The sequence below is a fragment of the Shewanella sp. POL2 genome (assembly GCF_000282755.1).
GTDB lineage: Bacteria > Pseudomonadota > Gammaproteobacteria > Enterobacterales > Shewanellaceae > Shewanella > Shewanella xiamenensis.
In genome coordinates, this window is record NZ_AKZL01000033.1 from 1 (window position 1) to 50,564 (window position 50,564).

The following is a 50,564-nucleotide window of genomic DNA, read 5'->3' on the forward strand; positions in this document are numbered from 1 at the left end:
CTCTAAGGAAACCAAACCATTCGCCTGCGCCTCTTTAGCCTCAAGTAGCTTAAGCGCCGGGTGTTGATTTAAGGTCATTTGGGTCAAGTCCCCCAATGACGGCGCCTGTGGCAGCACAAATAGCGGCGAGTTAGTACTGACATCACTTCGTTGCAACATACGCGATAGGGCGATAACGGCCATTTCATGTTGGCGGCGGGCGCTGCCTAAATTGACCTTAGCATTATCTAAGGCCACTTGAGCATTCAGGCGCTCGACCTTAGCGATTTGCCCTTCGCGCTCCAGCGCCAACGCATGGTCAACGTGCTTAGTTAAGGAGGCCACCAGCTCAGTTTGGGTGCTGACAAGGGATTGAGTCACATCAACGGCATAATAACGATCAACCAACTGAGTGAATAAGTCGCGGGTTGCTAACTGTAATTCCTGTTGTTTCTCGGCCACCATGGCGGCATGAATGCCTTGAGCCGCAGTGATCTGGCCGCCGGTATAAATCGGCCACATCGCCTGTAAGCTGGCGCGGAAAATATCTTGCTCGGTAAAGGGCGTGACAAATAATGAACCCGGAATACTCGCCAGTGCACCGCCAAGTGCGGGTGGCAAAGTCGCAGGGTCAAGCGAGGCTAAGGGGTTGAGATCCCTTAAATCTAATTCGATTGGTTTTTCGAGGTGGGTATAACTGCTATTCAGACTGAGGGACGGCAGATTTAAACTTTCGCCCGCCTCTTGCTCGCCCTTGGCGCGATTCACCTCTTGGGATTGAGCCTGGAGTTTATCGCTCACCTTAAGCACTTGCTGCCAAGCCTCAGTAAAGCTACTGGGCTGGGCATAGGCCGCTAACGGCAATAGTGAGGGCAAAGGCAATAAACACAGCCATGCCAAACGTGATAGTTTCATTAACACCTCTAGAGTAGTTACTCTAATTTCCTTTGCAAATGATAACATCCATCATGGAAGGCGGCTAGAACCCACCGCTGGAAGTGTAAGATGGGTTCTAAAATAAGCACTTAGCCAATCAACGTAGGAGCTTCTAGCTTCTAGCTTCTAGCTTCTAGCTTCTCGTTTTACGCAGTACCGCCTACGGTCAGCTTGTCGAGCTTAAGGGTCGGTTGACCGACACCCACAGGCACGCTTTGACCATCCTTACCACATACACCAACGCCCTTATCCAACGCCATGTCGTTACCCACCATGGAAATCTGGCTCATGGCTTCTGGGCCATTACCAATCAGGGTAGCGCCCTTAATTGCTTGAGTCACTTCACCATTTTCAATCAGATAGGCTTCAGAGGCGGAGAACACGAACTTGCCCGAGGTAATATCCACCTGACCGCCACCAAAGTTAGGCGCATAAATGCCCTTCTTCACTGACTTGATGATCTCGCTCGGATCTGACTCGCCCGCCGTCATATAAGTGTTAGTCATACGAGGCATAGGCAGATGCGCATAGGATTCACGGCGACCATTGCCCGTTGGTGCCACGCCCATCAGGCGAGCATTTAATTTATCCTGCATATAGCCTTTGAGAATACCGTCTTCGATTAACACGGTTCTCTGGGTTTGTACGCCTTCATCGTCGATGCTCAGTGAGCCACGGCGATTCGCAAGCGTGCCATCGTCCACGACAGTCACCAATTTCGAAGCCACTTGCTGGCCAACCATGCCACTAAAGGCGCTGCTGCCCTTGCGGTTAAAGTCACCTTCCAGACCATGGCCTACAGCCTCGTGCAATAACACACCTGGCCAACCATTACCGAGCACCACGGGCATTTCTCCGGCGGGCGCATCAATGGCATTGAGGTTAACTTGTGCCTGACGCACCGCTTCACGGGCAAAGGCAAAGCACATCGGCAAACTAGTTTCATCATTCACCATAAACACGCTGTAATCGTGACGACCACCGCCACCAGCACTGCCACGTTCACGCTTGCCATTTTCTTCTAAAATCACGCTGCAATTAAAGCGCACTAAGGGACGAATATCGGCAGCCAAGGTGCCATCGCTAGCAGCGACCAAGATTTCTTCGTGCACACCAGCAAGGCTAATCACCACTTGAATAATGCGGCTATCGAGGCTACGAACATAAGCATCGGCCTCTTTCAGCAGGTTGATTTTTTTCACTTCCTCCATGGCGGCGATAGGGTCGAGACTATCGTACAGTGCCAAAGCTTGCTGGCGCTTAAATGCCTGAACCTTGGCCTGCTCACCCGCTCCCGCAATACCGCGCGCCGCCTCGGCCGCAGCGCTTAAGGCCGCTGGCGTAATATCATCGGCATAGGCAAAACCGGTTTTCTCGCCGCTGATAGCACGCACACCGACACCACGTTCGATATGGAAGCTACCATCTTTAATAATGCCATCTTCGAGCACCCAAGATTCGTGGCGACTGCCTTGGAAATAGAGATCGGAAAAATCGACTTTATGTTGATGTATGGTGTTTAAATAACTTTGTAACCCATCTAGGGCTAAGCCACCCTTTAATAAACTTTGCTCTACTTGTGCTAAAAAAGGCATCGCGGTTCTCTCTGAAAGCTTGGCTAAAATTGGCAACTCACTCATTTTTAAATAACTAAAATTCGCTGTGAGTCTATTTCATCTAAATCTGTTGAAGGCTTAATCTGTTCAAGGTTTAAGGTTCGGTGCAGTAAAACAATTATGTTGCGCCACGGGCATTTTACTGCGGATGCTGTGCACCTCGGCCACATCGATATCGGCATGCACCCAACCTGTACCGGTTTTCTGCTCGGCAATTACCTCGCCCCAAGGGCCTATCACCATGCTCTGCCCCCAGGTCTCGCGGCTGCCTTCGTTATGGGCGCCCCATTGGGCTGCGGCCAAAATAAAGCATTGGGTTTCAATGGCTCTGGCCTGTAATAACACCTGCCAATGGGCTTCTCCCGTGACCTTAGTAAAGGCCGAAGGCACGGTAATAATCTCGGCTCCCGCAAGGCGCAGCGCCCTAAATAAGTCCGGAAAGCGTAAATCATAACAGATGGTCAAGCCAATTTTGCCAAAAGGGGTGTCGATGACACTGATATGATTGCCGGGGCAGAAGGTTTCACTCTCGCGGTATTGCTTAGTGCCATCGGCGATATCCACATCAAACAGATGCAGTTTATCGTATTGCCCTAAGGTATCACCTTTATCATCAAACAGATAACAGCGGCTGTAGACGCGCCCATCCTCCGCCAGCGCGGGGATGGTCCCCGCCACCATATATACAGAGTAACGGGCGGCTAAGGCACTTAAGGCGGATTTTAACGGGCTAAGATGACTATCACCCGCATAGGCGAGTTGTTGACTCTCATGGCCACCAAACAGCAGGCTGCATTCTGGCAACACCACTAAATGCGGGGCATTTTTGTCCCATTGCAGGCGATCACGGGTTAATTCCTCAAGCTGCGATTCGATAAACAACAGATTCGCGCTGACGTCGCGACTGCTCTGACATTGCAACAGGCTGATGCGCATGACTATCTCCTTGAATTGTGTTTATCGACAATACCACCTTGGGGCTCACAGGCTTAGGTTGTTCTGGTTCGGCTTTAGGCGGCTCAGCAGGCTCTACCTTGGGGAGCGTCGGCGCTTGCGGCGATGTCTCTTCCTTAACAGCTTTTACAGGTTGCTCGTTGTTTTTTTCGGGCTCGACGGGCGGCTTAGCCTCTGTCTTGGTCGGGGCACTATTCTTGACGGGTGGCGCATCATTCGGCTCTGCACCCTCGGTTAGCGCTGGCAATTCGCCCCCCACCATAGGCAGAATCGACTCGGGGATTTCAATCTCTTTACTCTTACGTTCCAGTTCCTCTACCACAGGCTCAGACATAGTGCCCGTTACTCGGAAGCGGATCTCAGAGATCACCTCAATCACAGGCTCTAACACTTTGGTTAAGGCAAACGCCCCAAGCCCGAGCGTCCACGCACTGGTACTGAGCAGCACCACAGTTGGCACACTTGAGGCCAGTTGCGGCACAAAACGGATATCGTAATTTAAGCTTTCGCTGGTGAGATCCGTATAGCCGCGCACCTTCATATTACCTGCAATCGCATCCATTTCAGTGTCCGTAGTTTTCACTACACCATTATCGATTTGCAGATTACCGGTAAAGGAATTGAAGTACATGCCTTGACCAAATACATCACTGAAATCTAAGGACAATTTACGTACTAATGAATCGAGGCTAAACAGTGAGAAAATCCGTGCGCCCTTATCGCTCACTTGGGATAAATGGCCTTTGCCCAATTCAAATTTGACTTTACCATTCAAGGTTTCAAGGGAAAACGCATAGGGTGCACCTTGCCAAGCTAGCTCGGCATTCACCTTCAATGGAGCTTCATTTACACCCGGATCGATCCCAAGTTGGTGACTCAAATAGCTAAACTGACTAGCATTCAAACTGACGGATAACTCGGTTTGATTTTGGCCATTCTGCTGTTGCCAAATCCCATTCCCCTGCAAAGACACCTCAGGAGTGGTTAAAGATAACGTCTGAATGCGGTAACCCGAGGCTTGCGGACTTGCTTGCACCACTAACTGGCCAAATGGCTTATCGAAAAAACGAAAATCCTCTACATTCACCGCAACGGGCGGCAAATTAGTGAGCACCTGCTCCGCCGCAAAATCCGCTTCACCTTCAGGCTTCACATTGGGTGAAAAATAGAACTTACTGGCAGTCACTTTTAAGCCTTGCGTCAACCAATTAGGGTAAAAATCTACCGTTCCTTCAAACTCGCTAGCTTTGGCATCGAAGCGCCAACCATTTTCATTGGGTTTGGCGCTGAGTCTCAACTCTGTAAGCCCTTGCCCTAATAAATCAAACTTGCCGATATTTGCATCAACCCCAGCCACTGAAGGGAATAAGTTAGCGTTATTTGCCTCTTCCACCAAAATACCAGTGCGAGTCGGTTTGTTTTCTGAAGCAACAAAGGCATTAATTACGGGTAACCAATTAGCTAACTTGCCACTGGTTACATCGATCTTAATGTGTCCAAGCTCGGTATTGGGCACCTCGGTAGCCTCGAAGAGTCGCCCTAATAGCAGATCGAAATAACTGAATTGCGTACCTTTTTCAGCCTCAAAGCCGCCAATAAACTCAGCTTGTTTATCGAGTTTTACCCTCAGGGTTGAAGTCTGGTGATCACCAGAAAACTCGGCCATTAAAGGCCTAGGCTCGTCAGCAGGTTTTGCGAAAATGCCAGGTAATGTTAAGGTGGCACCGACCAGATCGGAACCTAAATTGGCTTGAATTTGATAGCCTTGCTCATCGAATATCATGCTCAAGTTACCGCCCCAAGCGACTTTACCTTGGTAAAACTTACTTAAGGGATTTTGTAACTCTAAGGGTAAACGACTGAGATCCCAACGACTCTTCATATCCACATTCAGCGCAAAATCTTTACCTTCGGGTTGAGTGGCAAAACTAAACTCCAAGGGCTGCTCAAACAGGCGAGACTTAATCCCTTTGCCTTCGACTATCTCGTTGGCAAATTGCACTGTGCCCGTCACCGCCTTGAGTTGTAAACCTGGCTGCGCAATAAACACGGGCGTGTTATCAAACATAATTTGACCGCGGATATCCTCAGCCTCACCCTCATACAAGGGAATACTAATATCTAAGCGGCCCGTTACCGCGCCCTGCACTTGCACAACCTTTAAGGTTTTGCCCACAGTATCGGCAAGGGGAGAAGCCTGTAGCACTTGAGTCGCAGCACTGCCTTGGGTAGCAAGATCGGCCTGAATTTTTAACAGCGAATGCTCACCCAGTTCAGGAATAAACACATGGGCACCATCGGCAACCACATTCATCAACTTACCTTGGTTAACCCAGATATCCATGCGGGCATTTTCAAACAAGGCATCGAGGGAAAGATCAGTGACTGCGGGCCAATCCGGTTGGAATTGGTATTCGGCATTGTTTAAGGTAAATGCCGCTTGGAACACACCGCTATTATCCTCAAAGGGAAAACTCGATAATGCCCCCTGCCATAATACTTGGGCGTTTTGACTCTGCCCCGCTTTAATCGCACCATCCAGATACTCAACCAGTGACTCGCCCATGGCTTTGATCGGGAAGTATTTATCCGCATTGGCGGCATTTTTGACTTCAACATTGGCGGCAAGGGACATACTGGTAGCAGCGCTAAAATCCAGCTTTAGAGCAGCAGCAAGACCAATATCGTCGTTTTCGAACTGCACCTGAGGCACAGATAAGGTTGCCCTTTGGGTATCGAAGGCACCGGTTAACGCCGCGCCATGCAGCACTAAAGGCGCTGAAAATTGATCGCCAAAATCGAGAGTATAGGTCTGCTCTGGCAGCGAAAACACTAAGCTGTCATTCTGCCACTGCAACTTAATGTCTAATGGGTTGGTGTTAGGTATGCCTTCAACTTTCTGCCAATGCAATTGCTGGATATGTGTACTGGCGAGCAAGGGTTGCTTGGCGCTTTGATAGAGGCGAATCGGCCCAACACTGCCTTCGGGCGCGAGCTGAAACCATTGCTGCAATACGGCTAAGTCGACACCAGGGAAAAGCGGTAGCAATGGAAATAACGTGTCTAAATCCAAACGGCTAACATAGGCATATAAAGCATCGTCTTGCTGCTTGGCCGCAAACTTCAGCTCGGGCCAATGCACCCCATTGGTGATAAAATCCAAATGAGTGCTGCTGATCTCCCAACCTGCCGCGTTTGGCTCCCAATGAATGCTACCGGACTGGATCTCAAACTTTTGCGGTTGACCTTGCATCGACCATTGCAACCAACTTGGCTCAAACTGCACGAGTCCAGAACGTAAACTTCGATGGGCAAAATCAAACCACGCCTTAAGATTGACTATCCCTTCTAAGGGCAGTTTTTTGCTCGGATCATAGGGATTAGGTTGGCGTGATGCCCATTCGCCCAAATCTAAGGACTGAGCCGCCAGATAAACTTGTCCAGTTAAACTCTCGGGCGCTGTAGCATCGCCGTTAATATCGAGTTGCAGGCTGAGCGATTCCTTAACCAAGGTATTGTTATCGAGGTAAATTTCCCCCGCGCCGCGGTGGCGCTCACCACTATTACGCCAGTTAAGGTGGCGAACGTGGATGGGTCGATATTCATGTTGCAAGCTAAGCAGTTGCACCGAAGCATCCGTCAGCGAGAAACGCTCGAGCTGCTTTAAGAGCAGCTTATACAACCAATCTGTTTGCGCCGTTTGATTAGACGCCCCCTGCGCCTTATTACCCGATAATTTATCGATATCGAGGGCAATATGAACACCATCGAAATTGACATCTTCAATGCGTGGACTGGTGGTCAGTAGCGATTGCCAAAAATCCAATTTGATTTGGACATGCTTCACCAACACGGTAACAGGGAGCTTGTCCTGCGTAGGGATCACTAGATTATCAACCGTTACCGCTGGGCCAAAGGCCTGCCACTGGGCGGATAACTCGCCAACTTGGATATCAATTTGATATTCGCTTTTTACATACTCAACTAACTGCTGGCGTACTTCATCGACCTGAGGCAATAATCCACGGATCAAGCTTACCGTCAAGGCAAACAAGACTAAGATCAGTGCCAGTAATTGCCAGCAAAAACGGCTTAGTTTTTTAGCAGTAAAAAGCGTTGCCACTACATCATCACCACGTCGTATTTATGCTGGGAATACATAGGCTCATTTTGCAGGCGAATACGCTTACCTATATAAACTTCAAGCTCGGCGACCAAATGACTTTCATCTCCACTTAAACTGTTATAGACAGCGGGCGAGCAGTAAAGCAAAAACTCGTCGGCGTCATAGGCCCGATTCAAGCGAATAATTTCGCGGAAGATTTCATAAGAAACAGTTTCTACCGTCTTCATGCTACCCGTGCCCTGACAGGCTGGACACTCACTGCATAGCACATGCTCTAGGCTCTCGCGGGTGCGCTTACGGGTCATTTCAACTAGACCCAACCCAGAGAAACCACTGACATTAGTCTTAACTCTGTCCTTGGCGAGCGCACTATTTAAGCTATTGAGTACCCGCGTTTTATGCTCGTCGCTCAGCATATCGATAAAGTCGATAATGATGATGCCGCCGAGATTTCGTAGCCGCAGTTGCCGTGCAATCGCTTGGGTGGCTTCAAGGTTAGTGTTAAAGATGGTTTCTTCAAGATTACGGTGGCCCACAAAGGCACCAGTGTTGATATCGACCGTAGTCATAGCTTCAGTCTGATCGATAATCAGATAACCGCCAGATTTAAGCTCCACCTTGCGTCCCAGAGCGCGCTGGATTTCATTTTCGACATCGTACAAATCGAAAATTGGCGCTGGGCCAGAATAGTGCTCAATCTTGTCAGCGATTTCCGGCATAAACTCTTGGGCGAAGGCTTGCAGCTCGGCAAAGGTGCGGCGCGAATCGACTTGAATTCGGTCTAATTCGGTTCCCACAAAGTCGCGCACAATGCGCACCGGCAGGGCCAGATCTTGATAGAGTAATGCTACGCCACGGCGCTGACGCCGCTCGGAGACCTTAGACCATACTCGGCGCAAAAAAGCCGCATCTTGGGCAAGTTCGTCCTCACCTACGCCCTCGGCAGCAGTGCGGATAATAAAGCCGCCGTCTTCATCGACGAATGGCAGAGTGATTTTTTTTAAGACGACTGCGCTCTTCTTCCTGCTCAATCCGCTGGGACACCCCAACATGGCTAGAGCCAGGCATAAACACCAAATAACGGGAAGGCAGTGTGATATCTGTGGTTAGGCGCGCACCTTTAGTGCCCAGAGGGTCTTTCACCACTTGCACCATAATATCTTGCCCTTGGCGAACCAGCTCGGCGATATCACGGACCACAAAATGGCCCTTCTCCACATCGGCCACGCATTCAGTGTGCGGCACAATGTCGGAGGCATGTAAAAACGCGGCTTTATCTAAGCCAATATCCACAAATGCGGCTTGCATGCCGGGCAACACTCGGCTGATTTTGCCCTTGTAAATATTGCCCACCAAACCACGCTTCATGCGCCGTTCAATATGAACTTCTTGCAGCACGCCGTGCTCGACTAAGGCAACGCGCGCCTCAGAGGGGGTTACATTAATCAGTAATTCTGAACCCATCTTGCGCTGAATTTTATTCGGATTTAAGCGACTGGTATTCACGACTCACCCCATTAGGGAAATTAAATTAATCTCAGTATGTTCTAAGCCTGAAAACCAATACCGCAGACTAGATAATGCCCGCCTCAGATAAGAGTTGGCGAGTTTCGACTAATGGCAAACCGACAACACAGGAGTAACTACCATCAATTGACTCGACAAAACAGCCACCTAATCCTTGGATCCCATAACTGCCCGCTTTATCCATGGGCTCTTGTGAGGCAACATAGGCATCGATATCTGCATCAGAAAGCACACAAAAACGCACTAAGGTTTCAACTAAACGCACTGCGGTATGATTGACACTTGCTAAGGCGACGGCAGTCATTACTGTGTGCACCTTGCCAGAAAGCGCACGCAGTACCCGCTTGGCATCGGCCTCATCAACTGGCTTACCTAATATTTCATTTTCAAGCACCACGATAGTATCAGAACCTAATACAGCAGGCTGTGACATACCTGAGCATAATGCAAGCCCAGCCTGGGCCTTTTCAGCCGCAAGGCGCTGAACATAATCCCGTGGTAACTCTCCTGTCTTCGGAGTTTCGTCAATATCTGGTGCTACTTGCGCAAACGTAAAATCAGCCCGTCCGAATCCAATATGAGTCAGTAATTCTTTCCGGCGCGGCGATGTCGAGGCTAAAACTAAATTCACAACTAACGAACCTTATAATGACGTCGAATGCGACGTAAAATCCAAAAAATCCAAGGCCAAAAAACGAGGCCCGATAGTGCAGGCAAAAACAGTTCAGAGTGGAATGTTGCACCATCCATCACAAACTCAACCCAATAAACAATGAGGTGATAGATAGCAATTAACAGCATTATGACCAGCGACTGTTGCCATTTCGGGAAGTTACGTAAACGCTGACAATGTAAAATAGCAATATAAATCACCAACGACATTGCCAAAGAGCGAACACCTAAAGTCGCGCCCAAGAGAATATCAAGGGCTAAGCCCATAACCCAAGCCGTCAGAATGTTATATCTGTGGGGCAACGCAATGGACCAATAGATCAAAATCATCAGTAACCAATCAGGACGCCAGGCCTCAACAATTACTGGCAGTGGCATAATTTGGCTTAAGAGCCCAACAAATAGGGTTAGCCAAACCGCGATGCGTCCATTAGCAGCTTGTAAACTCATTAGTGCACCTCTGCTGGCGGTTGGGTAGTAGCAGCGTTAGATGCCCCATTAGCGTTACTGGATGCTGCATTGGGATTACTGGGTACCACATTGACATTTGTGCCCTGAGTACCGCCTTGAGTCGTTGGCGTTCCATTACTGGTATCAGGCTTAACGTCTTGTGCAGGATGATCTGCGGCCGGTACTGGCACTTGATTAGGCAGTGTCACACCCGAATCTGGCGATGGCCAAATTAACAGGAGATAACGAATACGGTCGAGTGCCGCCAGTGGCTGAGCCGTGACTCGCGCATAACTTTGGCCATCTTCGGTAAAGACTTCCACTACCCGCGCAACCGGATACCCTTCAGGGAAGCGGTTACCTAAGCCAGAAGTGACCAGTAGGTCGCCCACACGAATATCGGTACTCTTGGCAACATGGCGTAACTCAATTTCATCAAGTTCCCCCGTCCCGTTGGCGACAAGGCACACATCATTACGGGTAATCCGTACGGGTAAGCCATGGGACACATCAGACAGTAGTAACACTCGGCTAGTCATCTCACTGACCTGCACAACTTGCCCCACCACACCTTGCGCATCCACAACAGGCTGACCAACAAAGACGCCACTGCGGGAACCTCGGTTTAAAACCACATAATGATGGGAAGGATCGCTGGCAACCTCCATGACCTCTGCAACCATCTTGAGAGAATCCTGATAGGCAGGCGAACCTAGCAAGGCGCGTAAACGTTCGTTTTCCTGACGTAAATGCTCGAAACGCTGTAAGCGTTCACTCATTAATAATTGTTGCCTTAACAGCTCTTTATTTTGCAATGCCAACATATTGCGGGTCGCAAAACTCTCAGAAGACCAATCGAGGATCGCACTGGGGACACTCGCGAGGTATTGAATAGGGCTTAAAGCGGATGAAAGGGATTCACGGGCAGGCTCAAGGCGGTGATTTGCCGCAAGCAAAATCACCGACAGAATAATTGCCAGTGTTAAACGGAACTGGTTCGAAATACCACGAACAAAAATTGGCTTCATAGGAAAGCTAAGGCGGTGATTAGCCGCCCTATACCGAAGTTAGATTAGGTTTCTTCGGAGAACAGATCGCCGCCGTGCATATCAATCATTTCAAGGGCTTTACCACCACCGCGCGCTACGCAGGTCAATGGATCATCTGCCACCATGACTGGAATTCCCGTTTCTTGCATCAATAAACGGTCTAAATCACGCAATAAGGCGCCACCACCGGTTAACACCATGCCGCGCTCAGAGATATCAGAAGCTAATTCTGGTGGTGATTGCTCTAGTGCCACCATAACCGCACTCACAATGCCCGATAATGGTTCTTGCAACGCTTCTAAAATTTCGTTGCTGTTGAGCGTAAAGCTACGAGGTACACCTTCGGCCAAATTACGACCACGGACTTCAATCTCTAATACTTCATCACCTGGATAAGCAGTACCGATAGTGTGTTTGATACGCTCAGCGGTCGCTTCACCAATCAAACTACCGTAATTACGGCGAACATAATTGATGATGGCATCATCAAACTTGTCACCGCCAATACGCACAGAAGAAGAATATACCACACCATTCAAGGAGATAATGGCAACTTCAGTGGTACCACCACCGATATCAACAACCATTGAACCTGTGGCTTCAGACACAGGTAAACCAGCACCAATAGCCGCGGCCATTGGTTCTTCAATCAAATACACTTCACGGGCACCCGCGCCCATGGCTGACTCGCGGATCGCACGGCGTTCAACTTGCGTTGCGCCAACGGGAACACAGACTAAAACACGTGGGCTTGGGCGAAAAAAGCTGTTGTTATGCACTTGCTTAATAAAGTGCTGCAACATTTTCTCTGTCACATAAAAGTCTGCAATCACACCGTCTTTCATTGGACGGATTGCTTGAATATTGCCAGGAGTACGGCCTAACATCTGTTTAGCTTCTGTACCTACAGCCGCTACAGATTTCTGACCAGAGCTGTTACGCTCGCCACGTATAGCAACAACTGAAGGCTCATTGAGGACGATGCCTTCATCACGAACATAAATTAAGGTGTTAGCTGTACCCAAATCGATCGATAGATCATTAGAAAAAATGCCACGCAGCTTCTTGAACATGTAACTAGCCTGTATTCTGTGGAGTCAGAAGAAAAGAAAAATCAGCTAACTTTATCAATGCCACCCTGATTCCACAAGACCGTTGAGGTTAACAATCGCTAATGGAGTGATTTTTTTTCAAATAGACCACTCAAAAACACTATTTAATCGATAAACGCGCCTTATTGAACAAAAATCAAACAACCCAAAACCCCATTTAATACAAGCTGGCAACATGCGTAAAACCTGTATCTTGCATTTTAGCCTTAGCATGATGCTTTGAGTTCATGCAACAAAACGCATCGCATAACGATAAATCACTACGGACTAATTCCAATTCAGCAAAATCGATCTACCTCACTAATTAACTTCTCGCCAGTAGATGATTCTGTCATGACCTCGGTAACGCCCAAAAAATGCACTCGCACGGGGATCGGATAAGCTGGTTGGAGACACCCCATTCCAATTCCAATACCATTCTAACCAAGTCGGTACCTCTAAAGGTGCGGTCACTTGACCGCGATATAAGTTGCCACTAGAGGTGAGAGCTCGCCACAGCAAATCAAATTGCCCCGCTTGAAATACTGAAGATGCACCAGTGCGAGTAATACTCTGCCCCGTGGCTAAATCCGGGTCAAAATTGTAGCCAAGGCCTGCATTATCCACCTGCGATCCAAGGTTGTAGGTAGCAATAGTGCAGCTATCATCGCCATTTAATACCCAATTAGTCCCATTCCAATATTCGGCTCGGGTCGGCATCCTAAGGATTTCAGTTTCTGGACCATAGGTATTGTCCATCACCACCCTGCCGTGGCGCAGGATCTGTGTGGAGATTTTCTTGGCATTACAGTTAGTGCAAGCGCCCGAAGATGCCGCATCCATATCCGGTAAGGCCACATAGCTGTAAAGTCCATTTGGCCGAGGATCGTTATCCAGCAACTGCACGCCAATATCGAGCAGCTCGAAGGGACCGTCTTGATAAAGATTCGTCGTCACATTTAGGGTTACTCGGTTTAAATAAGCACGGTAAGCGCCATCGACCGTCGCCACTCCTTGAACCCAACTCGCCGCATTCACAGGCAAAGTACTTAAGCGACTCTGTAAGTCGACACCATTGTTATTATTCTCCCCCACCAATTTAGCGGTCGCGAGTGAGAATGGTGGGAAATAGTTTTGTGTCACCGCGCCGCCGATATTCAAGGCTTTGATGCTCATTGACATGGGAAAAGGTTGATCCATATAACTAAAACTGCCACAGGCAGGTAAGACAGAAACGTCTCCCACTAAAAATCTATCGGGCACAAAGCGACCAATATTGGCTGAATAGCCAATCGGAATATTCAAACTGCTGGCTGAGCCAAGATAATTAGGACTCGCCTGCGCCGTAATTTGAAATACGCCAACTTCGCTAATACTTTGATTACTGATGGTGTTGAGATTATTAGTTTGCGCGGTATGGCTATAGGAAGTGACGCCTAACACCCCATCATGGCCACCACTGGCGATACTAGGCGCAACAACTTTACTGACAAGCTTCATGGCTTGGTCGCTAAAGTTAGGTGTCGATAAGTTGCCCGAACAAAAATCCGTATCGCCATCTTTTTCCCATGCCATGGCTTGTAGTGTCATACCGAAATTCTGCCCCGCTTTACGGTAAGCACTACAGCTCATATCCGCACTTGGGCAGCTGGCACTGGCATCCACGGGTTTGACACATAATCCTGCCGGCACACTGACAAACTGATCGGAGCCTGTCATGACTAGACCTTGTTCATTACCACTACCAATATATTGCGCATCGAGCTGTAATTTACCCGCATCGGGATAATTCACCGAAATATTTGCTTGTCCGTTCGTATCAAATAACAGACTCAGCGCCGTTGGCGAGGCGCTCGAGCTACTAATTGCCGTATTGTTGATCGTGACGGCTTTCGGCGAGATGGGCGCACTTGGGGTCTGATAACTGCTCCAGAAATTCAGCGTCTTAGTCTGACTTTGGAAGCTTGGAACACACTGCTGAGTCACATCAGATTTTTTCACAGCCTTAACTACTACCTGCTCGGGGCGATTCGCACGCTTATCAGGCACATCGAAGACAAAACCACTGTCGGCAAAGGTGAGTGAACAGTTGTTTTCACTCAGGCCACCATTTCCGATACGGCAAAGGGTTTTACTTAAAGGTTTGGTTGTCGGGCTCGAACCTTTTACACCTAAAGTCACAATGCCAGCAGTATTGCGCCGTAATTGTAATTGCGTAGTACCCCCACTAAAGCTCACCTGATTACCACCAATCCATACGCCTTCGGAGGAGGATTCAGGTAGCAAGGTCGCCGTCAAAGGGTCAGTAAAAAGCTGGCTACAACTGGCGTTTGCACAGGCTCGAATTGTCACAGTTTCGGGATTACAGGTTAACCCCTGACCCGTATGGTCAAACTCAAAATGATCGATTTGCGCGCCAATAGGATTAGATTTCAACGCACAAATCTGAACGTTATCAATTTCATGGTTGTTATTCGAGCCACCGGTTGACCCTGTAAGCGAGAGTAAGAAATCACTCGGTGTTGCCGCTTGTCCCGTTTGCGCGATGGCATTAAAAGCGGGAATTAAGGTGACAAATCCCGAACCCGTATTACGTTCAATCTTCACCATCGACTGACCGGATACCTGCGAGTCGATAGTGATTTTATATCTATGTGCTGGTGACACATTGTTGCCATCGACCGTGGGAGATAAACAGTTACCACTGGTATTGGTCGTGCCATTATTACAAGTCCCACGCAAATAACGGTAACCGGATGTGCCTGAACCAGAACCGCGAACAGCAACTGACTGACGCCGTTGTCCCGAAAGATTTATGCTCCCGCCTTCACCGGAAAAGTTGCCAAACTCATCGATCCCGATACCTAGCCAGCCCCCCGCAAATCCGCTAATACCGGGCTTGAATCCATAACCTAAGGGACCACCAAAGGCACCAGGCTGGGGAGTGATCGCGGCATCAGATAACACTAACGCAATACCGTCGGCACCATTGCCACCATAGGCATAATGATCAAACTGGATCTCCACTAAGTTTGCCGCGGCAGGGAATAATCGTTGATAGGTCGATGCGGTGGATTGATTAGATGAAGCTTCAGTTAAGCGTAAACGGCCACTACGAATCGATGGCGTAAAAGTGCCGCTACTGCGGGAAACGACCCAGTCACTGCTTAATGCACTTTGGGAAAAAGTATCATTAAAGCATTGTAAGACAGGTGCACCGGCATCATAAATCACCTTACTATTGCTGCCTAGGGTGACGTTTTTAGCACTGAGTCTACCTACCAATACCGCACTATTGAGTAACGTCGCATTATCGGCGACATAGTAGCTACCTTGAATCTGAGCGTTACTTTGTACTTCTAGCCTATTGCCTACGTATACATCAACAGAGGTGGGCGCATTAAAAACTGATGAGAGAGCAATGGTAAAATTACCTTTAATATACAGTTTGGTATCGCCTGTACCCACTATATTTAACGTACCTGAATTCAGGTTAAGATCGCCATCAATAATATAAGTTTTACCAGCCTTTAAGGTCATGGTCGCTGCATTATAAAACGTCAGATCTTTTATAACATATGTTGAATAAGCATCAGATACGGTGACATTACCGCCTGTATTAATCGTTAATGTACCTATATCCCAACGACTACTATTAAATCGTTGACCATAACCCGCTGTCGTTCCAAGCTCTACAGAAGGCGTTGTCCAATTGGCTACAGTATTGGTTGCAGAGGTAGAGCTACTGACAAAAGTGGGTGCTGCCCTTGCCAAACTGGGAGTCCCCGAAATCTGACACCTCCCTATACCACAAGCATTCGCATTCATTTCATGGTAATTTTTTACCGTTTTAAAGCAAACATCTAAAACATTATAATTTTCAATGAGCGCACCGCTTTGCATATAGAGTTCGCCGGTACTACTAAAACTCTGTATTGGCCCAGGAAATACACTATTGCAATCAATTGCAGCATAAGTTGGCGATGAGGTAAGAATAAAAAATATAAGCAGTAAATTAGACGATAAGCCACGCATATAATGAGTTTGAAAACGTAGTGCCAAGTTTAATATCATCAAAAGTCTAACCACGGGCTTCTACCTCTACTTGACGGCTCACACGAGTATCACCACTCTCACACACCGCTTTACTATTGATCCGATATTGAGTGACAGCGCCAACTGCATAGGATGTGCAGCTTAAACTGACGCTACAGGCATGAAAGCCCACCACATCGGGGGGTGTCCAACTGCTTGAAACACTTGCACATGTCGCCGTCGCATTAGCGGGGGCGTTTAATGGGAATAATTGCGCTAATGCGGCATCGGCACCGCTGTTTGCTGCGGCTAATGCACGGGTCCCCCACACCTCTTGGGTTAATCCGCTATCTGCATCTTCAACAATATTGATTAAGGCGGCGGCCAATAAAAACATCACGGTAATGACAAAAATACCGATGACTAAGGCGCTACCATCTTGGCGCCGAGCCGAAGACTGACAATACTTTGAGCGCGATAGGCTAACTAAGTTAAGGGACATTAATCACCTGCACTTGATGTCGATATTGAAATGTCTCGCCGTTGACATTAAATCGTGGTTGTAGATGCACCATCGCATTATTGACTAGACTGGATGGTGTTAAGATCAGCGGTAAATCGGCGTTATTACTCAACACATTAGCCACATTCTGTGCCATTAGCACACCCGAACTCATATCCGCAGGTGTTGGCTGGTTAGCATTCAACCCATAGCCAGTATAACGCCTTAAGGTTAACTCATTGGTCGATGACGCTTTTTCAAAGCAATAACTCACAGGTGTTGAAGCAAAATAGATCCGTTGACGCGGAGAAGCTTCGGCAAATCTTGCATTGGCAGTAAAGGTTAAAGTCACTTGGTTTGCGGCGCTGCTAACGGTGTTAATCTGTGCGCGTTTTTGTCTCGCGCTGTTATACACATCGCTATCGGTTAAGGGATAAATCCATGCATATTGGTTCGCCGCAATCTTACTGTTCAGATTATCTAAAATCACAGTTCCTGTGAGGGTGGCAGCATTCGGCACAATTGGCATCGACAAATAAGTGGTACTCGCCTCAATAGGAACAAATTCAACGCACTGATAGGTTAAGCCATTACCATTGAGCCGCACACTGTTAGGCACGGCGCTGCGCAGCTCGCGGGTCATACGCTCCACAGCAAAACGGCTTTGGCTTAGCACTTGATCGACCGAACTCGACTCCACAAAAATCCGCGTGCCGAAAATAATAAAGCTACTCACCCCGACCACCAGAATGCCTAAGATCAGGATCACAGTGACCATTTCAACTAAGGTAAAACCCTTTGCACATAAATGCTTACGCTTCATTGATAAAGAGCGCATTAGTAATTGCTCCTGACCAAATTGTAAGTGATCACTTCGTTATCTGGTGTGGTGACATTAATGGTCACTAACTTGGTATTAGGCGCAGGCCCAAAGGCGACTGTGACACTTAATTGATAGTTGGGATAAGCCTCTGCATAAGTTTGGCTAGAATTGAGCATAGTGGCGTTTTGGGTTAGGCCGTTATAGTCATCCACATCGTTAAAATCGTTGCGCCCTTCTCCCGCTTCGGGCCCCAAGGTGGCCGAGCAACTACTGCCTAATGGACTCCCGCAAGCCGGCACTCCGCCATTGGCATTGGTATTTTGATCATAACGTTTGCCCCAAATCTCATTCATTACCGAATGAGCAAGTTCGACACTTTTTACTCGGTGTAAAGTCTTGGCAGCGCGATCAGCCTGCGGAAATAACATGCTACTGAGCATCACAATAGCGATGGCAATGACTAACATACCAACCACTAATTCGATTAAGGTAAATCCCTGTTGTGGTTTGGATTTTAAGAATGGCGTTATTATTCTGCTCTCCAGCAATCGAGGATTAATTCGCATAAATATAGCCCTCGCTGGAGATATTAATCGCCACAGTGTCATTGGCAATCACATTGATACACGGCCCATTACAAGCAAGCGACGCTCGACCATTGATATCAAAATCAAGATAAAAGCTCTTGGCATTGTTGCTGATAAGCACTAACTGCGCACCACCTTGAAAAGCTTGGCTGGGTAAAGGGTTAGGATATAAAGGCGTGCCCGTACAACCTGTGCTATCGCGACTGGCAAACTGACTCACTTGATAGCCTGTCGCTGAAACGACAACGCGGTAACATCTATCGGTATTATTTAAGGCTTTTTGCTGAACCTGGCGCAGCTCGGCCATAAACTCATTACGCAGGCTAAAGGCACTGTAGGATGACTGGCTAAATAAGCGCGGCAATACCGTCACCGATAGTATCCCAATCAGGATAATAGTGGTCACAAGTTCGACTAAGGTAAACCCAAACTGTCTGCCGCTGGAAAATCTACGCATTGTCCGCTTTGCCGTGGTTCTAGGTTCTAGGTTCTAGGTTCTAGGTTCTAGGTTCTAGGTTCTAGGTTCTAGGTTCAGTTTCTGCCAACATGATTATTAAGGCAAATAATATGCCTAAACAAAAGAAATAATTAGCTAATTCATTTTATTAAAGGCGACAAACTCATAGATTACTGGCCTAAAAAAAAGGCCTGCTAGGCAGGCCTTAGAGTAATATAAAATTAACAATCGGTATCTTTAACTACATATGTAGGAAGAGAGCCAACACTTTGAGCTGGAGTATATTCAAGATGGCATGCTTTTAATGGTGCAACTGCAGAATATGGAGAACCTACTTGATAAATAATCGTTGGTTTAGTTAAGTCAGCTCCCGCTGTAATAACCCAATCAGTCGTCGTATCAAGTTCAAGAGCCTCAGTTAACGATGCAGAATCATTTTGTAAATATCCGTAAGCGATTTTCACTTTGTCAGTAGCTGTAGCACCAATCTGCACTTCATCATCAGCGGCTTTCTCCAAACCTGCTAATGCAGCTTTTGAATAAACAAGCGTATTTGCACCTTGTAACGATCCCTTTAAACCTTGCAAAGTAGATGCACGAGCATCTGACTGCAGATTAATAAACTTAGGTGCCGCTGTGACAGCAAGAATACCTAAGATAATGATCACTACGACTAATTCGATTAAGGTAAAACCTTGTTGTCTTTTCATATAAAACTACCCTTTTTTGAGAACCAATTAACTAAAACTAATTAAAAGATAAACCAGTTAAAACATTAAATTAAGGCGTAAATGGTGTTTGAGTGAAACTTAGTACTTTGCCTGTACCTGGATTATAAACCACGCCTTTAGCGCCAGTGGTTGATAAATCTGGTGCAGGAGTTGGCACACCTGTATTTTGGTTTAACACCAGAGAGGCCACTTGGTGATAAACACATAAATCCAAACCACTCACGGCTGTACCCGCAATTGAATTAGTACTGCCACCCGCACCATCGATAACGCGTACGGTATAACGTTGATTTCGCGCATCTTGCGAATAGAGCACATTACGCGGCGCACTTTGCAATACCGTATTGAATACCTGTTGACAGCTTGCATCCGTCATCGCCGTCGCATCGGTGCCGGAGGTACCCGTTGGATAGCCAAAACGTGGGTCGAGTGAAACAGAAGTACCATCTAAGATCACACTGCTATTTTGGCGACCATCGACTTCCCATTGTGAACGCACAAAACTCACGGCTGTAGATAAACCACCCGCCACACCGTCCACACTGGCATCTTCAGCATCATCGGTGACGTTTAAAAAACGTGGGATTGCCGTTGCCGCTAACAGACCCAAAATGACGATCACTATGACCAGTTCAATCAATGAAAAACCATTTTGTTTAGTCTTCATTAGTCTCTCCCTATCTTGATGAAAGTCCATTCTAACAGCTAAATCAGTTTAAAAAAGCCCGTTACTTAACAATATTTTAGGGAGACGTCAAAAAAATGACCCTGCCAGAATTTAGTTGATAGCCAATACTATCCCCATTTTGTGAGCGATAACGGCAGCTATTATCCTTGCGAAAATAGCTACCAATGAGGGAGTTATCCGCCGCCTCCTGCCCCATGAGTTGCCACCATAAGGCTTGGCAACCTTGGTCACTAAGTTCGGTCGGTTGCGGCCATCCCTGCGCGCTCATAATCACCAGCGTTTGCTGCTCATTATGAGTGTTTTGCTCATTAAACACTTCCCAATCTAGTCGCATTTGTTGTGGTTTGCCAAGGGATAACCATTGGGAGCGCACCATAGCCAACACATTTAAGAAGCGCGTATGTTCGACCTCCACGCTTCGGGCGGCAAGTTGTGGCATAGTGGCAAAATATTTAACGCCAATCACCGCGAGAATAATCAAGACCAAGGTCAAGCTAACGAGCCGCCCATAAACCCGTAACAGATTGCTTTCAGCCTTCTGTTGGCTCTGCATCTATTTGATCCTAATGACGTTAAATTCTCGATTCGGCATTATTTCCCGCCTTTAACCACATTGAGCATATCCCACATAGGCAGGTAAATACCCAGCGCCAGTACCAACACAATAACGGCCACAATACCGATTAAAATCGGCTCTAACTTAGCGGTAAGATTTTTAAGGTCATAGTCAACCTCACCTTCGTAAAAATCGGCGGCATCATTTAACAGTTGGTCAATTTGGCCGGTTTCTTCACCGACGGCGACCATTTGCAGTACCAGTGGCGTAAACAATTTGCTTTGATTCGATACCCTCAGCATAGATTCACCTGACTCTATACCACGGCGCATCCCAACTATTTTGTCGTGCATATACGCATTATCTACCGCATCGGCGACCAAACTGAGCGCCTGCGTCATCGGCACGCCCGCACTTAACATCATCGAAAAACTGCGGCAATAACGGGAGAGGGTCGAGCGCTCAATAATCGAACCCACGGCGGGAATATGTAACTTCCACTGATCCCACTGTTTCTCGCCTTTTTCCGTATGGTGCCAATAACGGATCCCAATAATAGTTCCGAGTAGTAGCAGTAACATCAAAGGCCAGTAGTGAACAAATAAGTTAGATGTGCCAATCAACACCTTAGTCGCCCAAGGTAAGTCGGCACCGAAACGGGCAAACATTTCGGCAAATTTTGGGATCACCATGATATTTAAAATCACCATGGCCAACGCAATGGCAATCAATACAAATATCGGATAACGCATCGCGGCCTTAATCCGGCGGCGGGTTTCCTGCTCACGCTCGATATAGCCCGAGAGCTGAATAAAAGCATCCTCTAACTTACCAGTGTTTTCACCCACATGAACCATAGAAACAAACAGAGAATCAAACACATCTGGATGTTGATTCATCGCAGACGACAGCGGGCGCCCAGCAGTTAACTGCTCTGAAATATCATTCAGTGCATCCTTCATCCGTTGGGAGTGGGCAGTTTCGGATAATCCCGCAATGGCGCGCAGAATTGGGATCCCCGAGCGCGTTAGCGAATACATTTGCCGGGTAAAAATTTGCAGTTCATCTAAGCCGACTTTACTACCAAAGAGCTGTATCAGTGAAAATGACTTGGTCACCTTTGCCGCTTTGACTTCCAAGGGAATAATGCCGCGCGCTAACAGCATATCAGCAGCAGCACTTTCTGAGGCAGCATCGAGCTGACCCGTTACGGCCTGACCTTGTCCACTGCGTCCACGGTATTGATAAACCGGCATAATTACGCCTCAACGCCTTGCTGACTGATAAGATCCCGCGAGAGTGGCACCTGCGACTCACTCACATCCTCAACTAGCTTAGCCACCTCTTCAATGGTCGTCATGCCCTCGCTCAAATATTGCAGTGCTGACTCGGCGAGCGGAGTAAAATTTGGGCTTTGCAGGGCTGCACGGGCAAAATCCTGTGGATTACCGGTACGCATCGCATCGATCATCTTTTCATCCAACTCGAGGATCTCAAAAATACCGATACGGCCGCGATAACCACTGCCATTGCAGCTTTGGCAGCCCGTGCCAATGCGGAACTTGGCCGATGAAAAGTCCTGACGACTCACACTATTCAGCCAGGCTTTTTCCTGCGCCGTAGGCTGATATTCCACCCCGCAGTTATGGCAAACGCGGCGCACTAAACGCTGGGCAATAATCACCCTTAACGCACTCGCCACTAAGTAACTGGCGGCGCCCATATCGAGTAAACGCAGCGCGCTGGTTACCGCATCGTTAGTGTGCAATGTGGATAACACAAAGTGACCCGTAAGTGCGCCCCTTAGACCAATCTCCACCGTTTCTTGGTCACGCATCTCACCGACCATGATAATGTCCGGGTCTTGACGCAAAGTAGTGCGCAGCACGTTCGAAAAATCGAGTCCAATCTTATGGTTAACTTGAACCTGGTTGATCCTCGGCAATTGGTATTCGACCGGATCTTCTACCGTGATAATTTTACGATCCGCAGTATTGAGCTCACTTAAGATGCCATACAAGGTGGTGGTTTTACCGCTACCCGTAGGCCCTGTCACCAGCAACATGCCGTGGGGACGTTTAATCTGTTTACGAATACGCGCCAAAATATGTGGCGGCATCCCCGTCTCATTTAAGGTCAACAAGCCTGCGGATTGGTCGAGTAGACGCATCACCACAGATTCGCCGTGGTAAATCGGCATGGTCGACATCCGCACGTCAATCTTGTGGCCCTTAATTTCCATATGGAAACGCCCATCCTGCGGCAGACGTTTTTCAGAAATATCCAGCCCAGCCATAAGCTTAAGCCGCAGTACTAAGGCCGCTGCGATATTGACTTCATTTAGAATGGTTTCGTGTAACTGGCCATCGATACGTTGGCGGATCCGCAGGGCTTTTTCGCCGGGCTCAATATGAATATCCGAAGCGCGCATTTGCACCGCATCTTCAAAAATCGACTGCAGCAGCTTAACCACTGTGGTTTCATTATCGCTATCGCCCGAGGTTAAGCTGGCCAGATCAAACATTTGATCGGCGGCATATTCCTCTTCAAGCTTACCAGCGATTTGCGCGATTTGGTCGGTGCGGCGATACAGGTTATCGAAGGCTTGCAGTAATTGCTGCTCGGGTGCGACTGCGACACTGAGTTTTTTCGGCGCAATTAAGCTTTCTAAATGGTCGAGCGCCTGCAAATCCGCCGGATCGCTCATGGCCACTAATACAGTATCACCCCGATCTTCAACCGCAAGGGCACGAAAACGCCTTGCTTGCACCTCGGGGATAAGGCTCACCACCTCGGCGGGGATGGGGCGTTTGCTGATATCCAGCAGCGGTAGATTTAACTGCTGCGACAAAAATTGCAGCAGTTGAGTTTCGGTAATAGAGCGCAGCTCAATGAGGGTTCGGCCAAGTTTATGGCCCGTCTTACGCTGCTCGCCCAAGGCTTGCTGCAACTGCTCTTCGGTAATAATGGATTCTTGAACTAACAGATCGCCCAAACGCATCTTTAATCTGGGTTTCATTGGCTATCTCCTAGTTGTTGTAAACGTTGTTCAATAAAAGCCGTGGCCTGAGTTGATAAACCGGAATAGCTTAATGCTGTACGATAGGCTTGACTGGCTTGGGTAAATTGCTTTTGAGAGTCAAGAGCATAGGCTAATCCCATCCACCATTTCCCCTGCTGCGGCTCCTGCTGCAATAACTTGCGGTAAGCCTGTTCAACTAACGGATATTGCCCCTGTTTTTGGGCTAAATCCGTCTGCGCTAACCACTTTTGCCGAGCTAAAGGATGACTATCGGGGATTTGCGCAAGGCTGGCAAGTGCTGCGTCAGTATCACCCATCGCATGTTGCACCCTTGCCAATAGCAAAGCAAATTCAAACTCTTGCGGATAAAGTAATCGTCCCTGCGCTAACACTTCGGCCGCTTGGGGCTGCTCACCTTGACCATAGTGCAACGCTGCCAGTTGTTTGCGCGACTCGTGTAAGCTCGGGTCAAGCTTGAGCGCTTTAGCGTAGTAATCCATCGCCTTAACCAACTGACCTTGCTTTTCGGCATCGCTCGCCAATACCAGTTGTTTTTGTGCTAACTGGCTTGGAGAAAGCTTTACTTCCGTCACCGCCATTTGCCCTGTTGGCTGAGCCGCAGCTTGGCTCGAAGCTTGAGTCGAAGCAGACTCGACTGGCTCACTCGTCTTGGCCTCTGTTTGGGTTATTTTTACTTCACTCTGATTTACGTTAACTTCCGCTTGATTTGCTTTAACCGCAACCTGTTGTGGCTCAGTTTGTGCCTGCACCGACTCTTGGGTTAATGCCACTTTGTTAGCCGTATCGGTTGAGGTGTTTACCGCAACTGATTCGGTTGTCGGTTCACTCGTTGGCTCAACGGGCGCCGCGTTTACACGGGAAGATTGAGCCACACTTGGGGCAGATTCTACTGACGCAGACATATTCTTTGCTGGAGTATCTGTCTGTGGGTTTGTGTTATCCGACTGAGTTTGGGCACTCATCACAGTGTTAACACTGTTATCAGTGGCATTCCTTGAGTCGTACATTGCCTGAAAGGCATAAACCGACACACCACCTACAAACAGTGACACTAAGCTGATGACTAACCATTTACGAGATGGATTGGGGCGCCCCAGAAACTGGGCCTGATGCACAGCCACATTGCTGAGAGAATGCCCCTGCTGGCGTTTATCGAGATCCTGCAGCATCTTGTTGATCACACTCATGCGGAGCCTCCCCACAACTGTAGCAGGTTAACGCCAGATGCCAGCAATGCCCCAATCGCCGCTGCACATACTATCAGCGCGATCGCCATATAGGTCGGCCAGTTTTGCGAACCGCGACTGGCATCTTCGGTATCCTGTATCGCGCCCTTAATGTGGGCGATGCGCACCTGAGTTGCCCCTTCGCCAAAACTGAGCATCAGGGCTTTATGGGCTAAAATATTGATCAATCTCGGAATGCCTCGTGATGCCTCGGCGATTTTACGCGTCAGTTTAGGGCTAAATAATGCTTGCCCCGCATAGCCTGCCACCGCTAAGCGGTAACGAATGTAGGCATCGGTTTCATCCCAAGTTAACGGCCGCAGACTGTAGCTAAAGGTGATGCGCTGCCGCAGTTGTCTAAAGGCTTGGCGCTTTAATCGCTCATCCAACTCGGGCTGACCAAAGAGCACCACTTGCAACAGCTTACGGCTTTCGGTTTCAAGATTGGTAAACAGCCGCAACGCTTCGAGGCTCTCATCGGGCAAGGCCTGCGCTTCGTCCAGCACTAATACGATGGCGTGACCATGGGCGCTCAGGGCGAGTAATTGTTGCTGAATAAGTCCAGTGAGTTGCTGCTGATCGATTTCGCTGGTGTATTTTAATCCAAGTTCATTGGCCACCGCCCAGCGCAGCTCGGCGGGGGTGAGATAAGGATTGGGTAGATACGCACAATGAAAGCCCTGCGGCAGCTCATTAATCAACTTACGGCAGATTAAGGTTTTGCCCGTGCCCACTTCGCCTGTGACTTTGATAAAACCCTCCCCGGTTTGTAGGGCGGTCTGCAATACTTGCAGCGCCTCTACGTGCGGGGATAACCCGAAAAAAAATCCGGTATTAGGGGTTAACGAAAATGGCGTTTGGCTGAGTCCAAAGTGCTTCAAATACATGAAAGCTTACTTATTTTCTGGATACCAACGGTCGAGTAAGGTCTTAGAACGCTCTAACTCGTTTTTCCACGTATCCCCGCCCACCACGGTCGGCTTTAACATAATAATCAGCTCGGTTTTCTTCTTCTGCTTACTGCGGTTTTTAAACAGTTCACCCACCCAAGGAATATCCCCAAGCAAAGGTACTTGCGATACCACTTCTGAGTTTTCACTCTTCATCAAACCACCAATGACGACAACATCGCCAGAGGCCGCGCGGATCACAGTATCTGATTCGCGAATTTCACTTTGCGCCAAGGGTAACTTTAAAGGTTGGTCATTGATTACAATGCCTTTTTCCTGCTCTTTGACATCGATCACCGATGGATGAACATGCAGTAATACGTTGCCGTCTTTATCGATTTGCGGAGTTACATCCAGCGCAATCCCCGAGAAAAAGGGAGTTAATTGAACTTGAGGTGTCGTAATAGGCGTAGTGCCAGCCACAGTAGTTGATGAAACATCGGTAACAAAATACTCATCGGTACCGACTTTAATTACCGCTTTTTGGTTATTCGATGCCGTCACCCTTGGGCTGGATAATACATCCACATCACCTTGGGTATCGAGCAGGTTAATCATTCCCGCAAAATCCGCCCCCTTGAAACTAATAGTCGTTACGCCACCCAGTGTTGAGCTAATTTGATCACTCAAACCTGGACCTGCAGACGTACCTACTTCTACCTGAGTATTTCCCCCTGCTAACGCTGAGCCAAGCGCTTGCCATTGAATCCCCTGCTGATAACCATCAGACAGAGTCACCTCGAGGATCTTTGCCTCAAGGATCACTTGGCGTTGTAAATGTGTCTCTGCCGAACTTAAAAAAGCACGCACTTGACGTAATTCATTCGGATAGGCACGAATCGTCACTAATCCCGCCTGTGGAGTGACGACCACTTGGCGACCGCCGCCCGTGTCACCCACAATGGCGGTTAAGGTTTCTTTTAACTCGCCCCAAAAATCGGTCTTAGTGTGCGAACGGATAAAGGTGCCATTGCTGCTATCGCTGCTGTTATTGTTGGCATTATTACCGTTGCTCGAATTGTTATTGCCACTAACGTTACCGTTATTCGAGTTATTATTGCCGTTATTGTTATTCGAGTTGCTGTTATCGGAAATTCGACCCGAACTCACCGAGGTTAACGACAGGCCATCGCGTACCATGTATAAGTAATTGACCGGAAAAGTCTCAGTACGCATCCCCGCTGGGAATACTCGCAAAATACGTCCTTCACGGCTGACTTCATAGCCATAAATATCTTCAACCACTTGAATGGCTTCGCTCAATGTCACACCTTTTAGCGACAATGAAATCGTGCCCTGCACATCGGGATGCACCGCCACACTAAAGGGGGTGCCCTGAACGAGGCTCGGAAAAAACACCCTTGCATCGACATCATGGGCAGAAACATCGATACGACGTTCGGTTTCCATGGGCGCTGCTAAACTGCCCATTAAGGTATTAGTATTTAGTTCACGCTGCACCGCGTCTGGCATAACGGCTGGCGGAGGTGGCGTTGACAGCTTCGCGGCCTGCATCGACGCAGAAAGAGCCTCTTTTGATGCCATAGGCTGCGGTCTATCTGTGGTTTGGCAAGCCATAAGGCAAAGTGAGAGTAGAGGTGTGAAGTATTTAATGGCGGTCATCTGATTCTTATTCCCTATCTCTCTGTTATTGCTTGAAATAATGCTAATTTCCGTCCATCAGAAAGTGATACTGACGAGGGGGTAATACGCACGACTTTGACCCCTTGGATGCTATCACCTATGGACACAATTTTATTATTAATCACGGCGTAAGCCGTGTTGCCTGAGCTGACAATACTGTTGAGCACTAAGGCTTGATGCTGATTTTGACTCGCAGCGCCTACAGCCGAATAGCCTTTACCGGGCAAAGTAGGGTCCCGTAAGTTTTCAGCCGACACTTGTGCCGAAATCACCAGTAATGCGATGAAAATATAAGGCTTATTGAGCAACACTGATAAAGTCCTTATTAATACTCAAAGTATAAAGCTCGATATCGATTTTCCCTTTGGGGTAATCAGCCACTTTATAGTCGAGGCGTTTCCAGTAAAGTTTGTCGGGCATGGCTTCTACTGCTTCAACAAAACGCAATACCGAGAAATAATCACCTTCTAAGCTCATGCGGATCCCATGGCTATACAAATTCAACTTTTTCTCTTCACCCACCGCAAGCAGTGGTACGGGCGCGATAGAGGTAAACTTCTGTAAGGTAATTCCCTGAACCTGCCCAAGCAGATTACCCAATAGTTCAGGCATATAATCGGCGGGCACCATATCGACCATCTGCTCGTTAAGCTGAGTATCAAGCTGTTGGTTTTGTTGCTGTAGCAAGGTTAAACGCTGGCGATAGTCCTGATTGGGATCTAGCGCTAATCGCTGCTGGTATAAATCAATCTGTTGCACCGAAACCTGATTTTCTTGCTCTATGACCTTTAACTGCTGCGCCGTCGAATACTGTTGTTTCCAAAGCGACTCAATAGGCATATAAGCCAACATAGCGATCAGTGCTAACAGGGCAATGGCGATTAGCCCACGCTCGCGTTGGCTGAGAGCATCAAACTTTTGCGCTAATTGTTCAAATTGGGCTTTCATCGCGCCTGCTCCTCTGGAGTCTCACTCGTCAGCGTGAAAGCCAGCGGTTTATCCTCACCGCGATCCATGGTCATAGACGAAAAAGCCTGCCCTTTTAAGGTCTGGGTCGCTTTTAGCTTACTCACCCAAAGCGGGATACTCTGTGGATGATCAGCAAATCCTTCAAACATAAAGTGCTGCTCGTTAATCACAATATGGTTAAGCCAAACACTCGCATCGGCCACCATAGCCAAATCCTTCAATACAGGTGCAAAACCTCGGCTGGTGAGGGAGGAACGCAGTGCCAGCTCATTCATTAATAATTGCTTTAGCTCGAGCTGCTGTGACTCTAACTCGACGCGCGCGACTAACTCAGGATCGGGTTTACGGGCGGCGATTTGTGCTTCAAACTCCGCCTTTTGCTGGTCAAATTGCTGTTTTTGCGCTGACGCTTGGCTTAGCGCCTGCACAGACTCATTTAATGTCCAATAGCTAAAACCGGCAACTGCACCGCAGACAACTAACAAGCCTACGGTATAACTGATTAATTTAGCGAAGGTTAAGCTCTGCTTTGGCGGCAATAGGGCGGCAGAATATAGGTTGACTCTCGATTTTATCACTCGTCACCTCGTGAAAGCTCACTAAAGGCCAATCCCGCCATTTTCGCGCCAACGGAGGTCTTATTAACCACATTAACGGCTTGATTAAAGTTGGCCGACACCAACTTCGCTAAGGCATCGACCGCACCGTCGGCAAATAACTCAATGGAGTTAACAGGAGGCTGGCGCAGTTGACTCTCAAAATAATCCATAGATCTTTGAATTTCTAGGCTTAAGTTATCTGCCAATCCATAGTTTAGTTCATCCACTTCAGCCTTATCTAATTGGCTAAAACCGCGTACACGGCGCTGCATATATAACAGCCCCTGTTTTACCACCGTCAGTAACAACTCCTGCCCAGAATGATGGCTAACGACCAATCTTGCCTGATTATCATCGATAAACAGGTTGGTCATCGCGAGTTCTTCGATGCTAATCCCTAAAACAGTCAAACCTTGCTCACTGATGGCTTGAACCATATTGATCAACTTATCTTTATCAACCACGACAACATTGAGTTTATTGCTTGGCAAAGGGGACTCAAAATAATCCAAGTGAATTTGCGGCACAGGAATATTGACCATATCTTTGATAGACCAAATCAAAGCTTGAGATAATTCTTCACTATCGACATTCGGTTTATCGGCGACGAGCAATTGATAGCGACCACTACTAAGAGTGATCTGTAAAGCGGCATGGGGGAAAGTGCTGGCAAGTTCAGCAAAGACACTTTGCCATTGATCTTGTTGTAATTCAAAAGAAACCCACTGCTCATGCAGACGTTCGGTGGCAGGTGCATAGACCCACAGCTTATCAGCACAGACATACACCCCCAGTGCAACACCCGTCTGTTTGGCTCGCCAAAAGGCCAACCGAGCAAAAAGTCCTTTATCCATAAAAATGCCTGTCTTCCGATAAAGTTAAGCTTGAGTGATAAGCCAGCGAATTGCGCTATTTCTACACCACCAGACGGAGATAAGCTCACAGCATTTAGAATGCGAAATTCGTCATATCCAGCGTCATAATTTTGGCACAGGCTAGTTTATCCGCTAATCTGTGAATTTTATAGAGAAATTCAACAACCCAGCCCTATTCTTCCACGAGGATCACATCACTCGGGGAAAACAATACGACTTATAACACCTCTGCTGGATCGCTAAAATACATGCCCTGGGCCATCCCCACCCCGAGAATTTGCAAAGTTTGCCATTCTTCAAACACTTCAACCCCCTCCGCACACACTTGCACTTCAGTACGGTACAAACCACCGATTAAACTACGAATAAACAATTGATTTTCAGGGCGTAAATGAATATGACGTACGATAGAACGGTGCAGTTTAATCATGTCGAAATGGCACTCTCGGATATAGTAAGTGCCAACAACCTGTTGTCCAACATGGTCGACACACAGACGAGCTCCCATCTTACGGATCATATCGAGTTTAGGCTGAAGCTTGTCTTGATGCTGGATCACTATATCCTCTGACACCTCAAAAATCAGTTGAGGTGTCAGATGGCGATGCTCAAGTAAGGTCGTTTTAAGCCACTGGGTAAAGGCCCGGCTCATCAAACTATCTAAGCTAAGATTCACACTATAGATTTGATCTTTATGCTGCTCTTGGCCGAGCAACCCCAATACACGCTCAATCATCTGCCGTTCAATTTGTGGCATCAAACCACATTTGTTTGCCATGGGGATAAACAACGTCGCCCGCACTAATGTCCCTTGATTATCCCGCGCCCGGGTAAAGATCTCTTTATGGTGCTCTCTCCCATCTAAATCCATAATGGGCTGACTAAAGGGATAAAAACGCCGCTGAACTAAGGCATTCTCTAAGAAGCTGCGCCAACGCACCGAGCCTTTGGCAAACTCCTCATCAATCGCGCCCTTATCGTACATAAACCAATTACTATTACCTTGTAATTGAGCAGCACGTAACGCCATATCGGCCTCATCAAGCAGCTGATTAACATTATCCCCAGCGGTAAAATAAGCACAGCCCAAGTGGTAAAAGTTATCTCTATTGTCCACATCATCGGGCAAGGTTTGACTCAAGCAGACTTTAAGTAACTTACTGGCGAGCTGATCTGCCTCAATCAAAGAGACGTGGGGCACAACTATCGCAAATTGATTATGGTTACGCCGCGCAAAAATACTGTTCGGCAAGGTTTGCAAGATAGAGTTAATACTATTGACGGTCGCATGGAGTAACTCTTTAACAGCAGCTTCACCCTTTGCCTGCTGTATCAAATCGAGATCATCCATTTCTAACAGATAAATCACCCCATGAGCGACCATACCTTGGTCATGGCTCATGGCATCGAGGCGGTTATTTAAAAACAGCCGATTACCAATACGGGTTTGCGCATCTAAAAAGGTATTGGAGCGAATAAACTTATCGAAACGACCTCGTTCCTTATGGGCATCCTGCAATTCCTCAAGCAGTTTGGTTAAGGCTCTATTGATTAGTCTTGGCTTACCATTACCAGGGGTTGCCAGCGCTTGTTCGTGTTTACCTTGTAAAATTAATCGACTGCGCTGAGCAAGCTCTTCAATACCATCCAACTGTTGCGAAAACCATATATGCCCAAAACGTACCAAAGCAATCACAGCTAGTAAGCCAATGCCCAAGATAAGCAACTCATACCAACTCACACTGTAATGTTCGAAAGGTTGTGGCAAGCTCAGTGCCATAGTGAGACCCGACTGAGGATCGAGCAAATGGGTATACACCATGGCATTTTGCGTCTGCACATTGCCGTGATAGGCGAAAAGCACTTCGCTCTTTATGGTTAAACGAAATTCAACGGCGTTATACGCCAGCAACATGGGAGGCAGCCAAGACTCCAACTCCCAATCGGGCTGGGAGTGATAATGCTCTATTAGAAGGGATTCAAGTTCAGACACTTTCTGCTGCTGAAACTTATAGGTTAATTGTACAAAACTCATCATTGCGCTGAGTAAAAAGACGAAGGCAATAGCGGCTAAAGACATTAACCAGAAGCTGGTTAGTTTTGTTGTTAACATTCGAGTGAATTTCATCGAGCCGCTATCCTGCAGGATTATTATAATTATTGGTGCACTCTTAACATGAGTTAAACAAATGCTACTCAAGATTATTCAGTAGCATAAGCTAAAAGGCAACCTAGGATTTATTTTCAAAGACATTGAAAATCGCGCCAATAGCAGAGATTTCAGCCAACGTTAAAACAAAAAAGAGGCTAATTAGCCTCTTCTTCTATTAATTCTCTTGTCGCTTAATCCGCATATTGGGGCAAAGTCGTTATTGCAGCAACACCCGAATCAATGGCCGCTTGCGCCACGGCGCGGGCCACGCGCGGCAATAAACGTGGATCCATCGGTTTTGGTAACACATATTCAGGACCAAAACTTAATGAACTTACCTTTGGATAAGCCTTAAGTACACTTGCTGGGACTTCTTCTTTCGCTAATCCGGCAATGGCATGCACAGCCGCAATCTTCATCTCATCGTTAATGCACGATGCACGCACATCTAATGCGCCGCGGAAAATAAACGGAAAACACAGTACGTTGTTCACTTGGTTTGGATAATCGCTGCGACCAGTGCCCATAATTAAATCGCTGCGCGTCGCGTGGGCAAGTTCAGGTTTTATTTCAGGGTCTGGGTTTGAGCAGGCAAAAATCACTGGCTTATCCGCCATCATGGCCACTTCTTCAGCACCAATCACATTTGGGCCGGATAGCCCTAAGAAAACGTCAGCGCCTTTAATCACATCTTGCAAGGTACGCTTGTCAGTCTCATTCGCAAACAAGGCTTTGTATTCATTCAGATCAGTACGACCCGCATGGATCACGCCTTTGGTGTCAAGCATGTAAATGTTGGCGCGGTTAGCACCACACTTCACTAACATGGTCATACAGGCAATGGCAGCCGCACCAGCACCCATACACACAAAAGTGGCATCGCTAATCAGTTTACCTTGAATCTCTAAAGCGTTAATCATGCCAGCTGCGGTAACAATGGCTGTGCCATGCTGGTCATCGTGAAACACTGGCACATTACAACGCTCAATCAATTCACGCTCGATAACAAAGCACTCCGGCGCTTTAATATCTTCAAGGTTAATCCCACCAAAGGTGCCAGCAATGGCCGCAACTGTATTAATAAACTCTTCAGCAGTGTTATGCGTTACTTCAATATCGGTCGAGTCGATATTAGCAAAGTGTTTGAATAATAGTGCCTTACCTTCCATAACTGGCTTTGAAGCTAATGGACCTAAGTTGCCCAGGCCCAGAATCGCCGTACCGTTAGAAATAACGGCAACAGTGTTACCTTTGTTGGTATAACGATAGGCATTTTCAGGATTAGCGGCAATTTCACGTACTGGTTCAGCCACACCAGGGCTATAGGCTAGCGCGAGGTCATGGCTCGTTTCAGCAGGTTTAGTGAGGCATACTGCAGTTTTACCGGGAACGGGGAATTCATGATAATCGAGTGCTTGTTGACGAATATCTGACATTTTAACATCCTGAAATGCGACATTTATAAGTATGGAAGTAAGGCCGACCGACTCAAGATCACCTCATTTATGGGTGATTTAAACAGTGTGGCAGGTCGGGGTAAGATACGCCAATTAGGTCACATTTTAAATAAGATCTTGAGAAATTTCGCCTTTACGGCTGAATTGTCGCCCTAAGCTAAGTTTTACAAACTTATCTTAGTCGATAACGAATGATTACCTGTTTAATTTTGTAGAAAACAAACGAAAATATGCAATAAAACAAGGGTAAAACTGTAGTCAAACCTAAAAAATGTTGACTAAATTACACTAAAGACACTAACTAGCATTATCTTATCGTTAATTACTATAAATAAGTCGATTTTGCGCAATTTCAACAGGAAGAAAGTGATAGTGGTGTTTTTTTAATTGAAGTCGTACCAGAAAGGCTAAAAAGTAGCGATTACGTGCCAGCTAACGACAAAAAGCAAAAAGGCGCCAGAGGCGCCTTCGAGAGAAATATTGCTAACGCAATTATTTCTTGCCAAGCATACCAAAACGCTTGTTGAACTTGTCGATACGACCGCCTGTATCAACAATTTTTTGTGTACCTGTGTAGAATGGGTGACATGCACCACAAACGTCTAAATGCAGGTCTTTACCAGCAGTAGAGTTTACTTTGATTACGTTGCCACAAGTACAGTTTGCAGTGATTACTGCATATTCTGGGTGGATACCTGGTTTCATTGGGGTTACCTCAAAAGTAAGGCCATGTCGCTCTTCCAACCCGAAGTCGGACACCACATGCAGTTAATAACGGATATGTTAGGGCGCAGGATATTACAGTATCACCTAAGCGGATACAAGTAGATTATCTGAGCATTTTAACGATAATCCACTTGTTTACTGCCCATTTGTTTCTGCTTTTATTGGCCAGCTTCCCTATCTTCGAAACTCGCCTTAGCGGCCTGAGCATTGGGATAACGCGCGAGTATCTCAACCGATGGACAAGTTAAAATGGCATCTTTCTTTAAGGCATTGATACGATTTTTAGCAAATGCTTTAGGATTAGCGTCATGAATCGCCAACATCGCACCATATACACTGACTTGCCACTCAAGGGCATAGCGATTGGCAATCCGCCATAGGGTCTCGTTGTGATAATCCAACATACACTCACCCGAGCTTGTTGCATTGGCATTTGTCGAGCTAGCAATCTTAGTCACTTCGGCTGTCTTAGCTTCAGACACATCAATCCCATTTATATTCTTATCAGCTTTTACCATATCTGCGTTTGCAGATGAGACTTGGGCAGCAGATGGTTCGGTCGATGGCTTAGCTATAGAAGGTTCTGTAGACAAACTCGAAGCTGAGGATGCTTTCGCGTCAGGCTTATCCTCTGGGAAGGTAAATCCAGAAGCGCGGGGCGCAGCAACGTTTGCCGTCACAGCCGCCACAATAACGGGCGCAACATCTGCTTCAGCGGTGACTAAATTCACCTCTTGCACAACCTTAGTTGATTTAACTGTGGTTTTGTCACTTTTAGCAGAGCTTGCCGCCAACTGACTAGTTTCGGCTTTGGCTGCTTTGCTTGATTTAACAACCGCTGTTTTTGCTTGCGATACTGAAGACGTCGCAGAGGAAGTATTATCAAACAGCGGCAGATTTTTCACTTCATACCAGCGATCGACTCGATATTCACGAACTAACAAGCGTGCCTTAGGATCAGTGACATCCTCAACTCCCGTCAGCAATATCAAAAAACGATTAAGCTGCTCAGCCATCAGCTTTTCTTCACCGCTGGACTGATGCAACACAAACTCAAGCCGCGTCATATCCTGATTATCACTGATCACATTCACGCGCATTTTGGGATAGGCGCCCAATTCAAACATCCGATTGTTGATGCTGACATGGGAAACCTGTGCCTGCACAGCAGCACTGCATACTAAGGCAAAGAGTCCTAATGATTTCGCTATTTTAGTCATTTACTTACTCTCAACTATCCTTGGATAAACTGTCATTAGGACTAGCCCTTGCTAGCCGCGCTGAGTACACTAAACCTCATTTCCCTTTTAGACTCGCCCAGCATATGTCACTGTTTGTTGAAGTTGCGTTACCTGTGCCTATGCGGCAAAACTTTACTTATCGCGTAAAGACAAACGAGCAAAGCGATGATAGCCCCCAAGCCAAGCCACAAATTGGCGTTCGGGTCAAAGTCCCCTTTGGACGCCAACAACTTATTGGTCTCGTTACCGCCATTACTGACAGTTGCGATCTGGCGCCAACGCAACTGAAATTCGTTATAGAGTTTATTGATGACGCGCCCTTATTGCCAGAATCGCTCTATAAATTAACCCTATGGGCGGCCCGATACTACTTTTGCAGCCAAGGCCAAATGCTCACTCAAGCCTTACCTGTAGCACTGCGCAAGGGCCTAGATGCCGCGCCACAAAAAATCCAGTACTGGCACATCACAGAGCTAGGCAGTAATATTGCGCCAGAAACCTTAAAGCGCGCGCCCGCTCAAAAAAAATTACTCGAACAGCTAAAACAAACCAGTCTCACCCAGGAAGAAGTCATCAGCCTAGCGCTGAACAAGACCGCGCTCAAAACCTTAGAAGATAAAGGCTGGATTGCCCGCCACGAAAAACTCGCCGAGCTCAATCTCGATTGGCGCAGCCAACTCGAACTTGATGAAACGCCCCACAGGCTAAATAAAGAGCAAGCAATTGCCGTAACGGTATTAACCCAGCAACAAGGATATCACTGTACTCTGCTCGAGGGCATTACCGGTTCGGGTAAAACAGAAGTCTATTTAGCCTTGCTCGAACATATCCTTAAGCAAGGTAAACAAGCACTTATTCTAGTGCCTGAAATTGGCCTCACGCCGCAAACCATCAATCGCTTTAAACGCCGATTTAAAGTGAATGTTGCCGTGCTACACTCAGGTTTAACCGACAATCAGCGCCTCGAAGCCTGGCGGCAAGCTCGCTGTGGCCAAGCGGCCATCATCATTGGTACTCGCTCCGCATTGTTTACGCCGATGGCATTTCCCGGTGTAATCATCCTCGACGAAGAGCACGACAGCAGCTTTAAACAGCAAGAAGGCGTTGGTTATCATGCCCGCGACTTAGCGGTAATGCGTGGGCATTTAGAATCTATTCCGGTGATTTTAGGTTCAGCAACGCCTTCCTTAGAAAGCCTGCAAAATGCGCTCAGTGGTCGTTATCATCATCTGCAACTCGGTGAGCGGGCTGGCAATGCTAAAAAAGTACGCCAAGGTATTATCGATATTAAAAACCTGCCCCTTAAGGCGGGCATGTCGGCACCACTTATCAACGAGATCCGCAGCCATTTAGAGGCCGGAAATCAGGTATTACTATTTTTAAACCGCCGCGGGTTTGCACCAGCACTGCTCTGCCATGAATGTGGCCACTTACACGAATGCGACCGCTGCGATGCGTTTTTTTACCGTACATCAATCCCTTGGGGAAATTCGCTGCCACCACTGTGGTAATCAATATGCCATCCCAAGGCAATGTCACAATTGTGGCAGTACCATGTTGATGGGCCAAGGTATCGGCACCGAACAGCTCGCTGAAGCACTGCAATTGGAGTTTCCTAAATATCCCGTGGTGCGAATCGATCGCGATACCACCCGCCTTAAAGGTTCACTTGAAAACCATTTAAGTGCGATTCATAAGGGCGAGTATAAGATCCTCGTCGGCACCCAAATGCTGGCCAAAGGGCACCATTTCCCTGATGTCACCTTAGTGGGCTTACTCGATGTCGATGGTGCGCTATTTAGCGCCGACTTTAGGGCGCCAGAGCGCTTCGGCCAACTCTATACCCAAGTGGCTGGCCGCGCGGGGCGGGCTAATAAACCCGGTACAGTGCTTCTGCAAACTCACCAGAGTGATAACCCGATCCTTAGGGATTTACTCCACCGCGGTTATGGTGAGTTTGCTCGCAGCCAATTAAAAGAACGGCAAATGGCGCTCTTGCCACCCGCTTGGCATATGGTACTGGTGCGCGCCGAGGCTCACTCCGCCGTGGATGCCGATAACTTTCTTAATGCGTTTGCATCCTTGCTGCCCCAAGATAAAGAGTTTGAGATTATCGGCCCAATGCCCGCGCCACTCGATCGAAAGGCCGGTAAGTTCCGCCGCCAGTTGATGTTTCAAGCCAAACATAGACATAGATTACAGCAGGAGTTCGAGCGTATTTATCCGCTTGTGGAACAACTGCCGGAAGCCAAACGCTGCCGCTGGAGCCTAGATAGGGATCCACAGGATCTGTTGTGATTCAATAATTTGATAAAAAATCATCGGGAAGATAGCAATTAGTCACCACAAACGGCTAAAATACGCGGTTATTCCCTGTATTCACTCTTAAAGTTAGTAGCTAATTAACCCATGAAATCACATATCCAATCATTACTTGAACAAACTATCGAATCCTTTAAACAACAAGGTATTTTACCTGCGGATTTTGAGGCTCGAATTCAAGTAGATCGAACCAAGGATAAGAGCCATGGCGACTTGGCAACCAACGTAGCCATGATGCTAACCAAGGCAACGGGTAAAAATCCGCGTGAATTAGCACAGCTGATCATCGACAACCTTCCCGCCTCCGCCTATGTGGCAAAAGTTGAAATCGCAGGTCCTGGTTTTATCAACTTCTTCATCGATGACAGCGCACTGGCTAACCAATTACAAGCCGCGATTGGCGATGCGCATTTAGGGATCAAATTACCCGCACCACAAACTATCGTTGTGGATTATTCATCACCCAACCTCGCCAAAGAGATGCACGTAGGTCACCTGCGTTCAACCATCATCGGCGATAGCGTGGTGCGCACCCTCGAGTTTTTAGGCCACAAAGTGATCCGTCAAAACCACGTGGGCGACTGGGGCACCCAATTTGGTATGTTGCTGGCTTACATGGAAGAATTACGTGCGGCCAATGGCGAACAAGCCCAATTAGAGTTATCGGATCTCGAAACCTTCTACCGCGCCGCCAAACTGCGTTTCGACGAATCGGCTGAGTTCGCAACCCGCGCCCGTCAGCTTGTGGTTGCACTGCAATCCGGTGATGAGTACTGCAACAAACTGTGGCGCGAATTTAACGATATTTCGCTAAGCCATTGCCACGAAGTATACGAGCGTTTAGGGGTGAGTTTAACCCGCGCCGACGTGCACGGTGAAAGCGCCTACAACGCCGATTTAGAGCAAGTTGTTAAAGATTTAGATGCCCAAGGTTTATTGACTGAAAGTAACGGCGCCAAAGTGGTCTTCCAAGAGGCCTTCCGCACAAAAGAAGGCGAACCACTGCCGGTTATCATTCAAAAAGCCGATGGTGGTTACCTGTACGCCACAACCGACTTAGCCGCGATGCGTTACCGCTCAAGTGTACTCAAAGCCGACCGCGTGCTGTACTTTGTTGATTTACGCCAAGCACTGCACTTCCAGCAAGTGTTTAGCCTTGCCAAACTGGCCAAGTTTGTCCGCGAGGATATGTCACTCGAGCACTTAGGCTTTGGTACTATGAATGGCGAAGATGGTCGTCCGTTCAAGACCCGTACTGGTGGCGTGGTGAAATTAGTTGATCTGCTCGACGAAGCCAACAACCGCGCGCTGGAATTAGTTCGCAGTAAGAATCCAGATATGGATGAAGCGACACTTGCAGAGATTGCCCGCGTAGTTGGGATCAGCGCGGTGAAGTATGCTGATCTGTCGAAAAACCGTACCAGCGATTACATCTTCAGCTTCGAGCAAATGCTGAGCTTTGAAGGCAATACCGCGCCTTACCTGTTATACGCTTACACCCGTGTCGCTGGCATTTTCAAGCGTGCAACCGATGTTGACTTAAGCCAAGCCAAAATCGTACTCGACCACGAAAAAGAGAAAGATCTAGGCAACAAACTGGCGCAGTTTGGTGAAATCCTAAGCCGTGTTATCGACAAAGGCCAACCACATGTGCTCTGCGGTTACCTCTATGAATTAGCAGGGGCTTTCTCTAGTTTCTATGAGGCCTGCCCAGTGCTTGCAGCCGATAACGACGAGCAAAAACACAGTCGTTTACTGCTGTCACAACTGACGGCGAGCACTCTGCAAAAAGGCCTAAATCTACTAGGTATCGAAACCCTAGAACGGATGTAAGCCATGAGCAATCGTGACTATGCCAACAGAAGACCGCAATCGGGCGCAAAACCGCGCCCGATCCGCGCGACACGCGCAAGGCCTGCGGCTAAAAAGGCCCCTCCTCGCCGTAAACTTCCAATTCCTCTGATCCTGTTTGCCTTTGTAGCAGTAGGCAGTTTTGGGTATTTTCTGTGGAGCATTAAAGACACAGCTAAGCAGGAAGCGCCTGTTGAAGTCAAAACAGAAAAAGAAGTGAAGGCAAGAGAACCCGCTGCAACGCTAACGCCAAAGGTGAAAGAGGTTGAGCGCCAAGAAGTCGCCGTCGCCGCTCCGGTAGAGGAACAGCCGGTAGTTGAAGTGCCGAAGAAAGATCCGAATGCCTTGCCGCCAAAACCCAAGGAAGAATGGACCTATCTGGACGAGCTTGAGAATAAACACGTCGAAGTGGATATTCCTGATGTCGTGGCGACGCGAGCGCCACAGCAATATCAATTGCAGTGCGCCTCATTCCGTCAGGAGTCGCAGGCGAACCAGATGAAGGCCGTGATTGCATTCCAAGGATTAGAAGCGCAGGTCAGACAAATTGAGGGCACCTCAGGCACTTGGTACAAAGTCATCCTCGGGCCTTATGAGCGCAAACGTGATGCCGAGCGTAAGCGTCACACCTTGCAAAATGCAGGGATCAATGGCTGCCAACTCTTAGCCATTCCTAAGTAATCCTACTCGGAAATGGGTCTCTGAATCGCGGCGCGTGAGCCATCACGCGCCGCGATTTTTTATCTTCTTGCCAACTGAAGTCCGCTCCCAACCACCCTCTTTCGCCTCGTTTTAAACATTGAGCTAATACCAATCGTATTAAATATCTGTTCATTCAGCGGGAGTTAAACGGGTTTTAGACAAGGCGAAGGCTTGAAGGCATAGTGGCGCTCTGTCGAAAGCCTTAAACGCAGTATAAAGCACGTTCAACCCCGCCCTTCGGGAGCCTCACAGGCATCTCACTCCCGTGTTACATTGACTTAAAAGGGAATAACCATTTCTGCGTCAATGCGCCTTGGATTGAGATGCCTGTGAGGCTCTGAACTGATTAGATATTTAATGTGATTGGTATAAGTCACAACTTCATTTTATGGAATTTATAACCACCTATTTTTACACAGTAAATTTGTTTATTAAGAAAGATTAATATGGCGTTTAATTGACCTAGATCAAACTTAGGCGTATCTCTTAATAAACAGCAAAACCTGTTGTCTACTCTCCAAAAACCAACCTCAGGGTGAAGTATTATGAATGCATTAATCGAGATCGAAGCCTCTGAATTTAGCCAACTGTTCAAAAGTGGTGACGCCTTAAGTATCCGGATGTTTATGGAGCATGTTCACATGCCTTTAGATGTGCAGGATAAGATTTACAACGAAATTTCCGCCTTAGCAGTACTTGAACAAGACACTATAGCGCGGCTTATCGAAACCCATTCCCACTCTGAAATCTCTGAACGTTTGGCCTATTAACGCGCTTAGTCTTAATACAATGTAACGCCAACGGATGGCTTCATTGAATTCCCCCTGTACCGCGTCAATTAGATGCATTCGTCCGAAACATTTTCAACCAATCATCCTTGTCAATCCTATGCAAAACCGCAAAAAATAAGGCCAAATATCACTATTTGGCCTTAGGTTTATTGGTGCTTAAGTTATGAATATTTAAGCAACTGCATGGTTTAGTGTCTTAAGCTTTCTCTTTTAAGCCTATGCTATTCATCCAGTAATCGAAATCGACCATATTACCGGGCAACACAATACGGCTAGACTTTTGGCTTAAACCATCAAGCTGCTTAAAGTATTGCTCACCGAGTTGCATACGCAGTGCGTTATGGCCACCAGGAGCGGCAATCACTGTTGCTAAACGTTCAATCGATTCGGCAGTTGCGCGCGACAGCGTTAAAATCTCCTCCGCTTTACCTTCGGCCTCGTTGATACGACGCTGCATTTCCCCCTCAGAACGGTTAATCGTTTCCGCTTTAATCCCTTCGGAACGATTGATCTTACTCTGCTTATCACCCTCACTCTTTGCCAATAATGCACGGCGCTCACGCTCGGCATTCACTTGCATTTCCATGGCGTTTTTCACCGTCTCGGGCGGCGTAATGTTTTTAATCTCATAACGATGCACGCGGATCCCCCACATGGCGCCTGCTTGGTCGAGCACTTCCACTACCTTGGCCGAAATCACATCCCTCTCTTCAAAGGTGCGGTCGAGATCTAAAGTGCCGATCACAGAGCGCGTGGTGGTCTGTGCCAGCTGGATAGCAGCATAACGATAGTCGGTGATGCCGTAGCTTGCCTTCACAGGATCGGTAACAGAGATATAAATCACCCCATCGACTTCCACATTCACCTCATCGCTCGAGAAGCACTCCTGTGGTGGCACGTCGATAGTTTCCTCTTTTAAGTCATGGATATAAGCCACTTTATCGACAAATGGGATCAGGGTGTGGAAACCCGCATCTAACGTCGAGTGGTACTTACCTAAACGCTCAACGATATAGGCCGATTTAGTCGGGACTAAGCGAATGGATTGGAACAGCTTAATCACAAATATGGCGAAAATCAGTCCCCAAATAACCATTACTGCGACATCAGTATTCAATGGGATTTCCATTAGCGAGCTCCTTTGCTAGTTGCATTATGGCCAGCCACGGTTTGGGTGACTTGTTCCATACCTTCGAAGAATCCTTCGAGTTTTGCCATTTCAGCGGGGACGACCGACACTTGCGAATCGTTGAGGATCTTACCAACCTGAGCAATAAACTGCTCTTTTAACAACATATTCATCGCATCGGTACCACCATTAACCGCTAACGCTTGGGAAATCATAGCCATGCCTTCGGACTTTGCCTTAGCAATAATGGCAATCTCTTGGCCTGTACCTTTAGCTTCGTTGATACGCTTCTGTTTTTGGCCCTCAGAAATGTTAATCGCCTCTTGGCGTTCACCCTCTGACATATTGATCATCGCAGCCTTTTCAGCATTGGCTAGGGTAATTTCAGCGCGTTTACGGCGCTCGGCTTCCATTTGTTTTTCAAGGGTATGGATCACGTGGCGCGATGGTGTGATATTACGGATCTCATAACGTAACACTTTGATCCCCCAAGGCTCAGACGCCTTATCAATCTCGCGCACTATGGATTCGTTTAAGCGGTCACGCTCGGAAAAGGTTTCACTCAAAGTGAGCTTACCGATTTCAGAACGCATCGTAGTTTGCGCCAGATTGACGGCAGCTTTACGATAGTTTTCAATACCGTAGCTAGCTAGTTTTCCATCCATAACCTTCAGATACACTAAACCATCCACTTCAAGCTGAGTGTTATCCTTGGAGATACAGCTTTGTGGCGGCACGTCGAGCACTTGCTCACGAGTATCGTGGCGATAGGCCACACGGTCGAAAAAGGGAATTAAGAAATGAAATCCCGGTTGTAACACAGTGCGAAATTTCCCTAAACGCTCAATGACATGCACCTCGCGCATTGGCACTATTAGCATGAGCTTATAGAGAATAAACAAGACAAATAAAATGATTAAGGTAAACACAAACATAGACTCATCCTTTAGTTTTGAGACGTTGCCTGATGAACAGGCTCAACCACTAGGGCAATGTTTTCACGGCAGATAATCCTGACCTCAGAGCCCGCAGCAATGACACTACCATCCCCCAATGCGGGCCATTCGCTCCCTTGAAACTCGACTCTTCCTGTCGTTTGTCCTGGGCCTATGGTTTGTTTCACTCGAGCGATTTGATTGTAGATATCAAGTTCTTCATCGGTGTTGTCCACATGGGAATCCCCACCGACCAATTTTTGTGTGACTTGCCGAAAGGCAAGCAATAGAACAATGGCCGACATAAACCACAGTGTCAGACTTTGAACTAGGCCTTCCACTAGGCCAATACCTAAGGCACCTGCGACCACTAAACAGGCGGCACCAAGAAGCACAACTATACCTCCGGGTATCACCAGTTCCGCTAGCATCAAGATAATCCCGATAATAGACCAGATGACAATCAGATTCGAAAACTCCATATTTCCCCCTGAAATGAGAGCATCCAGTGCAGCACTATAGCAGCAGAACAACAGACGCGCGACATAATATGTCATAAATTTATACGCCGATTTTTACACGACAGCAAGGGAAATAACTGAAGCTGACTAATAGGCTGAATCGCCTTATAGTGAAAACGCTATGGGTTTCTGTTCTAAAATTAAGCACAATCAATTCAAAAAGTTAGCTTAAAACATCAACAAACAAGAATGGAAACAATAAATAATCATACAAAATCAATAAATTAAGCAAATACAAACCCACAATATGATTATGTGATTTTCACAACAACATTCGATAAAAACTTTGAATAATTGTAAATTTTTGCATATATTGCCCGCACTTTTGACCTAGCTCTCTGTCGGGGGTCGACTCAAGACACAACACCTGAGTCGCTTTGCCATACAGTGCACAGAGCAGGAACTGAGTACAACCTTATTAACCTCTACCCCTACAACAGGAAATAACAATGAAAAAGACATGCCTATGTCTAGCATTAATGCTTACACCTCAAGCATTTGCTGGTGACTTAGTACAGTGGTGGGATTTCAGTGCAACCGCCCTTTATGGCGAAGACTACGACTTGGCTCCTTCGGACAAGCAAACAACAGTCACACTCGAAACCGCTGGTGCATGGAAATACGGTGATTGGTTTGCCTTCCAAGATTTTATCTATTTCAAAGGCGACCACACGGGCATGGATAGCACCACCTACGGAGAGATTTCACCTCGCTTTAGCGCGAGTAAAATCCTCGGCGAAAAGATTGCCTTCGGCCCAATCACCGATCTTTCATTAGCCCTCACCTACGAAGAAGGTGAAGGCCCTGTGCATAGCTTGCTCTATGGCTTAGGGGTCGATGTTGCCGTGCCTTACTTTACCTACCTTAACTTCAACACCTATCGTCGCGATGCGATGAGCTCAGGCAATATCAGTGATGGCTGGCAGTTCACCCCAGTATTCAGAATCGATATCCCTGTAGGGTCTGCTAACATCATTCTCGATGGCTTTATCGATTGGGTATTTGCAACAGACAACAGTGGTTATGAAGAGAACTTCCACTTTAATCCTCAGCTTAAATACGATTTAGGTAAGAGCCTATTTGGTGACCATAAGGCAAATAAACTGCTGGTAGGTATCGAGTACGATCTGTGGACCAATAAATACGGCGTGAAAGGTGTCGACCAAGACACTTACTCTGTAATTGCTCAGTACCACTTCTAACAGTGACTGGCAAAAGTCAAAGTTACTTTTGAACATTAAAAAGGTGCCCAAGGCACCTTTTTTGTTATTGAGCCACTCGCTTTGCAGGGGAGTGATATTTAACCAAGATTACGCGAGTAACTTCTTAGCCGCTGCAACCACGATAGAAACCGCACTGACTTCGGTTTTCTTCATTGTTGCTTCATCAGGAATTTCTTGTTGAGTACGGTTTACGATCACACCCGCCACACAGGCAGCGCGCCAACCTTGAGTCGCACACATAGTAAATAGGGTAGCTGATTCCATTTCATAGTTCAGCACGCCCATTTCTTGCCACTCTTTCATTGAACCAGCAAAACGGCGGGTCACACGGCCAGTGACAGTGTCGTAACGCTCTTGACCTGGATAGAAGGTATCTGAAGATGCGGTAACACCAATATGTGGCTCTACGCCCGCATCGTGGCACGCAGCAACCATAGCTGTGGTACATTCAAAGTTAGCCACCGCAGGGAACTCCATTGGTGCAAAATGTAAGCTCGCGCCATCTAAACGCACTGACGCTTGAGTCACAATCACATCACCCACATTCACATGGGGTTGAATCGCACCTGTAGTACCAACACGTAAGAAGGTATTCACGCCTAATTGCGCTAACTCTTCTACCGCAATCGATGTTGATGGACCACCGATACCGGTAGAACAAATCACCACTGGCTTACCATCAGCATACGCTATGTAGCTGGTGTACTCGCGGTGGCTTGCAAGAAACGTTGGATTATCCATTAACTCAGCAATACGTTTTACACGCTCAGGATCGCCTGGCACAATCGCCAACGTAGCACCATCGAGCATCGCTTTGGTCAAACCTAAATGAAATACATCAGCCATCGTGAAAACCCCTTTCATTTTTGATAGTAAAATTCTTATATAATCGACTTTAACCTAGTATCGAAGCGGTGAAGGTTAACTTGATCACAGAATTATCGGCAAGAAGAATTGTTCATCCGTAATGTAATTACCAAATCTATTACAGCTTGATCACAAAGATAGCAAATCTGTGATGCTTCTGTGAGCTTGTATCAATTACGTGGAATAAAGTGTGAGTCAGATCTGACTCAATCGCCACATCAAGCAATATAAAAGATATAGATCATTGATTTATAGCTGATTTGCTGAAATCACGCTTTAGTATTAACCTGTAGAAGGACAAATATTGATCCATATCACGTTTATTCATTATGCCTAAGGTTAGGGTTAAGACGAGACCAAGCACAGTAGAAAGACGACAAGGAGAACGCCAATGTTTCCAGAGTACCGAGATCTGATTACCACCTTAAAGACCCAAGATGCTCATTTTCAACGTAAATTCAACGAGCACAATCAATTAGATGAGGAAATCAAACAACTGGAAAAACGTGTCGGTAGTGATTTCAATCCCGCAGTGAAAGAGCTCAAGAGCAAAAAACTCCACTTAAAAGAAGAGATCTATCAAATTCTCAAATCCCACAGCTAAGCTGCTATCACGAGAAAAACTAAGGGCGCCGCAGCGCCCTTTTTGTTGCTATCTAAGACCGATTACAAATAGTAATCCTTCAGTGGTGGGAAGCCATTAAAACACACCGCTGAATAAGTCGTGGTGTAAGCACCGGCGGTTAACCAGTACATACGGTCTCCAATCGCTAGGTCATTCGGTAAACCATAGCTGTAGTGCTCATACATAATGTCGGCGCTGTCGCAGGTTGGGCCAGCAATCACGCACTTATCCAGCTCACCCTGTTTATGGGTGAAGATTGGGAATTTAATTGCCTCATCCATGGTTTCGATTAAACCAGAGAACTTACCCACATCGGTAAACACCCAACGCTCTAATGCGGTGTATGACTTTTTACTGATCAGCACCACTTCAGACACCAACACCCCAGCGTTAGAGATCAGCGAACGACCCGGCTCCAAAATAATTTGGGGAAGATCATCACCAAAATCTTCCTTCAGGAAGTGAGTGATTTGCTCAGCATAGACACCGAGTTGATTGGTTTTGTCGATATAATTCGCAGGGAAACCGCCCCCCATGTTGATCATCTTCAATACAATATTGTGCTCATCGCGCAAACGATCGAAGATACTTTTCACTTTACCAATAGCCGAATCCCAAGCACCGATATCACGCTGCTGTGATCCCACGTGGAATGAAATACCGTAGGGTTCTAAACCTAATTCCTTCGCCAACACTAACAGCTCATAAGCCATCTCATTTTGGCAACCAAACTTACGAGACAGTGGCCAATCGGCGGTGTCTGTGCCTTCGGTCAGGATACGCACATAGATGCGTGAACCTGGCGCTTCTTCGGCGATCATACGTAAGTCAGCTTCAGAATCCGATGCATACATACGCACGCCACGCTCATAAAAAGCACGTACATCTTGGCGCTTTTTAATGGTATTGCCATAGCTAACACGGTCAGCTGTAACGCCGACATTCATAACCATATCTAGCTCATAAATCGAGGCAATATCAAAGTTTGACCCTTTATTTTTTAGTAATGTCAGGATCTCAGCCGCGGGGTTTGCCTTAACTGCATAATAAACATTGGCATAAGGAAAACTATTAACCATGTCATCGTATTGTTTCGCAATGATACTGGTATCAATCACTACGAACGGGGTCGCTTTATCCTTCGCAAACTCTTCAATACGTTTGAAGGTTTGAGCATCATAATAGTCAGCAACATCAATAGATTGAAATTGGCTCATTGGGCCAGAGTCTCCTTTGGGTCAGATGATAAAAAGTCGTTATGTGTCTTAAAAACGTGCGCAGTAAACGCTATTTTTTTAGTTAACGCAACGAATTTTTATGCTTAATAACTAACTTTTTATTCCAACAAATATTAAGCCGAATTGGACCTAAAAAAACTATTTTTAAAACAGATAATTATGCATAAGAGTTCTGCAAAGAATCTTGAGCTTTATTAGCGCTAAAAATGAATTTTTTAAGATGGCAGCCCTCTTTAGCTAAAGGCAGATTATCAGGGAGAAAACGATAGGATGAACCTTAATTAAGTTCCACGGTGTAGTGATACCGAGCGAGAAAACACATCTGTAGTGTTATATAGGGATTAGTCAGATATAAAAGAGGGGGACATATCTCCCCCTCAGATAGGGCGTAGTCCTACGACTTTACTGCTGTGACTCATTTAATTTGACTAAGGCTTGGCCTAGGGCTTCGCTGGAGTCAAAGTAAGCAATATCTTGAATATTGAGATTATCCAATAAAATCATGGTTGCCATATCTTTGGTATCGGGCAATAGGCGGCTAATCTGCCCTTCCCTGTCTAAACCAATGGCAAAAGGCAGTTCCTGCATTTGTGGTACAGCCACAAATTTGGCTATCAGCGATGGCATACCACTGATATCAGCCACATAAACTAAATGCGCAGGAAACTTATCCCCCGTTAAAGGCGTTAGAGTTTCTTTAATGATATCGCCACCTTTCATGCTACGACTAAAGAGCACTACTTTGGTTTGTTCGGTAACACTGACCGCCTTATCATTTTGATCTTGCAATGAAATAGGACTTATCGCGTCTCCCGCTACATAACTTGTAGCCAACGCCATCATGGGAGTGAAAAGGAAGGACAGGCACAACAACAGCTTTCTCATAAACACTTAGCTCCATTTTAGATACGGGCAATAGCATACCCGAGTCTGGTAACCCACTCATTTAATCCGAGCTATTACATGATACGCTTCACAATGCATCACGAATACGTCTTTAAAAGACGTCCACTCACATGGGATATATCAGACTTAGCGACCTAACTTCAAACACTACACTTGCAATTTTAGTCTGTTACAAGTTTACTGTGCTGCCAAAATATCGATAGTGACGGAATACTATGTTGTTGATACTTATCATTATAGCCTTTATCGTACTCTTTGTTTTTTTCGCAAAGTACCAAAAAAAGAAGATTCAAGCCGAAGCGCTTACCGCAGGGGAACCCTCAGCGCTACTCAATCATGGACTCACATTAATCAATCAGGGCGAAGTCAACTCAGGCCTAGACTATATTCAGCAAGCCGTTGATAAGGGCTTTGCCGTGGCCGCCATTGCCATGGCCGAGCTGTATTCGGGTCGATTCCAACAAGTCCCCGCCGATCCCAAGGCATCTGAATATTGGTATCGAAAAGCCGCCGAGATCGATCCGCAATATTTACCCATGCTCACCCTAACTAGCTTGGTCGCCACAGAGGCACAAACACCCGAGCAGTTACGCGAACAGGTAGAACAGCTCAAAACCAGTGCAGAAGCGGGGCAAGTCGAGTTTCAATATGAGCTCGCCTATTTGTATCTCAGACAACCCTTTCTCGATCCCGATGCAAGCCAAGCCATTTACTGGTTTGAAAAAGCCATCGCCCAAGGAAACCAAGATGCCTATTACCACTTAGGTACACTCTACTGGCACGATGAACGTGTCACTTCTGACTATGTTAAAGCGCGGGAATACTTTGAGAAAGCCGTCGCCGCCGGTGATGAACTCGCAAAAGATAACCTAGGCCATATGCTTGCCGCAGGCCAAGGCGGCCCTAAGGATCTCGTCCGTGCCGAAGCCCTACTCAGCGAATATGCCGTAGAAAATGATTTTCGTCAGTATTACCTAGGTAAACGTTTCCTCTATGGTGAAGATTTTGCCGTCGACTATGGTAAGGCTCGCTATTGGTTAGAAAAATCCTGCGCCGCTGACAATGTTTTTGCCAAGTTAGCGCTGGCACACCTTAAACTACTCGACCCACAAACGGATAATGACTACCAGCAGGCAAGAACAGAATTCGAGACGCTAGCGTCCCAGTGGCAAGAGGAAGCACTATTCGGCCTAGGTAAAATCTATGAAGAAGGCTTAGGTGTCTCGCGCCAACCGATTAAAGCCTTAATGTATTACCAACTCGCAGCGATGAGCCATATCAGGGACTATCAAGACGCATATGAGAAGCTCAGTAAGCGCTTAGGAACCTTAGAGATCCGCGAAGCCCAAAGCCTGTGTAATAACTTTCTACATCAACATCCTATCCCCAATGAGCAGCAGGCTTATTACTACCTTAACCAAGCAGAAATCTACCGCAAGGGTGAGCATCCGAGCCGCGAAGCGCTGCAAACCGCAGAGACTTGGTACCGTAAAGCCGCCGACTTGGGTAGCCAAGATGGTATGCAAGCCCTTGTTGATATCAATCGCCATGAGTCGATTAATAAACCAGTTCAGACATATATTTGGTCGAGCATATTACTGCGCAACTTTAGCAAATACGGGATGAATAGCGATCAGCTTTTGTATCAGCAACAGGCTCAATCCCGCTTAACGGAGTCCGAGTTGTTGTATGCCCAGGATGAAATCGAGAGGATTGAAACTCAACTAGCACCTTACTTACAGAGTAATGAATAAGGAATAAGTTGCTGATTGCTAGGGTTTAGCCGTTTGGCC

At 47.1% G+C, this 50,564-nt stretch carries 41 protein-coding genes and 2 pseudogenes; 7 read left to right on the forward strand and 36 right to left on the reverse strand.

Annotation, left to right across the window (positions count from 1 at the left end; genetic code table 11):
• The 30 genes and pseudogenes from SHEWPOL2_RS10710 to SHEWPOL2_RS10855 all read right to left on the reverse strand — a co-directional run.
• The coding region (locus tag SHEWPOL2_RS10710) for a TolC family protein (RefSeq protein ID WP_037428161.1) at window positions 1–894 on the reverse strand (894 nt) is incomplete at its 3' end.
• Between the two features lie 167 nt (window positions 895–1,061).
• Window positions 1,062–2,510 (reverse strand): metalloprotease TldD, encoded by a 1,449-nt coding sequence (gene tldD, locus SHEWPOL2_RS10715; RefSeq protein ID WP_037428162.1) that lies wholly within the window; start codon window positions 2,508–2,510, stop codon window positions 1,062–1,064.
• A gap of 108 nt (window positions 2,511–2,618) precedes the next feature.
• Window positions 2,619–3,467 (reverse strand): carbon-nitrogen hydrolase family protein, encoded by an 849-nt coding sequence (locus SHEWPOL2_RS10720; RefSeq protein WP_037428163.1) that lies wholly within the window; start codon window positions 3,465–3,467, stop codon window positions 2,619–2,621.
• Window positions 3,391–7,608 (reverse strand): YhdP family protein, encoded by a 4,218-nt coding sequence (locus tag SHEWPOL2_RS10725; protein WP_037428164.1) that lies wholly within the window; start codon window positions 7,606–7,608, stop codon window positions 3,391–3,393. Before SHEWPOL2_RS10725 ends, SHEWPOL2_RS10720 begins: the two co-directional genes overlap by 77 nt.
• Window positions 7,608–9,075 (reverse strand): annotated as a pseudogene (rng, locus tag SHEWPOL2_RS10730) (ribonuclease G). Before rng ends, SHEWPOL2_RS10725 begins: the two are co-directional and overlap by 1 nt.
• A gap of 109 nt (window positions 9,076–9,184) precedes the next feature.
• Window positions 9,185–9,769 (reverse strand): nucleoside triphosphate pyrophosphatase, encoded by a 585-nt coding sequence (locus tag SHEWPOL2_RS10735; protein WP_037428165.1) that lies wholly within the window; start codon window positions 9,767–9,769, stop codon window positions 9,185–9,187.
• A 2-nt stretch (window positions 9,770–9,771) separates the two neighbouring features.
• Window positions 9,772–10,260 (reverse strand): rod shape-determining protein MreD, encoded by a 489-nt coding sequence (mreD, locus tag SHEWPOL2_RS10740; RefSeq protein WP_037422445.1) that lies wholly within the window; start codon window positions 10,258–10,260, stop codon window positions 9,772–9,774.
• Window positions 10,260–11,288 carry a rod shape-determining protein MreC gene (gene mreC / locus SHEWPOL2_RS10745; protein ID WP_037428167.1) on the reverse strand — a complete coding sequence of 343 codons (1,029 nt, stop codon included), beginning with the start codon at window positions 11,286–11,288 and terminating at the stop codon, window positions 10,260–10,262. The genes mreD and mreC overlap by 1 nt, the downstream gene beginning before the upstream one ends.
• A gap of 44 nt (window positions 11,289–11,332) precedes the next feature.
• Entirely contained in the window at window positions 11,333–12,382 is a 1,050-nt protein-coding gene (locus SHEWPOL2_RS10750) for a rod shape-determining protein (protein WP_007651015.1), read from the reverse strand.
• A 339-nt stretch (window positions 12,383–12,721) separates the two neighbouring features.
• Complete coding sequence (locus tag SHEWPOL2_RS10755) at window positions 12,722–16,489, reverse strand: DUF6701 domain-containing protein (protein WP_037428169.1); 3,768 nt, start codon at window positions 16,487–16,489, stop codon at window positions 12,722–12,724.
• A complete protein-coding gene (locus SHEWPOL2_RS10760; RefSeq protein WP_037422437.1) occupies window positions 16,482–16,937 on the reverse strand; it encodes a hypothetical protein in 456 nt (151 codons plus the stop codon). Before SHEWPOL2_RS10760 ends, SHEWPOL2_RS10755 begins: the two co-directional genes overlap by 8 nt.
• Window positions 16,927–17,775 carry a type II secretion system protein gene (locus SHEWPOL2_RS10765; RefSeq protein WP_037428171.1) on the reverse strand — a complete coding sequence of 283 codons (849 nt, stop codon included), beginning with the start codon at window positions 17,773–17,775 and terminating at the stop codon, window positions 16,927–16,929. Before SHEWPOL2_RS10765 ends, SHEWPOL2_RS10760 begins: the two co-directional genes overlap by 11 nt.
• Entirely contained in the window at window positions 17,775–18,326 is a 552-nt protein-coding gene (locus SHEWPOL2_RS10770) for a type II secretion system protein (protein WP_037428173.1), read from the reverse strand. Before SHEWPOL2_RS10770 ends, SHEWPOL2_RS10765 begins: the two co-directional genes overlap by 1 nt.
• Window positions 18,316–18,804, reverse strand: coding sequence for a type II secretion system protein (locus tag SHEWPOL2_RS10775; RefSeq protein WP_037428175.1), 489 nt, complete (start codon window positions 18,802–18,804; stop codon window positions 18,316–18,318). Before SHEWPOL2_RS10775 ends, SHEWPOL2_RS10770 begins: the two co-directional genes overlap by 11 nt.
• A gap of 221 nt (window positions 18,805–19,025) precedes the next feature.
• The gene (locus SHEWPOL2_RS10780) at window positions 19,026–19,514 is read right to left on the reverse strand and encodes a type II secretion system protein (RefSeq protein ID WP_037428177.1); all 489 of its coding nucleotides are present in this window, start codon (window positions 19,512–19,514) and stop codon (window positions 19,026–19,028) included.
• A gap of 70 nt (window positions 19,515–19,584) precedes the next feature.
• Window positions 19,585–20,202 carry a prepilin-type N-terminal cleavage/methylation domain-containing protein gene (locus SHEWPOL2_RS10785; RefSeq protein WP_023266932.1) on the reverse strand — a complete coding sequence of 206 codons (618 nt, stop codon included), beginning with the start codon at window positions 20,200–20,202 and terminating at the stop codon, window positions 19,585–19,587.
• Window positions 20,203–20,278: 76 nt separating this feature from the next.
• Entirely contained in the window at window positions 20,279–20,776 is a 498-nt protein-coding gene (locus SHEWPOL2_RS10790) for a hypothetical protein (protein ID WP_037428179.1), read from the reverse strand.
• A gap of 38 nt (window positions 20,777–20,814) precedes the next feature.
• Complete coding sequence (locus SHEWPOL2_RS10795; RefSeq protein WP_037428181.1) at window positions 20,815–22,035, reverse strand: type II secretion system F family protein; 1,221 nt, start codon at window positions 22,033–22,035, stop codon at window positions 20,815–20,817.
• Between the two features lie 2 nt (window positions 22,036–22,037).
• Complete coding sequence (locus SHEWPOL2_RS10800) at window positions 22,038–23,798, reverse strand: GspE/PulE family protein (RefSeq protein ID WP_037428183.1); 1,761 nt, start codon at window positions 23,796–23,798, stop codon at window positions 22,038–22,040.
• A complete protein-coding gene (locus SHEWPOL2_RS10805; protein WP_037428185.1) occupies window positions 23,795–25,009 on the reverse strand; it encodes a tetratricopeptide repeat protein in 1,215 nt (404 codons plus the stop codon). Before SHEWPOL2_RS10805 ends, SHEWPOL2_RS10800 begins: the two co-directional genes overlap by 4 nt.
• Entirely contained in the window at window positions 25,006–25,935 is a 930-nt protein-coding gene (locus SHEWPOL2_RS10810; protein WP_037428187.1) for an AAA family ATPase, read from the reverse strand. Before SHEWPOL2_RS10810 ends, SHEWPOL2_RS10805 begins: the two co-directional genes overlap by 4 nt.
• Before the next feature lie 6 nt (window positions 25,936–25,941).
• A complete protein-coding gene (mshL, locus tag SHEWPOL2_RS10815; protein WP_037428189.1) occupies window positions 25,942–27,621 on the reverse strand; it encodes a pilus (MSHA type) biogenesis protein MshL in 1,680 nt (559 codons plus the stop codon).
• Between the two features lie 14 nt (window positions 27,622–27,635).
• Window positions 27,636–27,953: an MSHA biogenesis protein MshK gene (locus SHEWPOL2_RS10820; RefSeq protein ID WP_037428190.1), complete on the reverse strand. Its 318-nt coding sequence runs from the start codon at window positions 27,951–27,953 to the stop codon at window positions 27,636–27,638.
• Window positions 27,940–28,590 (reverse strand): hypothetical protein, encoded by a 651-nt coding sequence (locus SHEWPOL2_RS10825; RefSeq protein ID WP_037428192.1) that lies wholly within the window; start codon window positions 28,588–28,590, stop codon window positions 27,940–27,942. Before SHEWPOL2_RS10825 ends, SHEWPOL2_RS10820 begins: the two co-directional genes overlap by 14 nt.
• Window positions 28,587–29,189 carry a PilN domain-containing protein gene (locus SHEWPOL2_RS10830; protein ID WP_037422409.1) on the reverse strand — a complete coding sequence of 201 codons (603 nt, stop codon included), beginning with the start codon at window positions 29,187–29,189 and terminating at the stop codon, window positions 28,587–28,589. Before SHEWPOL2_RS10830 ends, SHEWPOL2_RS10825 begins: the two co-directional genes overlap by 4 nt.
• Window positions 29,186–30,064 carry a hypothetical protein gene (locus SHEWPOL2_RS10835; protein WP_037428193.1) on the reverse strand — a complete coding sequence of 293 codons (879 nt, stop codon included), beginning with the start codon at window positions 30,062–30,064 and terminating at the stop codon, window positions 29,186–29,188. The genes SHEWPOL2_RS10830 and SHEWPOL2_RS10835 overlap by 4 nt, the downstream gene beginning before the upstream one ends.
• 238 nt (window positions 30,065–30,302) lie before the next feature.
• Window positions 30,303–32,213 (reverse strand): RNase E specificity factor CsrD, encoded by a 1,911-nt coding sequence (csrD, locus tag SHEWPOL2_RS10840; protein WP_037428194.1) that lies wholly within the window; start codon window positions 32,211–32,213, stop codon window positions 30,303–30,305.
• Between the two features lie 215 nt (window positions 32,214–32,428).
• Window positions 32,429–33,673: a malic enzyme-like NAD(P)-binding protein gene (locus SHEWPOL2_RS10845; protein WP_037422400.1), complete on the reverse strand. Its 1,245-nt coding sequence runs from the start codon at window positions 33,671–33,673 to the stop codon at window positions 32,429–32,431.
• A 513-nt stretch (window positions 33,674–34,186) separates the two neighbouring features.
• A complete protein-coding gene (rpmE, locus tag SHEWPOL2_RS10850; RefSeq protein WP_037422397.1) occupies window positions 34,187–34,399 on the reverse strand; it encodes a 50S ribosomal protein L31 in 213 nt (70 codons plus the stop codon).
• A 179-nt stretch (window positions 34,400–34,578) separates the two neighbouring features.
• Window positions 34,579–35,640: a FimV/HubP family polar landmark protein gene (locus SHEWPOL2_RS10855; protein ID WP_037428195.1), complete on the reverse strand. Its 1,062-nt coding sequence runs from the start codon at window positions 35,638–35,640 to the stop codon at window positions 34,579–34,581.
• Window positions 35,641–35,744: 104 nt separating this feature from the next.
• Between SHEWPOL2_RS10855 and priA the strand changes: the two are divergent.
• The 4 genes and pseudogenes from priA to SHEWPOL2_RS10875 all read left to right on the forward strand — a co-directional run bounded on the left by priA (window position 35,745) and on the right by SHEWPOL2_RS10875 (window position 41,306).
• Window positions 35,745–37,959, forward strand: a pseudogene (gene priA / locus SHEWPOL2_RS10860) (primosomal protein N').
• Window positions 37,960–38,070: 111 nt separating this feature from the next.
• Window positions 38,071–39,816 (forward strand): arginine--tRNA ligase, encoded by a 1,746-nt coding sequence (argS, locus tag SHEWPOL2_RS10865; protein ID WP_037428196.1) that lies wholly within the window; start codon window positions 38,071–38,073, stop codon window positions 39,814–39,816.
• A 3-nt stretch (window positions 39,817–39,819) separates the two neighbouring features.
• A complete protein-coding gene (locus SHEWPOL2_RS10870) occupies window positions 39,820–40,515 on the forward strand; it encodes an SPOR domain-containing protein (RefSeq protein ID WP_037428197.1) in 696 nt (231 codons plus the stop codon).
• A 566-nt stretch (window positions 40,516–41,081) separates the two neighbouring features.
• Entirely contained in the window at window positions 41,082–41,306 is a 225-nt protein-coding gene (locus SHEWPOL2_RS10875; RefSeq protein WP_023266915.1) for a hypothetical protein, read from the forward strand.
• 217 nt (window positions 41,307–41,523) lie between these two features.
• Here SHEWPOL2_RS10875 and SHEWPOL2_RS10880 read toward each other — a convergent pair whose 3' ends face one another.
• The 3 genes from SHEWPOL2_RS10880 to SHEWPOL2_RS10890 are packed head-to-tail and all read right to left on the reverse strand — an operon-like array spanning window position 41,524 to window position 43,873.
• On the reverse strand, window positions 41,524–42,456 hold the full coding sequence (locus SHEWPOL2_RS10880) for a stomatin-like protein (protein WP_037422379.1): 933 nt from the start codon (window positions 42,454–42,456) through the stop codon (window positions 41,524–41,526).
• A complete protein-coding gene (locus SHEWPOL2_RS10885) occupies window positions 42,456–43,391 on the reverse strand; it encodes a slipin family protein (protein ID WP_037422376.1) in 936 nt (311 codons plus the stop codon). The genes SHEWPOL2_RS10880 and SHEWPOL2_RS10885 overlap by 1 nt, the downstream gene beginning before the upstream one ends.
• 11 nt (window positions 43,392–43,402) lie before the next feature.
• Entirely contained in the window at window positions 43,403–43,873 is a 471-nt protein-coding gene (locus SHEWPOL2_RS10890) for an NfeD family protein (RefSeq protein WP_037422373.1), read from the reverse strand.
• A 488-nt stretch (window positions 43,874–44,361) separates the two neighbouring features.
• Between SHEWPOL2_RS10890 and SHEWPOL2_RS10895 the strand changes: the two genes are divergently transcribed.
• Window positions 44,362–45,114: an outer membrane protein OmpK gene (locus tag SHEWPOL2_RS10895; protein WP_037428198.1), complete on the forward strand. Its 753-nt coding sequence runs from the start codon at window positions 44,362–44,364 to the stop codon at window positions 45,112–45,114.
• A gap of 108 nt (window positions 45,115–45,222) precedes the next feature.
• Here the strand turns inward: SHEWPOL2_RS10895 and udp are convergent, their stop codons facing one another.
• On the reverse strand, window positions 45,223–45,981 hold the full coding sequence (udp, locus tag SHEWPOL2_RS10900; protein WP_037428199.1) for a uridine phosphorylase: 759 nt from the start codon (window positions 45,979–45,981) through the stop codon (window positions 45,223–45,225).
• A 412-nt stretch (window positions 45,982–46,393) separates the two neighbouring features.
• Between udp and SHEWPOL2_RS10905 the strand changes: the two genes are divergently transcribed.
• On the forward strand, window positions 46,394–46,606 hold the full coding sequence (locus SHEWPOL2_RS10905; protein WP_037428200.1) for a DUF465 domain-containing protein: 213 nt from the start codon (window positions 46,394–46,396) through the stop codon (window positions 46,604–46,606).
• A 62-nt stretch (window positions 46,607–46,668) separates the two neighbouring features.
• Here SHEWPOL2_RS10905 and SHEWPOL2_RS10910 read toward each other — a convergent pair whose 3' ends face one another.
• Entirely contained in the window at window positions 46,669–47,844 is a 1,176-nt protein-coding gene (locus SHEWPOL2_RS10910) for a type III PLP-dependent enzyme (protein ID WP_037428201.1), read from the reverse strand.
• A 423-nt stretch (window positions 47,845–48,267) separates the two neighbouring features.
• A complete protein-coding gene (locus tag SHEWPOL2_RS10915; protein ID WP_037422362.1) occupies window positions 48,268–48,750 on the reverse strand; it encodes a hypothetical protein in 483 nt (160 codons plus the stop codon).
• Between the two features lie 236 nt (window positions 48,751–48,986).
• On the opposite strand from SHEWPOL2_RS10915, the gene SHEWPOL2_RS10920 reads away from it, so the two are divergent.
• Complete coding sequence (locus SHEWPOL2_RS10920; protein ID WP_037428202.1) at window positions 48,987–50,525, forward strand: tetratricopeptide repeat protein; 1,539 nt, start codon at window positions 48,987–48,989, stop codon at window positions 50,523–50,525.
• The last annotated feature ends 39 nt before the right edge of the window (window positions 50,526–50,564 follow it).

Coding starts and splice junctions, on each gene's coding strand:
- tldD (WP_037428162.1), bottom strand. CDS start 2,510: ATGCCTTTTTTAGCACAAGTAGAGCAAAGTTTATTAAAGGGTGGCTTA.
- SHEWPOL2_RS10720 (WP_037428163.1), bottom strand. CDS start 3,467: ATGCGCATCAGCCTGTTGCAATGTCAGAGCAGTCGCGACGTCAGCGCG.
- mreD (WP_037422445.1), bottom strand. CDS start 10,260: ATGAGTTTACAAGCTGCTAATGGACGCATCGCGGTTTGGCTAACCCTA.
- mreC (WP_037428167.1), bottom strand. CDS start 11,288: ATGAAGCCAATTTTTGTTCGTGGTATTTCGAACCAGTTCCGTTTAACA.
- SHEWPOL2_RS10750 (WP_007651015.1), bottom strand. CDS start 12,382: ATGTTCAAGAAGCTGCGTGGCATTTTTTCTAATGATCTATCGATCGAT.
- SHEWPOL2_RS10760 (WP_037422437.1), bottom strand. CDS start 16,937: ATGTCCCTTAACTTAGTTAGCCTATCGCGCTCAAAGTATTGTCAGTCT.
- SHEWPOL2_RS10765 (WP_037428171.1), bottom strand. CDS start 17,775: ATGCGCTCTTTATCAATGAAGCGTAAGCATTTATGTGCAAAGGGTTTT.
- SHEWPOL2_RS10770 (WP_037428173.1), bottom strand. CDS start 18,326: ATGCGAATTAATCCTCGATTGCTGGAGAGCAGAATAATAACGCCATTC.
- SHEWPOL2_RS10775 (WP_037428175.1), bottom strand. CDS start 18,804: ATGCGTAGATTTTCCAGCGGCAGACAGTTTGGGTTTACCTTAGTCGAA.
- SHEWPOL2_RS10780 (WP_037428177.1), bottom strand. CDS start 19,514: ATGAAAAGACAACAAGGTTTTACCTTAATCGAATTAGTCGTAGTGATC.
- SHEWPOL2_RS10785 (WP_023266932.1), bottom strand. CDS start 20,202: ATGAAGACTAAACAAAATGGTTTTTCATTGATTGAACTGGTCATAGTG.
- SHEWPOL2_RS10790 (WP_037428179.1), bottom strand. CDS start 20,776: ATGCAGAGCCAACAGAAGGCTGAAAGCAATCTGTTACGGGTTTATGGG.
- SHEWPOL2_RS10795 (WP_037428181.1), bottom strand. CDS start 22,035: ATGCCGGTTTATCAATACCGTGGACGCAGTGGACAAGGTCAGGCCGTA.
- SHEWPOL2_RS10800 (WP_037428183.1), bottom strand. CDS start 23,798: ATGAAACCCAGATTAAAGATGCGTTTGGGCGATCTGTTAGTTCAAGAA.
- SHEWPOL2_RS10805 (WP_037428185.1), bottom strand. CDS start 25,009: ATGAGTGTGATCAACAAGATGCTGCAGGATCTCGATAAACGCCAGCAG.
- SHEWPOL2_RS10810 (WP_037428187.1), bottom strand. CDS start 25,935: ATGTATTTGAAGCACTTTGGACTCAGCCAAACGCCATTTTCGTTAACC.
- mshL (WP_037428189.1), bottom strand. CDS start 27,621: ATGACCGCCATTAAATACTTCACACCTCTACTCTCACTTTGCCTTATG.
- SHEWPOL2_RS10825 (WP_037428192.1), bottom strand. CDS start 28,590: ATGAAAGCCCAATTTGAACAATTAGCGCAAAAGTTTGATGCTCTCAGC.
- SHEWPOL2_RS10835 (WP_037428193.1), bottom strand. CDS start 30,064: ATGGATAAAGGACTTTTTGCTCGGTTGGCCTTTTGGCGAGCCAAACAG.
- csrD (WP_037428194.1), bottom strand. CDS start 32,213: ATGAAATTCACTCGAATGTTAACAACAAAACTAACCAGCTTCTGGTTA.
- SHEWPOL2_RS10845 (WP_037422400.1), bottom strand. CDS start 33,673: ATGTCAGATATTCGTCAACAAGCACTCGATTATCATGAATTCCCCGTT.
- rpmE (WP_037422397.1), bottom strand. CDS start 34,399: ATGAAACCAGGTATCCACCCAGAATATGCAGTAATCACTGCAAACTGT.
- SHEWPOL2_RS10855 (WP_037428195.1), bottom strand. CDS start 35,640: ATGACTAAAATAGCGAAATCATTAGGACTCTTTGCCTTAGTATGCAGT.
- argS (WP_037428196.1), top strand. CDS start 38,071: ATGAAATCACATATCCAATCATTACTTGAACAAACTATCGAATCCTTT.
- SHEWPOL2_RS10870 (WP_037428197.1), top strand. CDS start 39,820: ATGAGCAATCGTGACTATGCCAACAGAAGACCGCAATCGGGCGCAAAA.
- SHEWPOL2_RS10875 (WP_023266915.1), top strand. CDS start 41,082: ATGAATGCATTAATCGAGATCGAAGCCTCTGAATTTAGCCAACTGTTC.
- SHEWPOL2_RS10880 (WP_037422379.1), bottom strand. CDS start 42,456: ATGGAAATCCCATTGAATACTGATGTCGCAGTAATGGTTATTTGGGGA.
- SHEWPOL2_RS10885 (WP_037422376.1), bottom strand. CDS start 43,391: ATGTTTGTGTTTACCTTAATCATTTTATTTGTCTTGTTTATTCTCTAT.
- SHEWPOL2_RS10890 (WP_037422373.1), bottom strand. CDS start 43,873: ATGGAGTTTTCGAATCTGATTGTCATCTGGTCTATTATCGGGATTATC.
- SHEWPOL2_RS10895 (WP_037428198.1), top strand. CDS start 44,362: ATGAAAAAGACATGCCTATGTCTAGCATTAATGCTTACACCTCAAGCA.
- udp (WP_037428199.1), bottom strand. CDS start 45,981: ATGGCTGATGTATTTCATTTAGGTTTGACCAAAGCGATGCTCGATGGT.
- SHEWPOL2_RS10905 (WP_037428200.1), top strand. CDS start 46,394: ATGTTTCCAGAGTACCGAGATCTGATTACCACCTTAAAGACCCAAGAT.
- SHEWPOL2_RS10910 (WP_037428201.1), bottom strand. CDS start 47,844: ATGAGCCAATTTCAATCTATTGATGTTGCTGACTATTATGATGCTCAA.
- SHEWPOL2_RS10915 (WP_037422362.1), bottom strand. CDS start 48,750: ATGAGAAAGCTGTTGTTGTGCCTGTCCTTCCTTTTCACTCCCATGATG.
- SHEWPOL2_RS10920 (WP_037428202.1), top strand. CDS start 48,987: ATGTTGTTGATACTTATCATTATAGCCTTTATCGTACTCTTTGTTTTT.